Origin of the sequence: Streptomyces sp. ISL-96, assembly GCF_018614035.1 — a bacterium.
GTDB lineage: Bacteria > Actinomycetota > Actinomycetes > Streptomycetales > Streptomycetaceae > Streptomyces.
Genome location: NZ_JAGGPA010000009.1, coordinates 1 through 57,671, shown reverse-complemented (window position 1 = coordinate 57,671; position 57,671 = coordinate 1). Strand labels below are relative to the sequence as shown.

Sequence of the window (57,671 nt, the reverse complement as noted above, 5' to 3'; positions counted from 1 at the left end):
CGGCCCCAACTTCGGCTCCGACGCGCTCCTCGACACCATCGCCGACACCCCGGCCCTGGCCACCTTCATGGGCGAGCAGACCCGCCTCGTCTGGCCCACCGGCCACGGCCTGCGCCGCATCCCGGTGACCGACCCGACGCCCGTTTACCCGCACTCGCTCCTCTGGCACCGCGACAACCCCCACTCAGCGCTGGCCACCCTCCGCGCCCACCTCGCCGCCACAGCGGCCGGCCACGACGCCGCCAGGACATGGACGCCGGACTGGGTGATTCCGCGCTGAACGCCGCCGCGTCTTCGATCGAGTTCACCCCTGAAGAGGACGGAGATGACGGACGGATGCCGTCGGCTGTTGTTCGAGGAGGAGCGCTTGGAGTTCGGCGATCTTTCGGTCCTGAGAACGGTTGTTGTCCCGGGCGGCGGCGAGGCGGTTCGTCAGAGTGTGGTGATCCGCGGTCAGTGCGCGGAACTGCTGCTTGAGGGTGGTGTTCTCGGTGACCAGCCGTTGGACGGCGTCGGCGGGCAGGTCCAGCTCAAGGTCCCGGATGCGGCCCATGAGCTCGCCGATGTGTCGGCGTTGCGACTGGATCTCCGCCACTGCCTGCCGCAGCGCGTCCTCGGCGTTCAGCGCGCGCTCCCGCCAGGACGCGTCCACCGCCTCGGCGGTTTCCTGTCTGCTGCGGGCCTGGCGGCCCTCGGCCTGGGCGACGGCCTCGGTGACCAACTGCCGGGCGGTGGCGTTCTGATAGAGGAAGGCGCGGGAGACGCCGGCACGTCGTTCGACGGTCCGGACGGTCACCGGGGCCCGTTCCTTGCGCATCGCCGCGAGCGTGTCCCGGACCCGGGCGAGGAGCTTCTCGGTGTGCTGTCGGCGGGCCTGGACGGCACGGGCAGTCTGGGCCGATGTGCTGCCGCTCATGCGACCTCGTCCTCCTGATCGTCGTAGTCGTCGGGATCGGCGAGTTCCTCGACGGGGAAGCCGGTGTTCCACATGTGGCTGAAGTAGTCCTGTGGGCGCCGCAGGTCCAGGGCGAGGGCCTGGTCGAGCAGATCGAGCCCTGCCAGGGCTTTCTCCAAGCCCTCGATCGCCCGTGCGGTGGGCTCGAAGACCTTGTGGAGGTAGTCGGCGGTCGCGTCGTCCGGGGCCCGCTCGGCGATGGAGTACCACTGCTCGCGCTTGCGCCTCCAGTAAAGGAGATCCGCACCGGTCATCACGAGCTTGTCACAGCTGTCGCAGTCCAGGTTCCGGGGGCATTTCCCGCCGTCCACGACGACCTGGGCCGTGCAGAGGCCGCCCAGGGTCGGTGTGCACCGGCGGCCCACGTCCACCGCCATGGCCAGCGCCGTCTCCCTGCTGAGCGGGTTGGTGGCGGTGTCGAAGAGCGGCTCGCCGGGGTTGGCGGAACCGGGCCCACCGACCCAGACGCGGGGCAGGAGGTCGTCCAGTTCGGAGCCGGCGATGTCGACGTAGTGTTCGGCCATGTGCTCGGAGACCTGCCCGAGATACTTCTTGATGTGTGTGAGCGATGCCCCGGCCCTGAGGAGCTTGGTGGCCAGCGTGTGGCGAGCTTGGTGGGGCACTCCTCGTCCCAGGTCGAACGTCGCAACCCACTCCCGGAATGAGCTGCTGAAGAAGCCGTGGGAGATCGCCTCGGTCTCCTGGGGGTTCTTGACATGGGTGGGGAACAGGGCCAGTTGCTCCTGTTCCAGCGCGGTGGGCATGCGTCCCTGGCGCCGTTCGAAGCGTTGAAGCGTCGTCTTGCGCCGGTTGTCGAGGCGATTGAAGAGGTACTCGGGGATGCGGATAGCCGCGTCGAGGTTCCCCACCTTGGTCTGGTCGTGCCAGAGCATCGGGATCCCGTTGAGGTAGGAGATGCAGTTGAAGCGGAGCTCCAGGACCTCCGAGCAGCGCCGGCCGGTGTAGACCAGGGCCTCCCAGGCATCCCGCAGCCCACGGTCGTTGGGGTCCCAGTTCGCGGCGAACCGCGACAAGTTGCCGTCGTCGGCCAGTGCCCGCGCGAGCCGGTCGTCGAACGGCCGCCGCTTTCGGCCCTGGGCTCTGCCTCCACGCGGAAGTACGGTGATGAACGCTCGGTCCAGGCCGAGCACTTCGGCCTGACCGGTCTCCAAGAGCTCGTAGAGGAGCTTGCGCACGTAGCTGAACGTGGTCCTGGCGCTCGCCGTGGTCACGGTTCCGGGGGAGCCGTCGGTGCGACGCAGGACCAGCGACGGCAGGCCACCGGCCGCACGGTGCCGTTGATCGGCGGCAAAATCCTCGGCGTGCCGGCCCGTCAGCAGCTTCGGGTCGTGCCCGCCTCCCGGAGTGTCGGCTTCCAGGAACGCGCCAAGTTCCGACAGCGCCCGTCGGGCTGAGTCCAGCGGGCCGCGGGAGCGGGGACAGTCCACGGACTGCAGCAGGCGGGCGATGTGGTCCCAGAGCACACCACGGAGCCAGTGCTGTGGCACGGTGGACAGGTCGAAGCAGGTGTCCGTGCCGGGGAGGCGGCGTCCGAAGTGCTCGGTCTCGATGAACCCGGCTTCTCGGCTGTCTTCCTTCGTGTAATAGAGCGGTCGTAGTCGGCTCAGGATTTCCCGCGCGATCTGCCGGGGCCTCATGCGGCGCCGGTCCAGATCGAGGCCGGCGAGCGAGTCGACGTCGTACTCCCGGCACTCGTTGGTCAGCATCCGCAGGTCAGCGATGGTCCACAGGGTGCGGCTGCCGTCCCGGGTATGGGCTTCCAGCCCCCACTGCAACTCCGCTTTGGCCAGCGGACGCATGCCGAGCAGGTTGATCTGCCCGAGCTGGTAGACCGGCTGCTGCTTGGCGCACCATGCCTCGAACGCCGACGGATCCTCGGTGGAGACGGGAACGGCCTCGCCCGTCCGCTCGTAGTGACGCTCCCACAGCCGGGGCAGAGTCACCCGGCCCGGCCGGTCGGCGGCGATGTAGCGCTCCCGGTGCTGAGCACACAACCGCAGTGGTGTGTCGGCCAGACGTTCACAGGTCGCCGCGCGGCACAGTCCGTAGCCGTGTGGGTAGGGGACTTGATCGCGCAACCAGTAGGAGAAGTCAGCAGAGGCCCCGGCCCGACGAGCGTAATTGTCCCACTGCCGGTAGTGCATCATGCAGATCCGTCTCGACCGGATGTGGACGGGCCGGTCCGGACAGACCGCACAGAGCTCCGGCTCGTAACCCTCCTTGGGCTCCAACGGCGCCGCGACGGCCAGGAACCCGGTTCGGGTCGCCCCCTGCGGGTCCCGGGCCAAGTGATCATTCCACTCCCTCTGGTGCGTGTGGCAGAAATCGTCGCTGCTGTTGCGGGTGCGCAGGCACTCCGGGACCGCACAGCCCCAGCCGTACGTCTCGTGGTCTGCAGGCATGTTCAGCACATCGCCCCGGAAGAGCGGATCGAAGGACGGCCCACTGATCAGAGCCTCCAACAGCTCCAGGCGGTCCCGTCCGACCTGGCCGGGCCCGCGATCAGGCAGCGAACGCAGAGGCGAGCTCATTTCTGCTCACCCCACACGGTGTTCAACGCGGTGACGAACGCCGGGTCGTGGACGTCGGTGTGCCCGTAGACCTCCTCGACGGTCTGTGCTGAGGCCCAGCCGCCCGCGTCCCTGGCGATGACCGTGTTGCCATTCGCGGCGTCGAGAACCCCGCTGCCGAACTGATGCCGGAACATATGCGGTCTGACCAGCCCGAGCTCCAGCCGGTAGCCGGCCCGCTTGAGCAATTTGCGCGCCGAGTCGGTGGTCCACGGCAGCCCGGCAGTCGGACCGCCGAGGTTGACCAGGAGCATGCCGTGCGTGGCGTCCGGCGGGTACTCAGTGGTCATGTACTCGAAATAGGTGTGGACCATCGCGGGACTCGCCCGCCGAACATTGCCGCCCTGGACGACCCCGTCCTGAACGACCCAGTCCTGCTTCGTCTTCACCCGGGACCGGTTCGCATTCGTCTCACGGTGACAGATGTGCACGTGGGCCGTGCGGCACTCGCCGCAGCGTGCGTTCTCCCGCAGATGGAGATCCACCAGGTGCATGCCCGTCAGCTCACCGATGCGGAAGCCGCCGTCGTCCAGCCACGTCACGACCATCCGGTCCCGTGCCGTTTTGAAGTCCTCCAACAGGACTTCCCGGGCGCCCTCCGGCGGCAGCTTCGGATGGCGTCGCCGGACCGCTCTCTTCGGCCGCAATTCGTTGGCCGGCATCTCCCGCATGACGTGGCCGAGCATCGCCCGGTTCCGGTCGGCCTTCGTCGGCAGCCTCGTCCCGCCGAACTCCTGCGCCAGATCCTGGTTGATCCCCAACTTTCCCTGGTGAAGGTAGAAGCCCTTCAGCGCGGCTGCGGCAGTCGCCAGCGTGCTCTGCTGGTACGGCTTCTTGCCCTCCCGCCACGGCTGCCCGAACGGGCCCGAGAACTCGGCGCCGACGGTGCCCATGTACCGCTGAAGGTCGTAGAACGTCACCGTCTCCGGCGACAGCCCTTCATAGGGCAGCCACCGCAGATGATCCACGAGCAGGTACGCGTACGTCCTCGCCGTACCGACGTCGCATATCCGCAGGAAGCTGTCGGCCACGGGATGTACCGGCCCGCCCGGTTCCACGATCGTGTACGCGACCCGGCCGTCCCGCCGACGGATCTCCTGTACTCGCAGATCGCCGATGACTGTCCGTCGGCTCACTCGCCACCCTCGCTTCTCCTAGTCACACATCACACACACCGTGTGCTCGGCCGGTTAACGAGGCTGGGACGCAACAGGTAACGCTACAGACACACATCAAGTACACATGGCAGGCAGGCAAGTTAACTCGTGGGTGAAGAAGAAGGCATCCGGCCAGCCTCCGACCTGGTCCAGCATCGGCATCGACAGAGCGTGTCCGCCACCGAGGAAGGTGGTCACCAGACCCCGGCGCATCGGATCACCGGCCCGCAGCCTGGGCACATGCCGTCTCTGCGTATGTCCGGTCTCGTCCGCGATCCGGAAACTGACGATGCCCAGATGCGGGTCGGAGGCGTACAGGTCTGAGATGCGGCGAACTACGTCAGCCGCGATCAAGAGGCCGTCGTCGTCCAGGTCCACGAGGACGTCGACGTCCCCCAATTCCCGCAGTCGCTCCATCGCCACATTGCGGCCGCCGGACACCCCCAAGTTCTCGTCCAGCTCGATGCCGATCACCCAATCCGGCAGGTCAGGCAGGGGAGACCCGTTGCCAACCACCACCACGTGGGCGGCGGGCTCGTCCTGTTTGGCCACCGAGTCGAGCAGAGCCCGCAGCTCGGCCGGCCGATTGCCCATGGTCAGCACGGCCACACCCACACGCGGTCGGGACACGTCCAGATCTCCAGCTCTCGGTGACGGCGCTAGGCGGCGAGCCTAGCGGCCCCGTCACCTGCCAGATACGCGAAAGGAACCCCAGCCATGCCATCCATTCACCTTGCCGACTACGTCAGCGGCGCCACCGTGGGCGCGATCGCCACAACTTCTTATGGGGAGTTGGAACGGTACGAGCTCGCCGCATTCCTGACTGCCTGGCCCGAACTGCATCGCGAAGCCCTCGCCCTGGTCCCCGAACGCATCCACCACACCGCGTTCGTCCACCCGCCGGCGATCGTAGGAGAGGACGTCATCATCGGCCCGGACGTGCGAGTCCATGAGTTCTCCACCGTGCGCAAGGGCTCCGTACTGTGCGCGGGTGCGTCGGTCGGCTTCAACTGCGAAGTAACAGCCTGCGTCGTTGGGGAAGGAGCCGTACTGGGTCACCGCATCGGCATCAATCGCACGATCGTCGGCACAGAAGCCCACCTGTCGGCAGGTGTCACCGTCGCCGCGATCAACCTGTGCGACGACATGCGTACCCCGGACAGAGAGGTCATCGTGCGGGTCCCGGACGGGCTCTACCGCTGCGGAACGACCCAGTTCGGCGCGCTGATCGGGGACGGCGTCCAGACTGGAAACACCATCAGCCTTGGGCCGGGGTCAGCTATCGGTCGCCGCTGTCGCATCTCCAGCGGCGTCACCATGGCAGGCCGGGCCGTCGCCGCCCGAAGCGTCGTCGGCGCCCCGCACACCGCCGACGTCCACGTACGGCAACGGCCGGCTCGGTCGCCGCACGGGTGAGACCCGTGCGGTTCCTCAGCATCGATCACCTACGCCCGGCGGAAGGTCAGGGTCTCGCCCACCGCGCCCGACCGCCAGAGGTCCTGGCAGGCCTCGGCCATCCGGTCCAGGCCTTCCAGCACCGTGCCCCAGACGATGCCGGGGCCAGCCCGTTTAGCTCGCCTGCGGCGCCGGAGGCAGCACCCACGGAGCGAATCGCTGACCGGGAGCTACGTCGTCGCGCCAGTACCGCAGAACGGTTTCCTGCACGACTTCGATCCGTTCCGCAGCGATGAGACAGGAGACGGGTTCCAGCCCGCCTGCGTCCGCCTCGAAAGCCACGAGAACAGGCGGTTCTTCGCCGATCTGGCGGGTGACTCGCGCGAGCTCCTCGCTCGTCGGCGCGCAGAACGCCGGATCGAGGAACTTTGCCGGGCAGCTGACGAGGATTGGATCGCCGAAGACCAGTTCCAAGCCATGGTGATAGGTGAGGTCATGCGCGGCCGCCAGTCGGAGCTCAGCAGCGTGCCACGCGATGACGTCCCAGTCCCACCAGGACCCCTCAGGAAGCTGGATGCCCACGTGCCGACGTTCCGCGTCCACCCTCAGCCCCCTCATCCGTCGGTGTCTGGCGCGCCGTGGTAGCGGGTGAGGGTGTCACGGAGGTGGTGGTCGGGACCGCGTAGGAACAGGGCGCACAGCTCGTCGCCGGGAACCGTCAGCGGGCGGCCGTCCTGAGCGGGGTCGTCGTCGGCAGGTGGGTACTCGTCGATGCGTTCGTAGGGGATGGTGACGTAGGGCTGGTCGTACTCGGGGGCGGCAAGGTCGGGTTCGGTCCCGTACTGCCATTGCGCGCCGGCTGTACGCACATGCACCTCGCCCAGGTACCACGTGGCGGCGCCAACCGGGCCGCTGTCACGCTCGGCCTTGATCTCCTCGCAGGAGGAGAACCGGCGCCGTATAAAGGCTTCAAGACGGTCGAGGGATTCGATACTGAAATCCCAGTCGTCTGCTTCAAGCGGGAAATGGGCGTTGAAGGCTGCGCGCTGCTCGGAGATCCACGCGTCAAGGCGCGGGTTGTTCGCCCATTCCCGCTCCTGGTCCTGCTGCTGTTCGTCCATGCCGCCGACCCTAACGCCACCGATGGCTGCGCCTGTAACGATCACATGTACATGCCGAGTTGGTGGCCGACACGCCCCATATCCCTTAGTCATGCGGATAGTTGGCCGCCCAGGGTTGGAACAGACCCTTGCGCCACCAACGACTACGGGGGCCCCTGGAGGCGCACGGGACCCCACCCCACTGGGCCCCTTGGGAAGACCAGCATCAGGTGAAGTACCAGATATCAAGCGGCCATCTGCGCGCCTGGACGCATGCTGCGGTTGCCGTCGCCTGTACGGCCGCGCTCTCCATAGGCGCTCTGCCGACTCTTGACACTGCGGCCGCGGCGCCGAAAGAAAGACCCCTGTCGCCGGGCAAGCGGTGCGACGAACTCTACGGAATCAAGAACACCCCCACCGGGCGCCTCCCGGCCGGTGACACCAGCCGTCCGAAGTCACAATGGGACGAGTTCGACTACGTCAACACCGGCAAGCAGTACGACGGCTTGCAGCTCCCTGAAGACGCTGCCGAGCGCAAAGCGTTCCTGGACAAGATCGGCACCGACCCGGAGGCGTACGAGAAGGGTGACCCCCGGCGCGTCTACGCCTACTACGCCAAGGAGATCGCCAAGCCGAACAGCCGGTGGAAGACGGACTGGGACGGCTGGAGGGACGGCAAGTACATCCCGCAGTCCGGGCACGACCCGCGAGGCAAAGCCTATGAGGCGAAGGTCGTCAAGGACTTCGGGCTGACCGGACCGGACTGGATCTGCCAGAAGGAGATCAAGATCCGGGACCCGAAGACCGGCAAGGTACACCGCCGGATCCTGGACGCGATCAACAAGAAGACCCGCGAGATCGTAGAGATCAAGTCCAACAACAAGCCGGAGGACAGCCAGAAGCCCAAGGACCTGGCCCTGTCCAGGAACAAGAACTGGCAGCGGTCCGGCTACAAGATCCGGTACATCTTCGCTGAAGAGCGCGGCGGCCAGGGGCAGAAGTTCTTCGACGAGATGCGCCGCAACCTCGGCAAGGGCACCCTCGGCCAGGAGCGGGTCACGATCCACGAGCACCGCTCGAACGCCATCGAGAAGGCGCCGGCAAAGAGCAACAACAGCCCCTACCGGTACAACGCCCCTTACATGAACGCCGACCCGTCGAAGAACACCGGATCGCGCGGCGGGGCGATCGACCAGATCAAGCAGTCCAAGCCGACCCCGAAGGACATGGCCGACTTCCTCAACCGGCGCGAACAGGCGTCGGGGGGACGGTTCCCCAAGGGGCCGGGGGGCATCGACTTCACCTCCCTGGAGCTGAAGTACGTCGGCAAGCCCGCCAAGGGCGCCGGGCTGGACTACGCGTTCTCCGCGGCCAAGGCCCCCGGCGAGAGTGGCGGCTGGGGTGGCAAGGAGAAGGCGCAGATGATCTCCGACGCCTTCTTCACCTGGCTCGCTCTCACCCCTGACAAGTTCTGGGTCAACCTCAACCCGGACACCCCCGGCACGATCATGGACGACAAGTTCGCCTCCACCGACGCCGGCCGCATCCTGCTGGAAGCCGACCTCCAGCTCAAGCACGATTTCTACAAGGCCATGGACCCCAAGACGGAGGTGGGCAAGGCCGCCTGGGACGGCCTTGCCAAGGTCAACGGCTGGCCGTGCCTGCACTCGGGCCGTAACTGGATCGAACCCAAGCCCGCGAAGGTCCGCGAGCAGGACGGCGGCATCTACATCCTCGACGCACCGTTGAAGCTCCAGTCCGAATACGCCGAGGTCAACACCCCGGGCCCCGGCGAAGGGAAGCCCTGCCAGGACCAGTTGAGCAAGGACGAGATCGAGCACAACGAACGCGTCCTTCAGCGCACCGTGGTCCCCGAGGTCGAGAAGTGGATCAACACCAAGCCCCAGTACGCCGACCTGCGCCGCGTCTACACCGCCCGCGTCGCAGCCGAGTACATCCGCCAGCAGGACGCTGAGCGCCCCACCGACTACCGCGAGATCATCAACAGCAACAACGTCAAGCGGTGGCCGCTGCGCGCCCCCAACCAGGACTGGAAGAAGACCGACGTCTTCAACAAGTACGTCAAGGTCTTCAAGGAAGGAGAGTTCAAGTACGAACTGACCAAGGGTGAGGAGGTCTGGGTCATCACCGTCGGCGGTGTCGACTTCTCCAAGCAGCCCAAGCGCAACATCACCGGACTCCAGTTCCGCACCGAGCGCCCCTACACCCCGCGCACGAAGAACACCGCGATCAAGGCGGCCACGGATGACGCGGACCAGGACGGGATGCTGATGCTCGGCGGCAACAGCGCGGGCATGAGTGACGACGACGCAGGCACCCCCACCCCGACGACGAAACCGACGCCGACGACGAAGCCGACGCCGACGGACAAGCCGACCGGGAAGCCCACCACGGGCCCGACCCGCACCCCGCCGCCCACCCCCACCGGCAGCGGGAACCACACGCAGCCTCCTGCCACACCCCCGGCCGACGACGACAACGGAGGCGGCGGTCTCGCCGACACCGGTGCCCAGGTCGCAACCATCGCCGCAATCACCGCGGCTCTTCTGTCCGCCGGCGTGGCGCTCGTGTGGTGGAAGCGCCGCCGCACCACCAGCACCTAGCCCTGGCTACGCGCACGTAGTGCCGGTGTGACAAACGGCCCCCACACCCGATACCGCCCGGGTGCGGGGGCCGTCGTGCTGTATCAGGCGCAGGCGCAGTCCGGATGGCAGGGCGCGTGCTCTACCTTCCTGCCGCCGCCAGTTCCACACCGGCTCCCCCACCCCCAGCCCGTGCCGCCGATGATGCCCGGAGTCCCGGAACGGGCAAAGAGGTACCGGACTGCCTGGATGTCCACCTGATCTGCGACAACAATTACGCCATCCACAAGACACCTGTCATCAAAAAGTGGCTGCTTGCCCATTCCCGCTTCAGCCGCAACTGGATCGCTGCCTGGAACACCGATCCGAGGCCCTATGTCTAGAATTCCTAACTCAGAAGACCAGCGCTCGATCTACTAAAGTGAGTGAGGGCGGCGTACGTGCGTGTCAGCGACGTCCAACGTCACAAGTCATGGCGCAGGCTCAGCCGAACCAGTGGGCCACTCCGTGACTGACTCACGAAACTGATTCTGTGACGACTCAACTGGCCGGCCTGGCAGTTGCTCAGTGGAAGGATGTCGCATGACGACTGCGCCTGCCGACTACAACGCCGGCGTGGACCCGGAGCGGGCCCTGAAGTACGCGGTCCAACGCATCAAAGGTGACCGCGCCCAAATTGTGGAAGGGGTTATCGAGCCGGTGTCGCCGACCTGGGACCATGAAGCGGCCGCAGAGGTGATCCGCGATCAGATCCGTCCACGGGCCCGCGAACTCGGCTGTGTCACAGGCTCAGGAAACCTGGATCTCCCCGGGTCATCGAACTGGTACGTCCCGGATATTGCAGTAGTCCCCGCTGCGGCAGCAAAGGGGGCCGGGGCCCTCCTCCCGGAGGACACGCTCTTGATCGTTGAAGTGACTTCGGAGTCCAACGGCGAAACCGACCGTGTTGTGAAGAGGAAGCGATATGCCGAGTACGGCGCGCCACTCTTCTTGCTGGTCGATCGTCAGGAGCGCAGCCTGACCTTGTACTCCGAACCGGGCAAACTCGGCTATACACGAGCCGACGGGCCCCACCCGTACGGAACGCTCATTCGATTGCCTGCGCCGTTCGACTTGGATCTGGACACCCAGAGGCTTGGGGAGTAACAGCGGGATGGCCCGCGCGATGCCGCTTTCACCTATGCCCGTCGAAAAGTGAGCGTTTCGCCCACCGCGCCCGACCGCCAGAGGTCCTGGCAGGCATCGGCCATCCGGTCCAGGCCTTCCACCACCGTGCCCCAGACGATGCCGGGGACCCAGCCCGTATCGCCGTTGAGCAGCAGGTTGTTGCGTTCGTAGAAGAGGGCCAGGTCGACTACGCCGTGGCCGGCCCGGAGCGTGGGCTGCGGGCCGTAGCCGTGGGAGGCCGTGCCCAGTTGGGTGTCGGAGAAGGAGAAGTAGCAGAGGTCGCCGGGGATGGGGGTGACGGTGGGGTTCTCCAGCGGCGGCTCCTGTTCGGCGAAGGGGGCAACCAGGGCGTAGATCTCGTTACGGGCGTACTTCGCGTGATAGACGTCCCCGCCCAGGGGAAGCGCCTGCCACACCGCCTCGCAGGTGACAGGCGCCCTGTCGTCCAGGAGTTTCGCGGTGCAGCGCACACCGCGCTTGTCGAGCGATACGTCCACGAATCGGTCGGTCATGTCCTCATGGTCCCCAGCGGGTCAAGAGTGCACCCACCGCGGCACGCCGCGAACAGGGGCTGGAATTCGTCGGCATACCTGGCCTGGGGCCGGGTAGCCGCGCGCCCATGGCTCCACCACCAGGGAACGACTCAGGAAGCACAACAAGACACTCCATACGCCGGCGCTCGCTTCTGCTCGGCACGGCCGCGCTGGGTGCCGCGGGGGCGCTCGGCGCGGCCGGCTGCAGCAAGGTTCCGTCGGGCGACACGCTCGCCCGGCTGAAGTCGCAGGGTACGGTCCGGCTCGGCATCGCGGGCGAGGCTCCGTACGGATACATCGACGAGCAGGGCGCATTCACCGGCGAGGCGGTGGAGCTCGCGAAGGTGATCTTCAAGCGGCTCGGCGTGCCCAGCGTCCAGCCCTCCCCCACCGACTTCTCGTCGCTCATCCCGGGCCTTCAGTCGCAGCAGTTCGACGTGGTCTCCGCCGGGATGTACATCAACAAGGAGCGCTGCGCCCAGGTCCTCTTCGCCGACCCCGAGTACCAGATGCTCGACTCGTTCATCGTGCGCAAGGGCAACCCGAAGAAGCTTCATTCGTACCAGGACGTCGTCGAGGCCAAGGCGAAGATAGCCACCGGCGCCGGGTACGCCGAGATCGACTACGCGGTCGCCGCAGGCGTCCCGCGCAAGGAGATCACCATCTTCCCGGACCCGGTCGCCGGCCTGAACGCCGTGGAGTCCGGCCGTGTCGACGTCTTCGCGGGCACCGCGCTGACCAGCCGCGGCGTGGTGAAGAAGAGCACCAGGGCCGAGGCCACGAAGCCCTTCGCGCCGCTCGTGGAGGGCAAGAAGAAAGTCGACGGCGGAGGCTTCGCCTTCCGGCTCGACGACGCCGAACTGCGCGACGCCTTCAACGTGGAGATCCACAAGATGAAGAAGAGCGGCGAACTCTTCAGGATCCTCCAGCCGTTCGGCTTCACCAAGGCCGAGATGACCACGATGACCGCAGAGGAGCTGTGCAAATGACAGCCGGACTGTGGACCAACTGGATACTCCCCGGCATCTGGATCACGATCCAGCTCACCGTGTACAGCGCCGCCCTGGCGGCCGTCGTGGCCTTCGGCATCGGCATCGCCCGCACCCACCGCTCCCGCGTCGTGCGTTTCCTGGCGGGCTTCTACACCGAGGTCTTCCGCGGCACGTCCGCGCTGGTGCTGATGTTCTGGCTGTTCTTCGTGATGCCGGGACTCCTCGGCTGGGCGCTCGTCCCGATGTGGGCGGCCGTCCTGGCGCTGGGACTCTCGTACGGGGCGTACGGCGCCGAGGTCGTGCGCGGCGCGCTGAACTCGGTGACCCCCGCGCAGCGCGAGGCGGGCGTCGCGCTCAGCTTCACGCCCTGGCAGCGGATGCGGCTCATCCTGCTCCCGCAGGCGGTGCCCGAGATGATCCCGCCCTTCAACAACCTGCTGATCGAGCTGCTCAAGGGCACGGCGCTGGTGTCGCTGCTCGGCGTGGCCGACACGTCGTTCTCCGCCTACCTGGTGCGCCTGGCGACCCAGGAAAGCGTGGAGATCTACTCGGTGACCCTGGTGATCTACTTCGTGATCGCCTTCGTCCTCACCCGCGGCATGCGGGCGCTTGAGCGCAAGACCAAGGCCGGTATCGGGATCACCGCCGCAGCCGCCGGAGCCGGAGGCACGCGATGAACAACTGGGACTGGTCCGCCGTCGCGGACTTCATGCCGACGTTCTGGGACGGGCTGCTCGTCACGCTCCAGGTGCTGGTGCTCGGCTCACTGCTCTCCTTCACGCTCGGCCTCGTCTGGGCGATCGGATACCGCGGGCCGCGCTGGGTGCGCTGGCCGGTGAACGTCGTGACCGAGTTCATCCGCAACACCCCGCTGCTGGTGCAGTTGTTCTTCTTCTTCTTCGTGCTGCCGGAGTGGGGCGTGCAGGCCTCGGCACTGGTCACCGGAACGCTCGCGATCGGGCTGCACTACTCGACGTACACCGCACAGGTCTACCGGGCCGGCATCGACGCGGTTCCGGTCGGACAGTGGGAGGCGGCCACGGCGCTCAGCCTGCCGGCCTCGCGCACCTGGTTCGCGGTCATCCTGCCGCAGGCGATCCGCCGGATCGTGCCCGCGCTGGGCAACTACGTGATCTCGATGCTGAAGGACACTCCGCTGCTCATGGCCATCGGCGTACTGGAGATGCTCCAGCAGGCCCGGCTGGCGAGCGCGGAGACCTTCCAGTACGCCGAGCCGCTGACCGTCGTCGGCGTCGCCTTCATCCTCATCGCCTACCCGGCTTCTCTTCTCTTGCGAGCCTTGGAGCGTCGTCTTGTCCGCTGAGCCAACCCCCAATGAACTGATCCGTTTCGACAACGTCACCAAGAGATTCGGCGACAACACCGTCCTGGACAATCTCTGTTTCTCGGTCCAGAGCGGAAAGCACGTGACGCTCATCGGGCCCTCGGGGTCGGGCAAGACCACGATCCTGCGGCTGCTGATGACTCTGGTGAAGCCCGACGAGGGCGTCATCAAGGTGAACGGCGGGCAGCTCTTCCCGGCGGGCGAGAAAGAAGTCCGCGAGGTGCGCAAGAACATCGGAATGGTGTTCCAGCAGTTCAATCTCTTTCCGAATATGAACGTCCTGCGCAATGTCACCGAGGCGCCGGTGCGGGTTCTCGGCATGTCGAAGGACGAAGCCGCCGAGCGCGCCAAGGGCCTGCTGGATCTGGTCGGGCTCGCCGACAAGCAGGACGCGAAGCCCACGCAGCTCTCCGGCGGCCAGCAGCAGCGGGTGGCCATCGCGCGGGCGCTGGCGATGCGTCCGCAGGTGCTGCTGCTGGACGAGGTGACGTCGGCGCTGGACCCGGAGCTGGTGGCGGGCGTGCTCGACGTACTGCGCGACATCGCCCGTACGACCGACATCACCATGCTCTGCGTCACGCACGAGATGAACTTCGCACGGGACATCTCGGACGACGTGTTGATGTTCGACGCGGGGCGGGTCATCGAGTCCGGATCTCCGGAGAAGATCTTCAACGATCCGGAGCACGAACGTACCCGCGAATTCCTCGGCGCGGTGCTCTGACCTCTCCATCCGGGCCGAAATCCCGCCTCTGGCATATGCCAGAGTGGCGCGCCCCAGCTTATGAAGCCGGGGCGCGCCACAATGTCGTCAACACCAGCCCCGTAAGGCGGTCTTGGCGGCTATCGTGGAACGGATGCAAACGGTCACAACCTGGTAGGGGGAAACCGTGGCGCTGAAGCCGGAGCCGAAAGCACCGTTCCACTCGGTGCAGTACGCCCTGCGTGTGCTGGAGACGGTCTCCAGGCACGGGAGCGGTGTGACCGATGTACAGATCGCCCGCGAGACCGGACTCCCGACCGCCCACCTGACCTCCCTGCTGCTGATGCTGCGCCGCGAGGGGTACGTCGAGCAGGTGGCGGACGGCGCGTACGTCGTCGGCGACTCGCTCGTCCTGCTCGGGTCGGGCTCCACCCGGCGCGAGGCACTCCAGGTCAAGCTGCAGCAGACGCTCGACCAGCTGCGCGACACGGTGGGCGCGGCGATCTACATCAGCCGGTACATCGACGGCGAGATCAAGGTCATGCAGGTCGCCGACGGGCCGCGTACGCCCAAGGTCAACGAGTGGGTGGACTTCAGGTCGGCGGCCCACGCGAGCGCGATCGGCAAGTGCCTGCTCACCCAGCTCGACCAGAACGGCCGCCGGGATCACCTGTCCCGGCACAAGACCGCCCGGCTGACGTCGAAGACGATCACCAGCGAGCGGGTCCTGTTCTCCACGCTGGACAGCCAGCCCGCCACGGTGCCGGTCCTCGACCTCCAGGAGTACGCGGTGGGCACGGTCTGCGCGGCCGTACCGCTCACGGCCGGCTCCTCCGTGGGCTGTCTGGCCCTGTCCCTGCCGCTGGAGCACGCCCACCGCCTGCGTTCGGCGGCGGACACCCTGAACCGCAGGGCGGCGCCGGTGGTGCTGTCGCTGGCGCTGTGACGCGGGCCACCGGCCCGGCGGCCGGCCGTGGTCCCGGGCACCCCTACGGACCAGGTACTATTTACGAGTCAAGCGCCGCTAGCTCAGTTGGTTAGAGCAGCTGACTCTTAATCAGCGGGTCCGGGGTTCGAGTCCCTGGCGGCGCACAGACGAAAGACCCTCGCGAAAGCGGGGGTCTTTTTCGTACCGCTCCCGGACGGCCGGCTTTGTGTACGCACGCTCCAGGGCTGCCCGCTCATGGGGGCGGCCCGCGATCAGCACCCTGTCCGTCTTCGTCAGGTCGTCGAAGTCCGTGAACGGGTCGCCGTCGATGATCGTCAGGTCCGCGAGCCTTCCCGGTGCGACCGTGCCGAGGTCCTGGGCCGCGCCGAAGATCGCCGCCGGGATCGCGGTCGCCGTGAGCAGTGCCTCGGAGGGGGAGAATCCGTGGCGGACCAGGGCTCGCAGGGCCAGGTGCAGGAAGAGGCCCACGGGGGTGATCGGTGAATCCGTGCCCAGGGCCACCTGGCCGCCGCCCTTGGTGACGGTACGTACGGTGGTCATCTCGCGGCGCAGGGCCAGGCGCTCGCTCGCGGTGGGTGTTCTTGCCGCCAGTGCGCGGACCGCCTGGGCGTCCCACGGGGGCATCATCGCCGTCACCCTCGGGTCGTCGGCGAGCTCCGGGGTGTCGGCGAGGAGGTGGCCGGCGGTGAAGGGGGTCTCGATCAGGCTCAGGCCGCCGCGCGTGTAGTTCTCGACGGTGTCCTGGTGGGTGACTCCGCCTGCCGTCGCGCCGTGCCCGTGGTCGGCGCGTTCGGTGGCGACGAGGTGGGTGGTCAGGTCCTGGCCGGTCTGGATGCCCTGCGAGCAGAGGTGGGAGCCGGAAGATACGCCGAGCCGTTCGTGGCCGAAGCGGGCCGCCTCCTCCATCACCCAGGCCGGGGCGCGGACGTACGTCTTCACGAAGTCCCAGGCAAGGGCCTCGCCACGGGACAGGGAGCGGCGAAGGCCGGCGCGGGTGGTGTGGGCTCGGCCCATGCTGTACGCCACGCGGGAGCCGTCGAGGAGTTCGCCGGTGGTGAGCAGGCGCGGTCCGGCGAGGCGGCCGGAGGTGATGTCTTCGCGGAGGCGGGCCTGCTCGTAACTGAAACCGCCGAGGGAGACGGTGGTCGTGATGCCGTACGCCAGGTTCAGCGCGGGCTGGCGTGCGCCGTACGTGTACTGCCACGGGTGGGTGTGCGTGTCCCACAGGCCGGGCAGGACGGTGCGGGCGGAGGCGTCGACGCGGCGGGTCGTGCGACGGCCTGGACGGTGGGGCTCGACTGCCGTGATGCGGCCGGATCGGACGAGGATGTCGACGTTCTCGCGGAACGCGTCGCCGCCGGTCGCGGCCGTCCCGTCCCAGAGGCGGCCCGCGTGGACAACTGTGTCGACGGGGGCCTGGCGGCGGTAGGTGAGGCGGACGGGGACGGTGCGGGGGCGGCCGCCGTCACCGCCGCCGAGCGGGTGGAGGCGGAGGCGGGTGCCCGAGAGGTAGAGGAGCGTACGGGAGTCGGCGGACCAGGAGGGGTGGTCGGCGGGCTCGTCGTCGGCGGTGATGCGGTGTGGGTCCCCGGTGGGGGTGCCGTCCGGGCTGACCGGGAGCAGCCACAGGGCCGACTCGCTGACGCAGGCCATGGTCCGGCCGTCGGGGGACCAGACCGGGCCGGACGCGTACCGGTCGGAGAGCGAGATGTGCGGGGCGAGGGGGTGGAGGCGGGAGGCGCCGGTGGTGGTGTCGACGACGCGGATGAGGTTGTAGCCCTCGCGGTGGCGGAGGTTGAGGCGGTTGCGGTCGCAGTACGCGAGGTAGCGGCCGTCCGGCGAGAAGCTGGGGCGGCCGGGCAGTCCGCCGCCTGCGAGCGGGGCGGCGAGGGTCTGTTCGGCGCCGGTGGCGAGGTCGCGGACGATCAGGTTTCCGGCCAGGTCGAGTGCGGCCAGGCGCTTGCCGTCCGGGGAGAGGGCGGCATGGACGCGGCCCGGTCCGGTGAGTGACGTGTCCCTGCCGGTGGTCAGGTCGTGGCGGCGTACGGCGTTGAGCCCGGCGTCGCGGTCGTCGACGTACAGCAGCGCCTGGCCGTCGGGGGTCCAGACGGGTGCCCTGGAGGTAGGTGGTGGGGGCGGCTTGGACCAGCTTGCGGGGGGTGGCGGTGGATGTGCCTGATGTGGGGGCGACCCAGAGGGCGTTGAGCGCGGCGAAGGCGACGGAGGCGCCGTCGGGAGAGAGTGCGGGGAGGTGGATGCCGCGTACGGGGCGGGCGCGGTCGGGCTCGAAGTCGTACGTCTTGGTGCGGTAGCGGGGGCGTACGACGGGGAGCGTCGCCGCGAAGGGGACGGTGACGGCGGGCGTGTCGCGGTGCGGGCGGACGATGCGGAACTGGCCGTCGACGGTGAGCAGCAGCCGCTCGTCGTCGAGCCAGCGGGGCGGGGCGGTGGCGATCTCGCCGTCCACGGGGGCGGGCTTGCCGTCGACGACGAGGGTGACTTGCTCGTAGCGGCCGGGTGCGGGGGCGAGGGTGCTGAGCCAGGCGCGGCGGCCTGCCGGGGAGAGGGCGGGGGTGAGGAGATTGCCGGGGCCGGGGTCGGCGTGTTCGACGGTGACGGGGCCGGTTGTGGTGGCTGGGGTGGCGGCGAGGGTGCGGGACTTGAGGGCGGTGCCGTCGAGGGTGCCTCGGACGAAGAGGATCATTGCCCCGTCCGGCGACCACACCGGGTCGAAGTCCTCCCAGGCGGCGGCTTGGCCCGGTCCCTGCTGGCCGGGCAGTCCCGTGTGCTGGGTCAGCTTTCCGGTGCGTACGTCGACGGACCAGATCCGGTACGGGCTGCCCTTGACGGGGTCGCCGCCGCGTTCGGAGGAGAAGGCGATGCGGGTTCCGTCCGGGGACCAGGCGGGGGCTCGGTCGTCCCACGGGCCGTCGGCGGTGAGGGGGCGCAGGCCGGAACCGTCCCTGGCCATCACCCAGATGTGGAACTGGCCGCCCTTGAAACAGGCGGCGGCGATGTGCCGGCCGTCGGGGGAGCAGGTGGGACGGCTGGGTTCGAGGTCGGGTGGGGTGAGGGCGGTGGCGGTGGCGGGCGAGCCGTCGCGCGGGACTGCCCAGAGGATGTTCTGGACTTCGGCGACGAGTGGGCCGGTGGGGGTGGTGGGGGTGGCTGCGCCGTTGGTGGCGGCGGTGAGGTGGAGGGGGGTGGCGGCTTCGGCTGCCGAAGCCTCTGCCGGGGGCAGGCCCCCGATCGCCGCGGCCGCGACGGCGGTTCCGGCGGCGGACTGCAGGAACTGCCTGCGCGGCATGGACGTCACGACTGCCCCCTGGGACTCGGAAGTCGCGATCCTTCCCCCTGCGGCTGCTGCGCAAGCCACCGGATGCGGTGGCAGGGCGTGTCCTGCGGAGCTTTCCCCTACCCGCCCCTTCCCGAACTGGGGTGCTGCCCCAGGCCCCGCTCCTCAATCGCCGGACGTGCTCCAAGGAGCCCGTCCGGCGATTGAGGACACGCCTACAGGGCGTCCCGGGGCCTGGGGGCTTTGCTGACCCAGGGTCAGAACTGGACGTCCGAGCACGCGTAGAACGCGTTCGTCGTGTCCGCGATGGTCCAGACCGCCAGGATGATGTGCCGCCCGGTCTTCTGGGTCGGGACCGTCCCCTGGTGGGTCAGGGTGGACGGCGGCTGCTGGCCGCCGTACGGGACCGTCATGAACGGCTGCGATTCCAGGGCCGCCCGGGTGAGCGGCCTGCTGGAGTCCCAGCCGTTCTTGGTGATGTAGTACCTGAAGTCACTCGTCGCGTGCCTGGCGGTGAACTGCCAGCGGAAGCCGTACCCCTGGCCGGCAGTGAGCCTGGTGGCGGGCCAGGCTCCTCCGCGGGGGTCGTCGAGCTGGGCGAACTGGCTGTTGCCGCCGGCGCAGATCTTGCCGTCGGCCGGACCGGAGGTGGGGAATCCCTTCGGCCCTTCGACGCTCTGCGGTTCCCACTGGATGTTGCCGCAGCCGGTCACCGTGCCGTTGGCACAGAGTTTCTGCCGGCTGATCGGGGAGTCCGTGTAGCCGTGGCTGCTCGCGCTGCCGGTGCCCACAAGGGACACCCCGGCTATCGCGAGGCCTACCACGGCCGCACCCATCTTGATTCGCATGCTGGCTCCTGAACGTGGGGGCAGTTCTGTGAGCTGTGCTGCGCGCGTGTCGTGCGGTCTAGACCAAGTCCCAATGTATTAACGGTAAATGAACATGTCCAGACCAATCGTGGAGGTGTTCACAGACCCTCCCCACGGCCCGTGTAGAACGCCACCGTCAAGTCCTTCACGAGCGCCTTCCGCTCGTAGTCGTCCAGCTCGACCAGCCCCCGCGACGTCAGCCGCGTCACCGTGTCGTCCACCGCGTCCACCACCGACGTCAGCACACTGTCCCGGTGCTGCGCGTCGAGCGCCGCGACCCGCCGGCGCCGCATCGCCGCCGCCACCTCGGGGGCGTACTCGATCCGCGTCGGCTGCACCGAGGAGACGTCGATGCCCACCGGCGCCGCCTCCGCCGCCAGCATCCGCGTCAGCGCGTCACCGACCGCCTCCGCGTCGCGCAGCGTCGGCGCCGTGTCGTGGAAGGCGTCGGCCGGCAGCTGCGACAGCACCCGCGCCATCGCCGCCTCCACCTGCTCGCGCAAGTACTGGACGTGGTCCTCGACGGCGAGCACCGCCCGCGCCGTGTCCCTGATCCGCCACACCACCAGGACCACGACCTGCAGCGCGACGCCGTGCGCGTCCACGGCCGGCATCGGTTCACTGCGCCAATGCCGCAGCCGTACGTCGACCCGGCGGCGCAGCAGCAGCGGGCTCACCCACACCAGGCCGCTGCGCCGCACGGTCCCCCGGTAGTCGCCGAACAGCGACAGCACCCAGGCGTATCCGACCCGCCCCCGGGCCAGACCGCCGAACGCGAAGAGGACCAGAACCACCAGCGCGGCCAGCACCGCCCATGTCCCGAGCGCGATTCCGTCGTACGGGCGAAGGGGCAGCCCGAGCAGTACGGCGACCGGCGGCGGCACCGCCCCCGTCCACCACACCAGCGCCGCGCCCACCGCGAGCGCGCCCGCCCCCACTCCGACCGCACACCAGCCGGGCAGCGCGGGGCCCGGCCGCTCCGCGAGCCCGGCGTCGGCGGGCGCCGCGGGCCGGGGGGACCGGACGTGCCCAGGTGCGGAAGCGGAGGCGGAGGTGGACGCGGGCCCCGGCGCGGGCTGGCCGCGGCCATCGACTCGGGGCTGCTCGCCCGTGCCCTTCCGGCGGCTGATCACCGAGGCGCCCGGCGGCAGCGTCAGCGCGGTCGGGCCGATGTCGTCGCGGAAGAGGAGGTGCACCGGGATCTCGACGGTGGACTCGTTCCTGATGACCGGGGCCCTCGGCGCGACCTCGGCGCCCGGCCGCCCGGAAGCGTCCGGTGCGGAGGCCGTCACCGCCGATGCACCGTCGGGCTCGGATGTCTCTGATGTCGTGGTGCTCATCGTTCCTCCGTCATGCGAAGAGCCGCCGCCAAGTCTGGGGGCCGGGGTAACCGTCGGCCGCCGCACCGCGCCAGCCCTGCGCACGCTGGAACGCCTCGACGTTGCGCCGGTCCGCCTCGGTCCAGCGCGGGCCCGGCCCCGACACGTAGTGCTTGCCGTAGCCCTTCCTCACCAGTTGTCTGCCGAGCTTGTCGACGTACTCGTTCGACTGGCCGGGCCTGAAGTACTGCCGGCCGGGGAACTTCAGGCCACCGGTCGTGGCGCCTGTACCCGCGCCCGTCCCAGTCCCCGTACCGCCGGAGCCGCTGCCGGCGCCCTGGCCGCCGCCGTCCGCCGCCGGGATGTCCTTGCCCTGCTTCGAGACCAGCAGCCGCCAGGTGTGCGGCCCCGGCGTGCCGTCGGCCTCCGAGCCGGTCCAGCCCTGGGCGCGCTGGAACGCCTCGGTGGCGCGCCGGTCGGCCTCGCCCCAGGCGGGTCCGGGGCCCACGCTGTAGAACCGCTTGCCGCCCCGCGCGACGAGCATCTTGCCGAGCTGGGTGACGTACCTGTTGTTCGCGCCCGGTCCGAAGTACTTCCGGCCGGGGTAGGCCGTTGTGGTGGCACCGGCGCCGCCGGTGCCACCGGTGCCACCGCTGAGTCCGTTGTAGCGGTACCCGAGATAGCGCGAGGAGTTGTTCCAGTAGGCGTACGGGGTGGCCTGCCTGCGGGTGTGCGGGCGGGTCTGCTCGTACGCGATGTAGTGGGTCTGCGTGGAGTCGGTCCAGCCGCCGAAGATCGTGACGTGCGAGCCCTTGTTCGGGTCGGCCGGGTTGTGGAAGAGGAGGATGTCGCCGGGCTCCAGCTGCTCCCGGTTTATACGCGTGCCGTACCCGGCGAGGCTGCCCGTCCATTCGTTGCCGTCGAGGTTCCAGGCCATCGACACGTACCCCGAGCAGTCCTGCCGGTATCCGTCGCTCCAGTACTTCTCCATGCTGTACGGGACCTTGGCGTCCAGCCAGCGCTTGGCGCGGGTGATGATCTCGGCTCGGGTGGTGACCCTCAGGGCGGGCCGGGTGGCCGTCGGGGTGACGTGCGAGGTCTGGCCCGTCTGGCCGTTGTCACCCGGCCGGCCGCCGTGCAGCGGAGCGGGGCCGCCCTGCGGGGTCTCCGGGTCGTGGTCGGCTCCCGTCCTGGCGGGAGCATGGCCGGGAGCGGCGGCGGTCGCCGCGCCGCCGGCGCCGCCGCCGAGGACCACGCCCGCGGCGGTGGCGAGCACCAGCGCGCGGCGGGCTCCGTGGGCGGCCGGGTGGCCGCCGGCCGCGACCGTCAGGCCGAGGGCCGCGGCCCGGCGTTCCTGGGCGCAGCCCGGGCAGCCGCAGTCGGCCGCGGGCTCGTACTCCTCGAAAACCGGCATCGTCATGCGGTTCCCCTCCCGTGGGTTTTTTTGGCGCATCTGCACGGGTGACAGTGTTTCAACTCTCTGGACATAACGCATGCTGACGGTACAAATGATAACCAAACGGACAGTACGTGGCGTGGCCGGTCCGAGCACCCGCGACAGTCGGGTAAAGTTCTCCGGGTCAGACAGGCGCCGCTAGCTCAGTTGGTTAGAGCAGCTGACTCTTAATCAGCGGGTCCGGGGTTCGAGTCCCTGGCGGCGCACACGACGTCGAAGCCCCCTCACCGAGCGTGAGGGGGCTTCGGTGATTTCCGGACACTCCACCGACACCGAACCCGTGTCGCAACCGGCCCCCAAAGCCCTCGTATGACCGGTAAACGCCTTGTTTCACCCTTGCGATCAAGGATGGGGGTCGTAGACCCTATCCTGGAGCCAGTGGCTCCAATGGGGCGGGCGGTTCGGGCAAGTTGGGGGCGAGTCCGACAGCCGGGGGGCTGACGGAGCACAGGGGGCGGGGGCCCCGTTCGTGGAGCGATTCCGGGGCGGGCATCATGCAACCGGAAGGTTGTCGTCCCATGTCTGAAGGTCTGAAGGGATGACAGCAGACCACTTGTACGCCCGGGATGGTCGAGGGGGACCGCCGCCGGGTGAAGAGACCGACGAACACACGCAGCCAGCATGCGTGCGGGGGGATGACTCATGACGTCGACGCCGACCGGCGCCCGGCACAACAACGACCCTTCCCGGACCGCACAGCTTCGGGTACCCCCGCAGCTGCGGACCGGCGGGTCCCGTATGCGGGCCAAAAAGCCGCTGCCGAGATACGACTACGAGCACTACAGCCGACTCGCCGGGCCCCTGACCCAGCCCGACCCGGCCAAGCCGTACACCGTGCAGTACCGCTCGCTGCTCTCGCAGGAGCCGCACCGTATCCGCGCCGCCCTGCTGCTGTGCGCCGCGCCGCTGCTGTCGCTGGGGCTGTTCGTCTGGCTGATGCAGCCCGCGCACTGGACCGAGCGCGACCCGAACCTCAAGAACGACACGCTGGTGATCCTCGACATCGTCATGCTGGTCTCGATCGGACTGATCGAGCTCTTCCGCACGATGAATGTCCTGTCGAACGCGCACGCCACCCTGGTCGCCCGCGACCCCGTACCCGTCGTGCCCGAGACCGGCACCCGGGTCGCCTTCCTCACCTCCTTCGTGCCCGGCAAAGAGCCGCTGGAGATGGTGACGAAGACGCTGGAGGCGGCGGTCAGGATCCGCCACCGCGGGCTGATGCACGTATGGCTGCTGGACGAGGGCAACGACCCGGCGGTCAGAGAGGTCTGCGAGCGCCTCGGCGTGCACCACTTCTCGCGCAAGGGCATCGCGAAGTGGAACCAGGCCAAGGGACCGCACCGCGCCAAGACCAAGCACGGCAACTACAACGCCTGGCTCGACGCGCACGGCGACGACTACGACTTCTTCGCCTCCGTCGACACCGACCACGTTCCGCTGCCCAACTACCTGGAGCGGATGCTCGGCTACTTCCGCGACCCGGACATCGGCTTCGTCATCGGGCCGCAGGTGTACGGCAACTACGACACCTTCGTCACCAAGGCCGCCGAGTCGCAGCAGTTCCTGTTCCATGCCCTGATCCAGCGCGCGGGTAACCGCTACGGCGCGCCGATGTTCGTCGGCACGTCCAATGCCGTGCGCATCAGCGCGCTCAAGCAGATCGGCGGCCTGTACGACTCGATCACCGAGGACATGGCGACGGGCTTCGAGATCCACCGCGCCACGAACCCGGCCACCCGCAAGAAGTGGCGGTCCGTCTACACCCCGGACGTGCTGGCCGTCGGCGAGGGCCCGACCGCCTGGACCGACTTCTTCACGCAGCAGCTGCGCTGGTCCCGCGGAACGTACGAGACGATCCTCAAGCAGTACTGGAGGGGCTACGGCACCATGCCCGCGGGCAAGCTCTTCAACTACACGATGATGATCATCTTCTACCCGATGTCGGCCATGAACTGGATCCTCGCGGCACTGAGCTGCGCGCTCTTCCTGGGCATGGGCGCCTCGGGTGTGCAGATCGACCCGGCGATCTGGATGATGCTGTACGGCAACGCCTCCGCGCTCCAGATCGGCCTCTACATCTGGAACCGCCGCCACAACGTGTCGCCGCACGAGCCCGAGGGCTCCGGCGGTCTGGCCGGCATGGTGATGTCCGCGCTCTCGGCGCCGATCTACGCGCGCTCGCTCATGGACGCCGCGTTCCGCCGCAAGTCCAGCTTCGTGGTGACGCCCAAGGGCGACTCCTCCAGCCCCGACACGCTCTTCGGCACCTTCCGTATCCACCTGTTCTTCATCCTGGTCTTCGGCGGATCCCTCGGCTCCTCCTTCTACTTCGGCCACAACCACCCCGCGATGATCACCTGGGCCACACTGGCGCTGCTCATCACGGCGGCCCCGATCTTCGCCTGGCGCTGGTCCATGCGCGAGGAGAAGAAGAGGAAGAGGAAGACACCGGGCAGGCACGGGGCGCCGCCGCCGAGCCACTCCGAGCAGCCGCCGGCCGGTCCCCCGACCGAGGCTCACCTGCCGCAGCAGAAGCCCACCTGGACCGCTTCCGACCAGACCATGCAGATCGCCCTTGGGGGACGTAAGAAATGAACTACCGTCCGAGCCGCCGCACCCGCCGCCTGGCGATAACGGGTGCGGTGGTGCTCGCTCTGGCGGGGATGAACGGGCCCGCGCTCTACCGCTTCGGCTCGGAGCAGTACCACGACTACAAGATCAACCGGCCGGAGTACAAGGCCGCCAACGGCCACTGGGACTTCCTCGACGTCCCCGCGGAGTTCCGGATCAACACGATCCACGCCGCCCTGCTGCACACCGGCAAGGTGCTGCTCATCGCGGGCTCGGGGAACAACCAGAAGAACTTCGACGCCAAGAAGTTCCAGTCGGTGCTGTGGGACCCGAAGACCGACGAGTACAAGATGATCCCGACGCCCAAGGACATGTTCTGCGCCGGGCACACCCAGCTCCCCGACGGAAAGCTGCTCGTGGCGGGCGGCACCAAGCGGTACGAGAAGCTTGAGGGCGACGTCACCAAGGCCGGCGGCCTGATGATCGTCCACAACGAGGACCCGGACGCCCCGAAGACGCTGCCGGCGGGCACGATCTTCACGGGGAAGAAGAACGGCAAGACGTACGTCTCCAAGGACCCCGTCCTGGTGGAGAAGGCCAAGAAGATCTTCGACCCGGCGACCGGCCGGTTCCTGCGCACCGAGGCGGGGCTCGGGCGGATCTACGTCGAGGCCAAGGCGTCCGGCAAGAAGTACGAGTCCGGTACGGAGGACAACTACCGGGTCCACGGCCTCACGGGCACCGACGCCAAGAACGTGTACGGCATTGCGCAGAAGCTCGCCCTGGACAAGAAGGACTTCCAGGGCATCAAGGAGGCCTACGAGTTCGATCCGGTGGCGGAGAAGTACATCACCGTCGACCCGATGAACGAGGCCCGCTGGTACCCGACGCTCACGACGCTGGAGGACGGCAAGGTCCTGTCGCTGTCCGGGCTGGACGAGATCGGGCAGATCGTGCCCGGCAAGGACGAGATCTACGACCCCGTCACGAAGAAGTGGGAGTACACCGGGGTCATCAGGAAGTTCCCGACGTACCCCGCGATCTTCCTGATGAACAACGGCAAGCTCTTCTACTCCGGCTCCAACGCCGGGTACGGGCCCGCCGACGAGGGCCGCGAGCCGGGCATCTGGGACCTGAAGACCAACAAGTTCAAGAAGATCCCCGGCCTCAGCGACCCGGACCGGATGGAGACCTCCGCGACCGTGCGGCTGCCTCCCGCCCAGGACGAGAAGTACATGGTCATCGGCGGGGGTGGAGTCGGCGAGTCCGAGAAGTCCAGTGAGAAGTCGCGCCTGGTCGACCTCAAGGACCCGAACCCCCGCTTCAAGGACGGCGACTCGCTCGATGAGGGCACCCGCTACCCGAGCGCGTCCCTGATGCCCGACGACACCGTCCTGATCACCGGCGGCTCCAACGACTACCGCGGGCGCGGCGGCTCCGACATCCTTCAGGCGCGGCTGTACGACGCCAAGACCGGCAAGTACCGCCGGGTGGCCGACCCGGCCGTGGGCCGCAACTACCACTCGGGCTCGCTGCTGCTGCCCGACGGACGCGTCATGATCTTCGGGTCCGACTCGCTCTACTCCGACAAGACCAACACCCGGCCCGGCGTCTTCGAGCAGCGCATCGAGATCTATACGCCGCCGTACCTCTTCCGGGACGCGCGGCCGAAGCTCACCGGCGGTCCGGCCAGCATCAAGCGGGGCGGTACGGCGACCTTCAAGTCGGCGCACGCCGCGTCCGTCAAGGACGCGAAGCTGATGCGGCCGAGTGCGGTCACCCATGTGACGGATGTCGATCAGCGCACGGTCGCGCTGGAGATGAAGAAGACGAAGGACGGCATCTCGGTCACCGTGCCGAAGAACCGGGCGCTGGTGCCGTCCGGCTACTACATGCTGTTCGTGACGGACGATCAGGGCACCCCGTCCGAGGGCGTCTGGATCGAGGTCCCGTAGAGCCCGTAGACCGCTCCCGGTAACGGAGAGGGGAGGGCCGCCCGGCGCCGGGCGGCCCTCCCCTCGTTTCCCGCGTAACGACTACTTCGCGTTGCGGGCCAGTTCGAGCGCGTACTCCTCGTACCACTCGCCGGCCTTCGGGCCGCCCTTGCAGTCGCCGTCCGACTCACCGGGACGCTTGATCCACAGGAACGCGTCGACCAGCGGATCACCCGTCTTGGTGGTCGGCTTCTCACCGAGCGCGCGGCCCGGCGGATTGCACCAGTTCTCCTCGGGGTCGCCCTCGGTGTACGGACCGTTGCCGTTGCGGCTGGTGTCGATCACGAAGGGCTTGTTGCCCACCTTCGGCGAGAGCTTCTTGCCGAATTCCTTGGACGCCTCGGTGGTCTGGAAGTTGGAGACGTTCACCGAGAAGCCGTCGGCGTCCGCGATGCCCGCCCGCTGGAGCGGCTCGAACAGCGCGTCCGGCGTCTTCCAGCCCGCGTTGCCCGCGTCGAGGTAGACCTTGGCCTTCGGCTGCTGCTTGAGGCGCTTGATGGCGCCCTTGAGGAGGTCGTACCGCTCCTCGTGGAACTCCTCCGGCGTGCAGTTCTGTACGAGATGGAGCACCGCGTCCGGCTCCAGGATCACGGTCGCCGGGCGGTCGCCGATGCCCTTCGCGATCTCGTCGACCCACGCCCGGTAGGCGTTGCCGTCGGCGGCGCCGCCCTTCGAGAACTGCCCGCAGTCGCGGTGCGGGATGTTGTAGAGCACGAGCAGCGCGTCGCGGTCGGCCTTCTCGGCCGCCTCCGTGTACCCCTTGGCCTGCGCCTCGGCGTTCTCCGGACCGATCCACTCGGCGGTCGGCTGCTCGGCGATCTTCGTGATCAGATCGGCCTTCTCGTCGTCGCCTTCCTCGGCGTACGTCGCGACCTGCTTGGCGGCGTTTCCTTCCGGATTGACCCAGTACGGATCGCTGCCCTTCGGCTGCTGCTTCACCTGTGGCCGGTTCTCGCCGCCGCCTCCGCCGGACGAGGAACAGCCCGCCAGAAGCAGCGCGGCCCCCACCGCGGTCACCAGGACACCCTTACGCCTACGGCCGCTGTAACTGCCGTACATCCAACTCCCCCTTGGCTGTACTGAATATATGAGGACCCCCCGGCCCCTCCCCGGACACATCCGGTCGAAACCATCCTGACACACCGGCCCGGCGCGGGGGGCGCGGAAGGGTACGGGCACGGGTACGCGAGCGCCGGCAGCCACGCCGGTAAATCGCCCTGTTGACAGTGCTCAGCCAGGCTGGGACTCTCCGGAGGACAACTCCACACACATCGAGGCGACGGTGGACAGGAACCCGGTGCGATCCCGGGACGGTCCCGCCACTGTGACCGTACGAGGGCCCAAGTGCCCCCGTACGGGAGTCAGGAACTGACCCGTCGCCTCTCCTGCAATGGGGCGTGGAAACCCCAGAAGGAGGCACACCGGTATGTCACTGCACACCGCGCAGCACACCGACACCGCGGCGGTCACGTCCGCCACGACCACCGCCCGCCACTGGCTGATCATGGCCGCTGCGGCGATCATCGCCCTGGTCGCGCTCTACGCGGTCTTCATGGACAACGGCACGGCCGTCGCCGCGACGGGCGACTACCTCCACGAGTTCTCGCACGACGGCAGGCACCTCTTCGGTGCCCCCTGCCACTGATCGGGGCCGTACGCACCATGTCAACACCTGTACTGCCCCTGCTCGGACGCGGGCTGGCGGCGGGCGGGGTGGCCGGCCTTGCCGCCGGCCTGTTCTCCCTGCTCCTCGCCGAGCCCCTGATGGACCGTGCGATCCGCCTCGAAGAGGCGCGCTCCGCCGCCAAGGAGCATTCGCACGACGCCGCCACGGCCGTCCAGCACCACGAGGAACTGTTCTCCCGCTCCACCCAGCACGTCGGCCTGGTCGTCACGGCGGTCATAGCGGGCCTCGCGCTGGGCGCCCTGTTCGCACTCGCCTACGCCTTGGTGCACCGCCGTACGGGCCTCGGTGAACGGCCGTGGCCCCGCGCCCTGGCCTTCGGCGCGGCCGCCTTCGTGGCGGTCTCGCTGCTGCCGGGACTCCGCTACCCCGCCAACCCGCCGGGGGTCGGAGACTCCGGCACCGTCGCCAGCCGCCAGGCCCTGTGGCTGGCGGCCGTCGTGATCGGCATCCTCGGCATGGTGCTGGCCTGGCAGGTGTACGTACGCCTGGCCGACCGGTCGGATCCGGTGCGCCAGGTCGCGGTGGCCGTCACGGCGGTCGCGACGCTCGCGGTGCTCTTCGCGCTGCCGGGCAACCCGGACGAGGTCCCCGTACCGGCGACGCTGCTGTGGGACTTCCGCATCCTGTCGCTGGCCTCGCACGCGCTGCTCTGGGCGGTGTTCGCGGGGGTGTTCGGCGCGCTCGGGCTGCGGGCGGCGGGGCGTACTGCTCCGGCGGCGGCTCCGGTGGCGGCGTAACGGCGCGTACACGGCTTCGTCAGCCCTGACTGGTACCCGTCAGGTAGGCCGACACCACCACATTCGCCGTGTAGGTGCGGGCCTTCTTGTCGTACGTGCCCCCGCAGGTGATCAGGCGCAGTTCCGCCCGGTCGCTCTCGCGGGGGCCGTACACCTTCTGCGGGTCGAAGCGTTCGCGCGTGAAGACCTGGACGTCGTCGATGGTGAACTCCAGGCGCTCGCCGCCTGCCCCCGTCACCCGGATCTTCTCGCCGGGGCGCGCGGCGCTCAGGTGGTAGAAGACGGCGGGCTTGCTCTCGGTGTCGACATGCCCGACGAGCAACGCGGCTCCCTCGGCGCCCGGCGCGGTCCCGCTGCCGTACCAGCCGACCTTCGACGGCTGGTGGTACGGCGGCGGATCGACGGCGCCCGACGTGTCGAGCCCACGGGGCACGACAGGGGCCGTGATGCCGATGGAGGGCACGGCGAGGTGCCGCGGCGCCGTACCACCGACGGGCGGGTGCGCGGGAGGCAGTGGCACTCCCAGCGGGCGGCCGACAGCGGCCACGTCTCCGGTGGTCGGCGCCGAGCTGCCGCCGGGGCCGTTGGTCATCTCCCGGCCCCACAGCCACAGCCCGAGCAGCAGCACGGCCCAGGCGACACCCGTCAGCAGCCGTCCGCCGCCGCTTGCGGGGCGGTCCTCGGAGGACATGTCAGTCCGAGTCCGTACGACGACGGCGGCGTACGCTCCGGTACGCCACGGCCACGGCCGCCACGCCCGCCAGCACGAGCCCGATCACGGTGTGCGGCGTCCCCGGCCCGCCCTCGTCGGCCGCGGCGACCTCCGCCGTGCCGCCGCCGCCCGCGTGCACGGGTGCGACAGGGGTCGCGTGGTGGGTGGGGTGGTGAGTGGGCTCGTGGTGGTGGACCACGGTGACGGTGCCACTGGCCTGGCCGCCGTCCTTGCACTTCACCCAGATCTGGTAGTCCCCGGCCTTGGCGTCCGAGCGGATGCGGGCCTCGGCGAAAAGGTCACCGCGGTCCGCGGCGGGGCTGAAGTGGGCGGGCGACGAGAAGGCGTCGGACGTACCCGTGGCGTGCCTGCCCCTGCACACGTCGACCCGCAGATCCACCTCCCCGCCGGCAGCGATGGTGGACGGGGTGACCACGACCCGGCCCTCGGTCCCGTTGTCGGCGGGGGCGGCGTGTGCGGCGGCCGCCGGGACGATGACTGCCGCGGCCGCCACTCCGGCACAGAGAGCGAGCTGTATTGAGCGCATAGTGAACCTCCTGGTACTACGAAGATTCACCGGTACGGCCGCATTTCGCATCTCCAGGGGCCCGCGACTGGGCCGTACGGGCCCCTGGAGGTGCGTCGCGGAACGGTCAGACGCGGTCGACGAGGTCCGCGATCGAATCGACGATCGTCGAGGGCCGGAACGGGTAGCGGTCGACGTCCGCCGGCCCCGTCAGACCGGTCAGGACCAGGAACGTCTCCATGCCCGCTTCCAGCCCCGCCAGGACGTCCGTGTCCATCCGGTCGCCGATCATGGCGCTGGTCTCGGAGTGCGCGCCGATCGCGTTGAGCCCGGTCCGCATCATCAGCGGGTTCGGCTTGCCCGCGAAGTACGGGTCCTTGCCCGTCGCCTTGGTGATGAGCGCGGCGACGGCCCCGGTGGCGGGCAGCGGACCCTCCCGGCTCGGGCCGGTCTCGTCGGGGTTGGTACAGATGAAACGCGCACCGGCGTTGATGAGCCGGATCGCCTTGGTGAGAGCCTCGAAGGAGTACGTACGCGTTTCGCCCAGAACCACATAATCCGGCTCGTGGTCGGTCAGGACGTAACCGATGTCGTGCAGCGCGGTGGTCAGTCCCGCCTCGCCGATGACGTAGGCCGTGCCGCCGGGCCGCTGGTCGTCCAGGAAGCGGGCGGTGGCGAGCGCCGAGGTCCAGATGTTCTCGACCGGCACGTCCAGGCCCATGCGGAAGAGCCGGGCGTGGAGGTCGCGGGCGGTGTAGATCGAGTTGTTCGTCAGCACCAGGAAGGGCCTGCCCGACTCGCGGAGGCGCTTGATGAAGGCATCGGCGCCGGGGATGGGCGTTCCCTCGTGAATGAGGACGCCGTCCATGTCGGTGAGCCATGATTCGATCGGCTTGCGCTCTGCCATGTGCCGGACTCCTGCCGTACGCAATAAACGCTGGGGGTGCCCGGACCACACCGTCCGGGCGCCCCCACCTTAATCAGACCGCTGTGATCTTCACCCCGTCGATCGTCCAGTACCAGTTGTTGCTGCCGGTGTAACGGAAGCGGAAGCTGACGCTGGTGGCCCCGGAGGGGACGTTCAGGGTGAGGGACTGGGGCTGTGAGATGACGTCCGAGGTGTACGACCTGACGGCGACCGGAGTGCCGCCGTTCCAGGAGGCGAGGATCTGGGCGCTCTGGCTGCCCTCCTGCCGGTAGAAGGTGGTGAAGTCGAGCTTCACGGTGGCCTTGCCCCCGACGGCGTACGCCGGGGTGACGAGGGTCGAGTCGTACGTACCGGAGAAGGCCTTGTCCGCCCACTCGTCGGAGTCGGCGACCGCGAAGACGCCGCGCGAGCGGACGTTGAGCTCGCGGGACTGGTCGCGCTGGGTCCTGGACCAGAACTCGTCGGTGGCGAAGGACCAGCCGCGCCACTCGGTCATGCCGCCGGTGCCCATGGCGTTGTTGATGACGGACCAGCCGCTGGGCGCGGTGTGCGTGAAGCCGAGGACGCCGGCCGGGATGCCGGTCTCGTCGACGCGGGCGGAGAGGGAGGAATGCAGGGCGTCGAAGGGGTCGGTGGAGCGCTCCTGGATGGGCTTGCCGTCCAGGCCCCAGGCGGGGTCCGGGGTGATGCCGAGCTGCTTGAAGACGGTGGCTGCGACGTCGACGAGGCGGGTGTCGACGGGCCGGGCACCGGCGGCGATTCCCGGGCCCTGGGCGAGGACGAACGTACGGCGCTCCTCGATGGCGCTTCCGCCGTGGCCGCCTGGGTCGGTGTGGCCGTGGTCGGTGGTGACGATGACCGTCCAGCGCTCGGAGGCGTAGGTGGGGCGAGTTTTGATGGCGGCGAGGAGGCGACCGACGTAGGCGTCCTGTAAGTCGATGGCGTCGAGGTACTTCGAGCTCGCGGCGCCGGAGTTGTGGCCGACGATGTCGGTCTGGCCGAAGTAGACGAAGAGGACGTCCGGGTTCTGTTCGCGCAGGATCGACTCGGTCTCGGCGGCGATGGTGGCGTCGTGGCCGGTGTAGCCGTCGGCGTCACCGTCGAGTACGAGCTTGGCGTCGGCGCCGGGGGTGACCGTGCCCTGGGTGTCCAGCGGCTTCCAGTCGACGGCGGCGTAGGTGGAGAGGGCGGGGCGTACCTGGGCGAGGCGGGCGAGGAACCCGGGGTAGCGGGCGTAGTTCTTGCCGGTGAAGGTGTTGTCCTTGACGCCGTGCTTGTCGGGCCAGACTCCGGTGGCGATGGTCGACCAGCCGGGGCCGGAGGAGGTGGCGGCCATGGGGTTGGCGTAGAGGAGTGAGGTGCCGTAGGTGCCGTTGGCCATCAGGGACTTGAGGTGCGGGGCCTTGGCCGCGGCGATTCTGTCGTGGCGTACGCCGTCCATGCCGATCACGAGCACCTTGTCGAGGCTGGTGCCGTTGGGGAGGGTGGGGGCGGCGGTGGCCGCGTGGGCGGGGGCTGCGGCGAGGGGTCCGGCAGCGGCGACGGCTGCTGCTGTGCCGGCGGCGATAACGGAACGTCTGGGTATACCTCGGGACATGTGATCCTCCAACGTACCTGCGCGGGGGTCTGGATCAGACCCGTTACCTTCGCGTGATAACGGAGGCCGGTCCAGACCCTCGCAGCCAAGCTTGGCCGAATGGTTACTGATCAGCTTCCGGTTGCCGACTTCCAGGCGTCCGACCGGACATCAACTGCGCCTGCGCGAGGTCAAGTTGGGCGGTGCGCGGCTCGACGGCGGCGTCACGCTCACACCACAGGGCGGCTTTGAACGCGCCGCGCAGGGCGGGGTTCGCGGCGCGGGCCTCGTCGGCCGTCAGCAGCTTGTAACCGCGGGCGGCCGCGTCGGGCCGGTTCAGGGCGGCCTCGGCGACGGCCAGCTCCAGGTCGTTGCGTACGGGCGTCAGCGAGCCGATGGCCCGGAAGCCGAGCTCGGGGATGCGGGCCCCGATGCCCTCCCAGAGCTCGCGGGCGCGCAGGGCGGTTTCGAGCTCTTCACCGCCCGCGCGGCCGCTGACCCATATCTGGCCGAAGTTGCGGAGGCTGGCCCCGCGGGCTTCGATCTCGCGCTCGATCTGGACGACCTCGTGGCCGCGTTCCACTACGTGCCAGGCGTGCATGGCCCCCACGACGCCGGCTCCAACGACTATGACTCTCAAGGCGGTCACGCTCCTGGGGGCGGGTGACCCGGATGGATCCGCACGGCGACGGCACGGCGAACAGCGACCCAAGGATGACCTAGACCCGTTACGTTGCTGTTATCTGCCCTGGGGAAGTCTGTTGCTCTGCCTGAATGACGCTGACAAAGTCTCGGCCATGCCAACCTTCTCCGCGTACGACGGAACCAAGCTCGCCTACCACGAGTTCGGAGACGGCCCTCCCGGCCCTCCTGTGGTCTGCCTGCCCGGAGGGCCGATGCAGGCCTCCGCATATCTGGGCGGCCTTGGCGGCCTTCGCGGCCTTTCCGCGCACCGGCAGTTGATCATGCTGGACCTCCGGGGTACCGGCGAGTCAGCGACCCCGGAGGACCTTGACTCGTACCGCTGCGACCGGCTCGTCGACGACGTGGACGCCCTGTGCGAGCACCTCGGCCTCGACCGGATGGACCTGCTCGCGCATTCCGCCGGCGCGAACCTGGGTGCCCTGTACGTCGGCCGCCACCCGGAACGCGTCAGCAAACTCGCGCTGATCACGCCCAGTACGAGGGCCGTCGGGATCGAGATCACCGGAGACGTCCGGCGCGCGACCGCCCAGCTCCGCCGGGACGAGCCGTGGTTCGCCGCGGCGTTCGCGGCCTTGGAGGCGATCGTGGCCGGCCGTGCGACGGACGACTGCTGGCAGGCCGCCGCGCCGTTCTTCTACGGCCGCTGGGACGAGGTGGCCCAATCCCATCAGGCCGCCGAGGACGGACAGACAAACAAAGAGGCCGCGACCGCCTTCGCCGCCGAAGGCGCTTTCGCGCCGGAAGCCACCCGCACGGCGCTCGCACTGTTCCGGCAGCCGGTGCTCCTGCTCGCCGGTGAGGTCGACTTGGGAGCCCCTCCTCGCGCGATGGCCGAGTTCACCCAGCTGTTCCCGAACGCCGAGCTCGTCATTCAGCCCGGAGCCGGACACTTCCCGTGGCTGGACGATGCCGACCGGTTTGTGGCGGCCACCGGGGCGTTCCTGGGACAGTGAATCGGCGGCGGATGCGAGCAACCGGACAGGCCCACGGCCTGACGCCTAACTCCGGTCACCGAGCCGCACCGTAAAGCTGAAACGGTCCCCCGGAAAAGCGTCCGCACCCGCTCCAGCGGCCGGCCCTTCACGTCCCGCGAGAGCCGGTGGATCAGCAGCATGGGAAGCGCCGGCGGAGTACCGATGAGGAGCGCCTCGCGAGGAGTCGCCAGGACCGTCTCGATGCGCTCGTCGGCGTCACCGAAGGCCACGCCGACGTGATCACGAAGGTACGAGTAGAACGAGGAGTCCGGCTCGAAGTCGACGTCCAGGCGCGGGATGCGGGAGACGGCGACGTACGTACTCTCCAGCCCCACGCGCTCGTCGTCCGCGAGCAGCACCCGCTCCAGATGCCAGACCGGATCGCCGGTCTCCACCCCCACGTCGGCGGCGAGGGCCGCCGGACAGGGGAAGCGGTCGAGGCCGATGAGGTGACGTCCGGGCCGGCGGTTCTGACGGCGTACGCCCTCGGTGTAGCTGGCCAGGGCGAGTGGCTGTTCGAGCTTGGGACCGGCGACAACGGTGCCGCGCCCCTGCCGCCGCAGGCGCCCTTCCAGCAGCAGCTCGCGCAGCGCCTGGCGCACCGTCTCGCGCGAGACTTCGTACCGTACGGCGAGATCCCGCTCGGTCGGCAGCAGCCCGCCCTCGCCCAACTCGCCGATCAGCGCGGCGATACGGGCCTTTACGGCGTAGTACTTGGGAACGCGGCCGTGCTCCGGGATGCCGAAGCGGATCGGCGCGCCGGGGTCCTGGTCGTGCGCGTGCGGGTAGTCCTTCGGGTAGTCCACGGAGTGGATGCTCGCAGACGATGTTGAACGCTTGCTGCGGGCGGCGACCGGCCCGCGGGTCGAAGTACGGCTCCAGCGGTCACTGTCGCCGTCGCGTTGCTGCCGCCACGAAGCGCCGGGATCCGACCATGAGCGCGCCGCCCGCGAGGAGGAGCGCGCCGGCGGTGGCCCCGAGCGTGAGCAGGTTGCCGGGGGTACGGCCGGTCATGGCCAGCCGGTCGGGGCGCTCGGCGATGGGCGGCGTACCGTCGTCGTCGTCGCCAGCGTCGGCGTCGGGGACGGGGACGGGGGCGAGCTCGTCGTCGGGGCGGGAGCTGGCGTCAGGATCGGCATCGCGCTCGGGGTCGCGCTCCGGATCGGAATCCGGGTCGGAATCCGGGTCGGAATCCGGGTCGGAATCCGGGTCGGAATCCGGGTCGCGATCGTGGTCGGCACCGCGGCCGGTGACGGTGAAGCGGTAGTCGTTGGACTCTCCGACCCACTCCCCGTCGTCACCGTGCCGTTGTACGACGGCGGCGTTGGTGACGATGTCGCCGGGGAGTACCCCCGAGGCGAAGGCGAGCCGTACCTTCACGGTGACGGTCTTGCCCGCGGCGACGGTGAATCCGGTGAACCCGTCGCCGAATACGCCGATGTGCTCGTCCGCGTCGGTCTTCTCGAAGCGGACCGAGCGCCAGCGCTGAGCACCGTCGTCGTAGAACTCGAACCGAGCCTGATCCTCGGCCTTGCCGGACGTACGTTCGCGTTCGCGGTCGCGGTCGTCGGTGACCATGACGATGACCGGGTGGATGTTGTGGCAGCTCTCGCGGGTCGCGTTGGTGAGTTCGAGGTACCAGTTCCCGAAGCCGCCGCCGGCCTCGTACCTGTCCGGGCCGCCGCGCAGGCGGGTGCGAAGGGGGAAGTCCGCGGAGTCGGGATCACCGCACGAGGGCTCTTGGTCCGCGCCGGGGACGGGCGCCTTGGCGACGGCCGGCCGGGGAGGCGACTCGGCGTCGGCGAGCGTCGCCGGAGCCATCGTGACTGCCGCGACTCCGAGGGCGATGGCGGGGGCACTGCGCAGTCGCATGGGCGGGCCTTTGCAGATCGCGGAGCGGTCGGGGTCATCCGGTCATGCCCTCACGACCCTGCCAGGAGCACAGCCCCCAACCGCGCACGCCACGACCGCGCGCGGTCATACAGTCCGTTAAATCCTCCCAACGGCCGAGTCGGCACTGGCAGCACCAGCACCAGCACCAGCACCGCCACCAGGAAACGCCACATCCGCATGCCCGAAGAGCGGTGCGAGGACCAACTGCGCGGCCCCCTCGGCGACTCCGTGCCCGTCGCCTCCTGCCGCGGCGACCGGCACGGCAGGGCCGCTGCCTTCGCGCCGGGCGAGCTCGCTGAGCACCTCCCCCACTCCTCGTACGAATACCCCTTCATGAGCGGCGATGACACGACCGCCGAGCAGCACGCGGTCGATGTCGAGCAGGCCGACGAGGTTGGCGGCCCCGGCCCCGAGAACCCGCGCGGCCTCGGCGAGGTCGCCGCGGGCGACGGCGGCCAGGCACAACGCCTCGATGCAACCGCGACCACCACAGCCGCAGACGGGCCCGTCCAGCTGCAACGTCTGGTGCCCGAACTCCCCCGCCCCGGTGCGCGCCCCGCGATAGAGCGCCCCGCCGAGGACGAGTCCGGAACCGAGGCCCGTACCGAGATGGAGGTACGCGAACGACCCCCCGGCGGGGCGGGCACGAAGAGCCAGCCCGAGGGCGGCGGCGTTCGTGTCCTTGTCCACGACCACCGGCAGCCCGAGCCGCTCGCTCAGCACGTCCCGCAACGCGAACCCGTCCCACTGCGGAAACCCGGTGACGCGATGCAGCACGCCCCGCCCGTGATCAAGCGGCCCGGGCACGGCAACCCCGACACCGAGCAGCGCCTCCCGCCGCAGGGGCCGGGAGGACGCAGGAGCGGCCAGTGCGGTGATCTCGCGGGACGCCGCTTCCAGCACCACCTCCGCACCCGCCCCGAAGTCCAGCGGCGACTGCCGCACGGCGACGGTCGTGCCCGCCAGGTCCACCAGGACCGCCGTCAGCTCGTCGCGGTCCAGGTGCAGCCCCACCGCGTGCCCGGCGTCCGGCACCAGCCGCAGCACCGTCCGCGGCTTGCCGCCGGTAGACGCGCGCCGGCCGGCCTCCGCCACCAGCCCCTCACCCCGCAGCCGTGCGGTGATCTTGCTGACGGCCTGTGGCGTGAGGCCGGTGCGCTCGGCGAGTTCGAGGCGGCTGATGCCGGCCTCGCCCGCCGTACGCAGCAGGTCGAGGACCAGCGCCGCGTTGTGGCTGCGCAGCGCCGGCAGGTTCACGCCCGTATTGCTCCTGTTCACGGACCCATTGTCCACTGCGCTTGCACTTTGGCAACAGCGTTGCTTAAGTGGGAGCCATGACTGCCACCGGCCACGGCACTGACGCTGACACCGACACCGACACGCGCGCCAACCCACACGCCCCGCTGCGCGTAGGCCTCGTGGGCTACGGCCTCGCGGGCTCCGTCTTCCACGCCCCGCTCATCGCCGCGACCGAGGGCCTCGTTCTCGATACGGTCGTCACCTCGAACCCGGAGCGGCAGGAGCAGGCCCGCGCCCAGTTCCCCGGCGTCCGGCTCGCGGCCTCACCCGACGAGCTGTGGGCGCGCGCGGACGAGCTGGACCTGATCGTGATCGCGTCCCCCAACAAGACCCACGTCCCGATCGCCACCGCCGCCATCAAGGCGGGCCTGCCGGTCGTCGTGGACAAGCCGGTCGCCGGCACCGCCGCCGAGGCGCGTGAGCTCGCCGCGCTCGCGGAGGACCGCGGCGTTCTCCTCTCCGTCTTCCAGAACCGCCGCTGGGACAACGACTTCCTGACTCTCCAGCAGCTGATCGCCTCCGGCGAGCTCGGCGACGTACAGCGCTTCGAGTCACGCTTCGAGCGGTGGCGCCCGCAGCTCAAGGGCGGCTGGCGGGAGTCGGGCGACCCGGCGGAGATCGGCGGGCTGCTGTACGACCTGGGCAGCCACGTCGTCGACCAGGCTCTGGTGCTGTTCGGCCCGGCGGTCCGGGTGTACGCCGAGTCGGATGTCCGCCGCCCCGGCGCCGAGGCGGACGACGACACGTTCATCGCGATCACGCACGCGAACGGCGTGCGCTCGCACCTCTACGTGAGCGCCACCACCGCCCAGCTCGGTCCGCGCTTTCGGGTGCTCGGTTCGCGCGCGGGCTACGTGAAGTACGGCCTGGACCCGCAGGAGACCGCGCTGCGCGAGGGCAGGCGGCCCGGGGCGGACGGGAACTGGGGCGAGGAGCCGGAGGAGGCCTGGGGCCGCCTCGGCGCGGGCGAGTCCCCGGCGACGGGCGGCGGAAGCCCGGTTCCGACGCTGCCGGGCGACTACCCGGCGTACTACGCGGCCGTAGCCACCGCCGTACGCGCGGGCACCGCACCCCCGGTCACCGCGGCGCAGGCGGCAGCGGCACTCGACGTACTGGAGGCGGCGCGCCGCTCGGCCCGCGAGGGCGTCACGGTGCGGCTGTAGCGCCGCCCTTCTTCTGCTCGCACGGGAACTCTTCCGTCCCGAGGGTGATGCCGACCGGCGTGCCGGTGAGGTCGATCTCGTCGCCGAAGTCGAAAGTCAGAGCCGTGCGGTACTTCCCGTCCCGCGGCCGCGTGTGGAGGTGGCACTCGCCGGTGTACGGATCGGCGATTACGTATACGGGTACGCCGGCGACGGCATAGGCATCCAGCTTGGGGCCGTAGTCGTTGCCTGCCGTGTCCTTGGAGATCACCTCGGCGACGAACTCGACGTCCTGGTAGCGCCAGCGGCCGTTGCCATCCTTGACCGAGTCTTCCTTGAAGGCGGCTACGTCGGAGGCGAAGCCGTTGAGGCGCCCGGGGAAGTCGATCCGGACGTCGGAGGCGATGCGCTTGCGCGGGTAGCGGGCCCTCAGCTGCTCGTAGATGTCCGCGATGATTTCCCAGTGCGTCTGGCGTTGCGGCGACATGTAGATGGCCCCCTGGACAATCTCGGCCTTGATTCCCTCGGGGACGGGCATCCGCTCCAGCAGCTCGAACATCATGTCGAGCGTGAGTTCGCTCTGGTCGGCCATCACGATCCTGTCTTCCAGAACAGTCACTGTGCCGCTCCTCCCCGCTGCCGCAGGGTCGCGCGCAGCCGCGTAGTACAACGATAAGCCCGGCCTCCAGGTCACGCCGGGACACCGGGCACCGTACCTACGCGTCCTTCAGCTCCTGCCGCTGCCGCCCCAGCCCCTCAACCTCAAGCTCGACGACATCCCCCGACCGGAGATACGGCTTGGGCTCCGCCTGCCCCATAGCCACACCCGCCGGCGTACCCGTGTTGATGACGTCACCCGGGTACAGCGTCATGAACTGGCTGACGTACCGCACCACTTCCCCCACCGGGAAGATCTGCTGAGCAGTAGTGCCGTCCTGCTTCAGCTCGCCGTTCACCCACAGCTTCAGACCCAGCGCCTGCGGATCCGGCACCTCGTCCGCCGTCACCAGCCACGGACCCAGCGGGTTGAACGTCTCGCAGTTCTTGCCCTTGTCCCAGGTGCCGCCGCGCTCGATCTGGAACTCGCGCTCGGAGACGTCGTGCGCGACCGCGTACCCCGCGACATACGCGAGCCCGTCCTCGGCGGAGTCCAGGTAGCGGGCGGTACGGCCGATGACCACAGCCAGTTCGACTTCCCAGTCGGTCTTCGTGCTGCCGCGCGGTACGAGCACGGTGTCGTCGGGGCCGACAACAGTGTCCGGAGCCTTGAAGAAGATGATCGGCTCGGCGGGTATCGCCGCGCCCGTCTCGGCCGCGTGATCGTGATAATTCAGTCCAATACACACGATCTTGCCGATACGTCCGAGCGGCGGCCCGACCCGCAGCGTCCCCGCCGCATCGTCGATCACCGGCAGCTGACCACCCGCCGCAGCCGCACGAACCCGCCCCAGCGCCGCCTCGTCGGCGAGCAGGTCACCGTCGATGTCCGTGACGAGGCCCGACAGATCCCGGAGCGTCCCGTCCTGGTCGAGCAGTGCCGGACGTTCGGCACCCGCCGTTCCCACACGCAGCAGCTTCATGGTCAGTCTCCTCTGGTCGAGAGTCACGTTCGGCCCCGGCCGATGGGTGCGGCCATCGGAGGATTGGCTGATCCTCCAAGGTCCGGTTCCAGTCCGCAAGACCCCGTTCACAGACTGGACCGTTACGCGGCAGTAGCAACCGCGCTCCCACCAGCCGGAATGTCCCGGTACAGCCACGCCCGCTCCACCGCGCTCCACGTGGTGCTGGTGACGACGTACAACGCGGCGGCCAACGGCACCACGGCCACCGTGATGAGCGTCGCGAACGACATCAGCGGCATCACCTTGGCCATCGCCCCCATCGCCCCGGCTCCCGGCAGCTGCACTCCGTCCGGCCCCGCGACCGGCATCCCCGGCGCGGCCGCCATTTGCTGCTTCGTACGCCGGTAACTGAACGTGGCCACCGCCGCCACGACCGCGAAGAGAGCGACGTACAGCAGTCCCTGCGCACCCAAGACCCCGCCATCCGCGAGCGCGTCGGTCCAGCGATCGCCGAGCGGGCTCGCGAAGAGGGTGTGCGTGAGGAGTTCATTCGGTTCGCCTCCGATCTGCCGGCTCGAGAAGAGGTGGTACATCAGGAAGAACGCCGGCAGCTGGAACAGGCTGGGCAGGCAGCCCGAAAGCGGCGAGACCTTCTCCTTGGTGTGCAGTTCCAAGATCGCCTTCTGCAGGCGCTCGGGGTTCTTGCCGTGCTTCTTGCGCAGCCCGGCGATCTGCGGCGCGAGCTTGGTGCGGGCCTTCTGGCCGCGAGCAGTCGCCCGCGACAGGGGATGGATGGCCAGTCGTACACACGCCGTGAACAGGACGATCGCGGCGGCTGCGGCGGAGGCGTGAAAGAACGGTTCGAGCAGATCCGCGAGGCGTGCGACCAGGCTGGCGAAAACGGACATGGTGAGCCCTCCGAGGGGGTCTCGTCGTGCCGGAAGAGAGACAGATCGGCATTGACGACCCACGAGGGGCGATGCGTACGCGAGAAGACGAGCTACTCGACGTACTCCTTACAAAAGCGGCGGTGCGCGCCCTACGGGGTGGTCGTCAGAAGACGACGACCCGGCGCCCGCGGCCTGGTCCGTCCGCGCGCATCGGGATCACGCTGGGGCAGGAACGCGGTGCGTATCTCCCGGTCCCGTATCGCTGTACGCACCCGGGTGCGCGGCACGGCGGGAACGGAGCGCGCCGCGACGAGCGCGCAGGCCGCGAGGGCGGAACCGGCCGCGGCGGTGGCGGCGAGTGCGACGGCGGCGGAGAAACTGCCGTTGTCGATGAGGAGGACTTCGGTCACGAGGAAGAGGACAAGACCGACCGTGCGCAACAACCGCGCCGAACAACTGATCATGATCCCCCTCCTCCTCCACCACCGGCTCTCCCCGGCGGACCGCGAGTCCACGTCCGCGGGCTCGTAATGACTGACGCACAACGCGACCGACAAGTTCCCGAATTTCCCGCTAGCGCGGCCGCATCGACGCCAACTTCCCCCACACCACCAGCCGGTACTTGGAGCTGTACTCGGGCGTACAGGTCGTGAGGGTCAGGTAATAGCCGGGAGCCGTGTACCCGACGTCCGTGCGCACATTGCTCCGGGGCACCTTCGCGATCACCCCGCTGTCGCGCGCCGAAGTCTGGGCGAGCGCCTTATCGACGACGTACGTAAAGACAGCGTCCCGCGTCTCCACCCGCACCTCGTCCCCGGCCCGCAGCCGGTTGATGTAGCGGAACGGCTCCCCGTGCGTATTGCGGTGCCCCGCGAGCGCGAAGTTCCCGGCGCCGCCCGGCTGCGCGGTCCGGGGGTAGTGCCCGACGTACCCCTTGTCGAGTACGCCGCCCTTGCTGACGCCCTGCGCGACGGGAGCGGTCACGCCCAGGCGCGGGATGCGGAGGATGGCGTACGCCTGATCCCAGCGGGGAGGCGACGGCGTACGGCCACCGGCCCGCGCCCGCGGCGTATCGACACCACCCCCAGCCCCCTCCCCACCACCGGAGGTCCCACCACCAGGCACCCCCTCCGCCGCCTCCGCCTCCTCCGCCGCCACGTCCGGGAGAGGCGGTGCGAGAGCGGCCTCTCCCCTGCTCCCCTCCCACTGCCTCTCCAGCGCCTGGACCTTCCGCTCGGCGCCGTCCCGGGCCTGCCGGTTGGTCCACCACAGCTGATGTACGACGAGGAGCAGCACGACGACTCCGAACGTCACCGCGGCCTCCGCGCCCACCCACAGCCCGCGCGCGGCCACCGCCCGCCCTCGGGAGGCGCCCTGCACCACCACCGGAATCCGCCTCTGCTCCCGCTCCCACACGGCGGGCACGATAGGCCTTACCCCGCCAACTCTCCAGAGCCGCGCCCGTCACGTCCGCGCTCCGCCGCCCCGGGCTCTCTCACCCGCACCCCGTACAGCAGTACGGTGTGGTGCATGCGCCCCGACACGCCTGCCGATCACGCCGATCACACCGCCGAAGCCGAGCGCCTGCTGCGTACCGCGGCGCAGTATCCCGAGGACCAGGAGCCGCTGTACCTCCAGGCCGCGGCCCACCTGGAGCTGTCCGGCGACCGCGCCCGCGCGGCAACGCTGTACGACCACCTCCTGGCGAAGGCCCCGGACAACCCATCCCTGGTGAAGGCCCTCAAGGCGGCCAACCTGTGGGAGTACGGCCACGAGGCGGAGGCCCGCGCGATCATCGACGGCATCCGCGCCGCGGGCCCGCGCGAGGCGGCGGCGTGGGGGATCATCGCGGAGGCCCTGGAATCCCACGACGAACTCCACGCCGCCCACGACACGTTCACCACCGCGCTGACGCTCCTCACGGACCCGTCGGAGGAGATCCCGTACGGAGCCCGGTCCCTCGTGACCGGCCGCCACCGCGTACGCCGCATGCTGGGCCTGCCGCACGACGAGTGGGACATGGTGGCGGACACCATGCACGCCGGCCCCATCCCCCTGGACGAGCTGCACGACCCGAAGCGGCTGTGGGCGCTGGGCTCGGACAACCCGGCGGAGCTCCAGGCCGAGATCGCCCGCCTGCGCGCCGAGCTGGGCACGTACCGCACGGCGCTCTCCCGCCCGTTCCCGGTGGCGATGCTGCACTGGCCGGAGGACGAACTGCGCGAACTCCTGACGGCGTACCCGACCCTCACAGCCGAGTACCCCACCCACGAGGCCCACCTCACCGCGATCGAGTCGTCCCTGCGCGACCTGTCCTCAACGGGCACCCAGAACCTGGGCATCGTAAGAGGCACAGTCCCCTCCTACGAGGCCTTCGCAGCCTCGGAATCAGCGTCCCCCGCCGACGCCTCGCTCCTCCCCCAGTACGCCACAACCCTGGCAGCCCGAGGCCGAGCAACCCCCTGGCCCCCGCCGCGCAACGCCCCATGCTGGTGCGGCTCCACCCGCCTGTACCGCACGTGCCACGGCACCCCATGAGCCTCCCCGCCTCACCGATTAGCGCGGCCATGGCGCTCCCCTCACCCGCGCTGGGCATCAGCACGACCGCTCGGCGCTGCGGCGCCTGAAGGGTATGCCCTGCCAGTCGTACGAGGCAGCTGCACTGAGGCCGTGGCAGCCAGCGGCGACCCCGGCCGCGACGGCCCAGGAGGCCCACAGGTCCGCTAGCAAATCCTCTCAAGCTTCCCTACGTCCTCGCGGAGCTTGGGCCCGCTGTTTGGCAGCCGCTAAGTCGAACACCTTGCTCCCGGTCGGAGTGACGGGGGTGGAGTGGTGTTCGCCCTTGTCGGCATCCAGGCAGAAAGTCATGTCGACTTCGGAGGTCTGGCGCCCCAATGCGGGGCCACCAAGGAGGGAGTGAAGGGAGGCGAAGCCCCTGCCCGCGCAACAGCAGACCAGGATGCGCGGTAGTGCAGTCGGCGACGGGCATGCCGTTTCGAGCCAACGCCGCCCTCTACACCGACGGGTCCGCGATCACCCGATCGGGATTTCTTAGATCAACAAACCCCGGATCGATACAACAATGTCCTCTTACCGGAGTAGTGTGATTGAGCTGTATACGCACTATGTGGCCCGCCGCTTGCCCCCCACCTAGCGGATAGACGGACGCGCAACCGCCTCTCGCGGTGCAGTAGGGAGGGCAAACGCCCGCCGACCGTACGCGCCCGTCAGACAGGAGCACGGATGTGGACGGGGGCTGGAATGTCGATGAGAGCCGTGTACAAGCACTGGCATGAGGTGCTCGCTGCCGAGTTCTTCGGTGCGGACCACGCCCTGCACAGCACGGTCCTTTACGTGGACACGGAGATCGAACGAGATCTCATGGTGCGCCACGGCATTGCCGCAGGTCTGGCCGAGACAGTCGCCGACGAACTGATCTGGCACGACTATGAAAGACCACTCTTTTGCCGAATCCAGCGCGCGTGCGTCTCGTGGGTGAGGAGCGGCAGCGCGGGACCGCCACCGAGTCTTCCTGTGCTCGCTCTCTCCGTGCTTGCCGCTACCCGTATGGCATCCACCGACGGGATGCTGAAGACCAACTTCTACGGGCGGTGGGTGCAGCTGTTCGGCGAGCAGCCGCACAGCTACCGCGCGAATAAGCTGCAAAGTGCCTTCCTGGACGTTGCGGCCATGTGGGAGGAGCTCGACACGTGGCTGAACGACACGGGCGGGCTTTACGGCGCCAGTACGGTGAGCACCGACGAGCACTACTGGAAGATCGGCTTCCCCATCTCGCAGGCGCTGGTACGCGGTTCTGACCGGCAGATCCTCACCCGCTTCTTCGCCGCGACCCGCCTACGACCGCATAATCCCAACGAAGTCTCCGGCCGGGAGCTCCTTCGGCGGCTTCGTGTCTGGACAGCCGGGCGTGACCGGCATCTGTCCCCTCTGCTCATGGCGGAGCTCGCGAACACCGCGGACATGGGCGAGACGCTGATCACGAAGCTCCTCAGGCGACTCGCCGACGACTGGGACGGAACCCTCCACGAGCCGGAGCGTGGGCATCGCCGCCGGGCCCTCGGGCTTCGGCTCATGGTCACGGACCGCGGCAGGCGCCTCGAATGGCTCGCCGAGGCCATTTGCGGGCTCCCCGAAACAGAGGTGGGTCTTCTGGGCGGCCGCACATTCACACTCCGCAAGGAGTACGGGGACGTCTACGACGGGCTGGAGTCGCTGCACCCTTCCCCACAGCAGTTGGCCCACGGCCTCCGCCTTGAGGGTGATGCCCTCGTCCTGGAGTGGGCGCCGGAGGAGGTTGTACTGCTGCGGATGCATCCGCATCTGGGCGAGTGGGTGAGCACCGAATACTTTGAACCCGGTGAGCAGCACTGGATTCTGGCCGCCGAATCCGCCGTCGGTGAGGTGCGTTCCATGGTCAGCGCCCTTGGGGGCCGCACGCTCCGCGAAGCAGCGGCGCCAGTCCCCGGCTGGAAGCTGTTCAAGGGCGTGCGCGCTATCAACGGGCGTGCCTTCACTCGCGCTCTGGACCGCGGCGGGGCACACGCCCATGTCCTCGAACCACAGGTCCGCCAGCACGCCGACCTCTCCGGTGGGCTGCGGATAGCGTCTGAGTACCGGGCCGGATCCGGTGTCGCGGGCCACTACCTCCGCGGCGGAGCCCCGGACCTGCTGCTGCCCGCTAGCGAGTCGCCCGACGGACGCGTGGAAATCCTCCTCGACGGCCATACCGAGAAGTTGCGCGCCGACCCCCGAGTTCCCTTCCCGCTCTGCCTCATCCCCCTTGATGAAGGGGAACACCAGGTCGGCACCGCGCAGAGCAGCCAGGTCTTTACCTTGCACGACGGGCTGCATGAGGGACTGCCGCCAGGGACGGGAATGCTCGGGTACCAATGCGAGACCACCGCCCAGCGCGAGCTGACTGACACGGACGCGCCCAGGACGACGATCCGCGGTGCATATGCGCCGGAGAGCATCCGACTCCCGCGCACTGAACTGGTGCGGGGGAGTGTGCTGGAAGCTCTGCTCATCGATCCTCACGGTGGTGTAAAGAGAGCCAAGCAGCCGTCAGTACCCATCTGGATGGCCTCGCGGCTGCCGAAAGATACCCACGGCCCGTGCCTCGAGGTAGAGGTACCGGCGGGCTACGCCTGGCTGATCTACCGGACGACGGCTCGGTGGTCAGTGCGGCCCCTGGCCGCAGCGGCGGACATCCCAGCCCCTGCTCCGTCCTACGACGACTACGCGTGGGCGTACGCCGTGCTTAGCGCTTCCGACCGATCGCACACCCCGCCTTGGCTCGACTATGTAGCGGCGGCGCAAGTGATCACCAGAAAGCAGGGAACCTGATGACCGGTCCAGGGGACCTGCTTCTGCGCTGGTTGAGCGAGCGGGGCGCGGGGGAGCTGTCCGAAGTCAAGCAAGGCATGTGGTGGCTCGCAGCCAAGCACTGCCCGGACGTCGAATCCGGCGCGCCAGGCCGGTGGCTGCGCGACGCCGTTTCTCTCGGCCACTTGGATATCGACTGGCGCAATCGGCGCTGGTGTGCGGCCCCGCCTGTACTGACGCGGCTACCGCAGGCGCGAGGGCTGGCGGTACTTGCCGGTAGCCGAACTGTTGCTTTCGATACGCGCCTCGCACAAGCAGTGCAGGACGGTCTGGTCGAGCTCTTCCAGGTGTCTAGCTCGCGCCCGGCACGAGACATTCCGCTGCCTGTCTCACTGTTTGTCCAGTTCAATGACGAGGCGGGGCTCAGGAGCTGGGCGGTCGAGCTCGGTGTCTCGTACGCGTCCTGCTTCGCTCTGCAGGGTGCGGCCCTGCTTCCGCCGCTCCGGCTTGAAGCACGGACGTCCGAACCGGAGTTCGGGAAGCCGCTTGAGCAATACGACCTTGACCGCCGCGAGTACTGCGCCGTGCGCCGCCCGCAGTGCGACGGTCTCTACCGGCTCAAGCGGCGTGACGGGAAGCGCGTGTGCCAGGTCCTGATCAACGGCGAATGGTACGAGACCAGCCATGAGGACGGGGTGTACTCCGTGCTCGGCGCCCGGAACCCGGAGTCGGATGTGCTCCGCTGGCTTCCTGAGAAGGACGGCTGCCGCGAGCGGTTCGGGACCCTCCACGTGGATTGGGGGTACCCGCTACCAGACCTGCACAGGCGTGTGGCCGTCATGTGCTCTGGTCTTGCACCGCGTATCAACGAACGTGCCGAAAACTTGGCGTACGACAACGTGCCGGAAGCCGTAGCGCTGAAGATCGCAAACTCGCTCGGACAGCACCTTGGGGAGAACGATGAGTGACACTGCTGCGGAGCAGTCGGCCCGCGATGACCGGGACGTCGACATCCTGGGCTCGTTCGAGCACTTGAAGGATGCCCTCTTCCGCTACTACAACACACCGTTCGGCCTTGCTGACGAGTACCTGGAGCGCGAGCGTCAAGCGCTGTTCGACGTGGACGGCGGTGCGTGGCGCCGACCACTGCTCGAGGTCCGCCCGCGATACGTCACGGAGGGTGAGGGCATTGCTGCGTCCGTTCGCGCAGCGGGTGCCCACCCTGACCTTGCGGAACTGGTGCAACTCGGTCTACTGCAGGGCCTGGACTCGCTCTACGAACACCAGCACCGAGCCTTGGTAGCGGCGGTGCGAGACGGGCGCGACGTCGTCGTCACGGCCGGCACGGGCTCCGGCAAAACGGAGTCGTTCATGCTGCCTGTCCTAGCGGACCTGGTCCGCGAGTCCGCCGCTTGGCCGGTGGGCACGTTGCCCTCGAACCGCTGGTGGACGTCGCCTCAAGGCGGATACCAGCCGCAGCGGGCAGGAGAGCGAGGGCGGCACGCAGCTGTTCGCGCTCTGGTTCTCTATCCCATGAACGCACTCGTCGATGACCAGATGATGCGTCTCCGCAAGGCCCTCGACAGCGACGAGGTCCGGGCTTGGCTTGCCCAGTCACGGCCGGGCCACCGGTTCTACTTCGGCCGTTACACCGGAGCGACTCCCGTTCCCGGCGACATCGGCGCAGCTGCCGGCGTGAAGACACTGCGCAAGGAGTTCGCCGCGACCGAGGAGCGGTCACGCCAGGCCCACAAGGCCGACGGTGACGGACAGTTCTTCATCCCCAGACTCGACGGCGCAGAGATGCGCAGCCGCTGGGACATGATCCAGGCGCCGCCGGACGTCATGATCACGAACTACAGCATGCTCAACGTGATGCTGATGCGGGCGCGCGAGTCGGGCATCTTCGAGAAGACGCGCCGTTGGCTGGAGGAAACCCCCAACGCTCGATTCACCCTGGTCGTCGACGAGCTCCACATGTACCGAGGCACCGCCGGCACGGAGATCGCCTACCTCCTGAGGAACCTTCGTCACCGGCTGGGCCTCGACAACAAGCCGGAGAAGTTCCGGATCCTCGCCGCGTCCGCTTCACTCGAAGCACCTCGTGACCTTGACTTCCTGCAGGAGTTCTTCGGCACCGACCGCGACCGTTTCGAAGTCCTCGGCGGCCAGCTTGTGCTCCCGTCCCACACCCGTACCGACCTGTCCGAATACGCTGAGACCTACGCGGCACTCGGTGCATCCCCAGAGCCTGCAGACGCCGACAGGCTCCTGTCTGAGAGCGGGGCGCCCGACGCATTCGTCAACGCGCTGCGTGACGGGGAACGACTCATCGCGGATTTCGACGAGGCCGTCGCTGCCCGGCTCTTCCCCGCCAAACCGCACGTCCGGGCAGAGGCGTTGCGTGGAGTGCTAGCAGCCCTTCGCCGCTCGGGAGACCCGAATGTCCCCAAGCTCCGCGGGCACCTCTTCTTCCGGAACATCCCTGGGGTGTGGGCTTGTTCAGACCCCGAATGTCCCGATGCCGCACGCCCGGGAAACATGGTGAGGACGGTCGGAAAGTTGTACTCCCGGCCAACGCCGCGGTGCAGCTGCAACGCTCGCGTGCTCGAACTCCTCTACTGCCAGACCTGCGGAGACGCATTCTTGGGCGGATACGCGCCCGAATCGGCTTTCCGAGACACCAAGGGGGGCCCTTTTGAAGCGGCACTCCTGGCTGATCTGCCTGACCTCGACTCGCTCCCTGACGCTGCTGCACTCGGCCAAAGCGCAGCCAACTACATCGTCTACTGGCCGCGAAAGGACGAACCGGTAACGGACAAGCTCTCGTGGAACCGGACGTCTGACAAAGGTGTACTCAGCGGAAGCTTCGAGTTCAAGCGCAGCAAGTACGATCCACGCACCGGCATGCTCCGGAACCAGCGCGACCACACAGGTTGGTCCTTCCACGTCACGGTCCCACGGCCACAGAATGTGCGCGCCCGCCTCAAAGCTGAGCACCTCCCCGCAGCACCGACCCAGTGCCCCTCGTGCGGCGATGACTGGGAGCTCCAGCAGATCGGGACCGACCGGCTCAGCCTGAGCGATCCTCGCCGTATGCGCACCCCCGTCCGGTCCATGCGCACCGGTTTCGAGAAGGTCAACCAGGTGCTGACCACCGGAATTCTCTCTCTCCTCCCCAAACGGCAGGCTGTGGTCTTCTCGGACAGCAGGCAGGATGCCGCCAAACTCTCCGCCGGCCTCGGGCTGCGCCACTACCAGGACTTGCTCCGCATGCTGCTTGCCACAGAGGTCGAGCAACAGGGCGATCCGATAGCCGACCTTGCAGCGGTATCCGGCTACTACCTAAAGTCGCCCGATCGCCCAGTGGACGCGGACACGGCCAAGGCAGCCCGCAAGCGGCTCAGGGCGCGGGACCGGGACGCATACGACAGGTGGGAAAAGTTCCAGAAGACTCAGACCTCCCAGAGCCTCGACGACGACCTCGATGACGAGCTCCTCGATCCGACCGAGGAGGCAGAGCTCTACAGCCTGCTCAGCCATGTACCCAGTCTCGACAGCCATGCTGCGACCGTTGCTGAACGCCTCGTGCAGAAGGGCGTTAACCCCGGAGGGCCGAAAGCCTCCCTCCAGCAGACTGCTTCCGCGAAGGGGGTCCCGCCGCAGCCCTGGACTTCTCTGTACCAATGGCCCGAGGATGAGAAAGGCCGAGTGCAAGATGAATCAGGGCTGCGCCTGAGCGAGCGCCAGGAGCATCTGCGCCAGGACATGCGCGAGGCCCTCACCATCGAGCTGCTCGGCGGATTGTTCGGCAGCGCGGGGCGTGACTTCGAGTCTCTTGGCCTTGGGTGGCTCACCACCACATCCGACCAGGCACCGCTGGAAGCCGAGAGGGCGTCCGATGCCGCACTTGCCCGGGCGAGCTTGCGTGTCCTCGGCCACATGCGCCGCTTCTCCGGACTGCGCAGCCCCGCCGACGAGCCGCCCAAGAAGCTCCGGCAGTTTTGGACCAGTGCTGCCGAGCACTTGAAGAAGGACCCTGAGGACCTTCGGGCGACCGTGGAGCGCATCTGGGGAACCGCAGTCATCAAGTACCTCATCCAGCCAGAGCATGTCGCGCTGCGCCACGGCCGTGATGAGACATGGACCTGCTCCAACTGCCACCGTCGGCACCTCCACCCAGGTGTCGGCGTCTGCACAAAATGCCGACGTCCCCTGCCGACGAAGTCCGAGCCTTTCGACAGCATCGGCGACGACTACTACGCATGGATGGCCCGAGAGCGGTTCGGGGACTTCAGGCTCAATACTGCTGAACTGACCGGCCAAACAGACAGGCTCGACTCCCAGGCCCGCCAAGCCCGCTTCCAGGGCATCTTCCTCAGTGGCAGAGAACACAAGCGGCCGGACACTCTCGACGTCCTATCGGTCACCACCACTATGGAAGCCGGAGTCGACATCGGTCCGCTCTCCGCAGTCCTCATGGCCAACATGCCGCCGACCCGGTTCAACTACCAGCAGCGAGTGGGGCGCGCAGGACGCCGCAGCTCGCCAGTCGCTCTCGCCCTGACCGTGTGCCGGGGCCGCAGCCACGACGAACACTATTTCCAAAACCCGCACCGCATCGTCAACGACGCAACCCCGCGGCCCTATCTGTCCACCGATATGCGGGACATCTACCAACGGGTTCTCGCAGCTGAGGTCCTGCGCCGGGCATTTGACGCCGTACGGCCGGATGCGGATGACGACGGGCAGCTCGACCCCACTCGCAATGTCCACGGCCAGTTCGGGCACTGCGTCGACTGGCCCGCCATGAATGAAGCCGTGGGCGCCTGGATCAAGGCACACGATGCAGAGATCCGAGGTGTTGCCGAGGCTCTGGCCGAGCGCACCCGGAGCGTGTGGTCGCCAGCCAAAGCAGCAGAGTGGGTCGCCACAAAGCTCGTCACTCTCGTCACACAGGTCGCAGACCACCCTCGTGGACACCACGAACTCAGCCAGAGGCTGGCGGAGTCCGGGTTGCTGCCCATGTTCGGCTTCCCCACATCGGCACGGTACTTGTACACCAAGCGCCCCTTCGACTCGCACCCGTGGCCGCCCAGCGGAGTAGTCGACCGGTCGTTGGACATCGCTATATCTCAGTTCGCCCCCGGGGCTGAGACAGTGAAGGACGGGCAGGTCCACACAGCTGCCGGAGTTGTAGCGTTCGAGCCGACGGGCAGGACCCCACGCGCCGTGGGGGAGCCGCTCGGGCAGGCTGTTCCCCTCGGTATGTGCCGCGCCTGCGGCCATATCGCGGAGGACGTGGAGACGCTGCCAGTGCAGGACGATGACAGCCCGCCCCTGCCCTGCCGCGCTTGCGGGGCTGCCGACGGCTCCTACCGCGAGATCGAACTTCGCGAACCGGCCGGATTCTACTGCGCCGGCAAGGCCCGGGATTTCGACGGCAACTTCGCCTGGCGAGCCCGATCACTCTCACCCCGAACGGCTGCCGACCTCGAAAGCGGAGCACCAAAGAAGATTGAGCAGTCAGGTCTTGTTGTCCACGCCGGGAAGGGGCGGCGTTACTCGGTAAACGACAACGGCGGCAAGCTTTTCAACTTCGCGAAGGTCAGCTCGACAGCTCTGTGGTCCGGCGCATACCTGGAGACTGGCGCGGCGGAGCTATTTCCTTGGCTCGCCAAGGATTTCACCGCTGATGGAGAGATCCTGACAAGTGCCATCGGTGCCACGCAGCGCACCGACTTGTTCCTCATCGGCCCCCAAGCTGGCGAGATCCCAGATGCTGGGCTGCGCCTCAATCTCGCCTCTGTGCCGCAGAGCACGGGCTTCCCCGATGACCGATCGGGCAGGCGGACGGCTTGGTACTCGCTTGCTGCCCTGCTGCGGATGGCCGCGGGCTCGCTCCTCCAGGTCCAACCCAATGAGATCGCGTCAGGCATCCATGGAACAGCGTCCACGACCCGGGAGGCGCGCACTTTCGCCTTCCTTTCAGACACATTGGACAACGGTGCAGGCTATTGCACGCACCTTGCCGAAGCCGACGTTTTCAAGGACCTCATGGCCATCGCGAACGAAATGCTGGAAAAATTCGCGACAGGCGCGCACGGAAGGGACTGCCGGGGGTCGTGCTATGAGTGCCTCCGCGACTACACGAACATGGCTTACCACAGCCTGCTCGACTGGCGTTTGGCTGGCGAGCTCGTGACCATCCTCCACGGCAAGGGCGCTGCGGGTCCTCAGCAGGACCCTCGGGGGGCAGCGCTGCTGCGGAACTGGGCATCGGACTTCCCATGCGAAGACGCGGAATTCGTGGACGACCTCGGGGACTCGGGACCTGCTGTTCTGTTCGAGGAGCGCGTCTGGGTGGCTGCGAAGAGCCCGTTCGAGGCGGCCGATACGTCGTTGCAGTCCCACCGTATCAAGGTCGTACGCAACGCTGCCGCATCGGACAGCCGGGGAGTTCCGGATGTGGTGTTCGTAGATGACTTCCTGCTGGACAAGGCTCCGGCACGAGTCACGGCCATGCTCTCCGCCTTTGACGGAGCGTAGAAGGGGCCCCGTTCATTGGCGGATTTCAAGGGGAAGTTGAGAGGCTAACGGAAGGCACAGCACTGATAGTCGGACGCGGGCTGCCGCCGGCCTGCGCTGACGCGACCGGCCCGGCGAGCTGATTCACGTCGATGCGAAAAAGCTCGTCTTCCTTACGAAGGATTCAAGGCGGGCGGGAGACATCGTCGAGTCAGCCACGGTTAGCATCACACGACGCTGAACACCAACCCGTTTAAGAAGGGCATCCCTTGCTCCCCCTTGATGTATCAGCCGCAATCAACATGCACTCTCAGGCCTTGCTCCGGGAAGACCCCGAGCTTTCTGCCGTCTTCGATCGCCTGCAGCAACTCGACTCCTCTGGCCAACGCTTCGCGGCGGTGCTACGGGACACAATCGACCAGCTACTCAACGGCGAAGTAACTGGCCGCTATGACTGGAAGACCCTCTTCAAGACGGAGAAAACCCACGCCGGCACAGTGGTTGAGATCAACCTCCAGCGTGAGTTCAGATTCGATGACGGCGATGCTATGGATTACCAGATCGCCGGTTTCGATGTCGATTGCAAGTACTCGCAGCAGTTCGGCGGCTGGATGATTCCGCCGGAAGCCATGGGTCACCTGTGCCTCCTCGTCTGGGCAGACGATTACAAGAGCCGCTGGAGCGCCGGCCTGCTCCGCATAACTCCGGAGTGGCTCAACACTGGCAACAACCGCGACCTGAAGCTGACGGTCAAGGCAGAGCACCGCAACAAGATCCTCTGGCTCTGGCATGACGCCGAGCTTCCAGAGAACGTCCTGCTTCACATGGCCCCCGCCGACCGACAGGCGGTCTTCGCCCCAACCTCCGGGCAGGCCCGCCTCAACGAACTGTTCCGCCGCGCGCAGAAGCGCCGAATCGGCCGCAACGTCATCCGCACCGTTGCACAGCAAAAGGACTACATGAAGCGCGTACGCGGGAACGGAGGCTCAAGATCAGCTCTCCGGGATGAGGGCATCCTTATTATGGGTGACTACGAAAGCCATCGCAGGATCGCCGAGCAGCTTGAGATTCCGGTCCCGCGTGAAGGGGAGTTCGTCAGCGCACGCGTGTACGAAGTCCCGTCCGGCCAGACGGAGCGCGCTAGCGTATTGCTGGATGGCCGTCATTGGGCGTGCGCTCTCGCGGATGAGCCTGCTACGCATGCTCCCACACTCCCTGCACATACAAAGTAGACCGAGGCCTTTTCGTGAATGCACCATTCGCCAGCCAACTACTTGGCTGGAAACAGCTTGAGAAATCAGAAAACCTCGTCGCAAACAGCGCAGACAACAACAGTGAACCTTCAAAGAAATTGGCTGCTGCCGTACTCGAGATCCTCGGAATCCCTCGCGCTGTGTCGGGAGGCACTCCCCCCAGCCCCGGGCCTGCACTCGAACTTGCAGTCTGCGACAACCTGACGACGACCCTCGCATCCCTTGACGCAGAACATGTATGGGATGTCGACCACAAGAAAACCATCACTGCTTTCACCCAGTATGCTCACCTAAACAAGATGGCACGCCTGGTACGAAAATATCCGGAATTGAATGTGGAGATCGGCCGGGATTACCTCATTAAGCCGGATGTAACCGTGGGAGCAAACAGCTCGTTGCTTCCGGACAAGCATCCTCTGCTGCATGCAGCCGTCTCTTGTAAGTGGACCATCCGCTCAGACCGCGTCCAGAACATCCGGCACGAATTTCTCCAGATGATCCGGCACCGCAGGGGCCGACTGCCCCACCTCGTGGCCGTTACGGCGGAACCGATGCCGAGTAGAATTGCCGCCATCGCTCGGGGTACAGGAGAGGTGGATGCTGTCTACCACATTGCCTTTGACGCCTTGGCCGAAGCCGTGCAGGCTGTCGGAAGCCAGCAGCAGAAGAACGACTGGCACGAGTGCGTTGAGCAGCGTCGCTTGCTCCCGTATGAGCAGCTAGCTCCCACACTCGCCACTTCGTAGTGCCGGGGTCACATCCATGCGTAGGACACCTGAACCACTAGGCGTTGAGCAGAGCCTGCCTGCAGGCTCCTGGGCCGCCTCGCCCGCCCGCCGCAGAAACATGCAGGCCATCCGGAGCCGGGATACCAAGCCAGAGCATCTGATCCGGCGATTGGTACACGCACAAGGGCTTCGCTACCGGGTGGCAGCGAAGCCCTTGCCTGACCTTCGCAGGACGGCAGACATGGTCTTCCGTCCTGCGAAGGTCGCCGTGTTCATCGACGGGTGTTACTGGCATGGGTGCCCTGAGCACTACGTCTCGCCGAAAACCAATCCCGCCTACTGGTCAGGCAAGGTAGCTGGGAACATGGCCCGTGACCGTGACACCGACCAGAGGCTCAGGGAAGCCGGCTGGACTGTGCTCCGATTCTGGGAGCACGAATCACCCGGCGAATGCGCCCTCAAGATCGCTGCTACGGTCAGCAGGCTCCGCTCCAGTAGGAACTGATGGGGCAGGAACGCTCGAGAGCAACTCGGGCTTCCTGGCCTTCACGCCTGCGGCTTCCAGCGCTGCCCTGATCTGCTCACCGACTGCCCGTGCGACCGGCGGCGGAAAGGCATTACCGACCTGCCGGTATGTTGCAGTCTTCTTCCCTGGGAACTGCCAGTCCTCAGGGAAGCCCTGAATGGTCGCTGCTTGCCTCACGGTGAGCTTGGGTCCAGCCGCCGCGAAGAGGTCGCGGTCAGGGTCAGTCATCTCTTCCGGCTTGTTCGCAACGCCCAGGCCGCACACGCCCAGGTCGCCCCATGCTTTCTTTGCGCGTGTCGGCCCGAGGTCTGCCCCACCGTGCTTCTTCGAGCCCCCAACTAGCGTCGGAGCTACACCCTTCGAAGCCTTCTTAAGCCAAAGGTCATATGCTGCTTCAGCCCGAGGGTCGTCGACGGCGTCAAACCGGCTCCACATCGTCTCCCGGAGCGCGTCACCTACCGTGCGCACGGGACGCTTCTCCGGCTCATTCCACAAGAAGTGCTTGGCATACTTCTTGCGAATCGCCACCAGAATGGCACGAGGACGAAGCTGTGGAACTCCGTAGTCCTTGGCTTCCAGGACCTTCCAGTAGCACAGCTCGTACTCCATGGAGTCCAGCCGCTTCAGGATGACGTCCTCGCGGTAGCTCTTGAATTTCTGGTCGAGCAAACCCCTGACGTTCTCGATCATCACGGCCTTAGGCTTCAGTTCGTCCACCAAGTTGAGCATGGTGGGGAACAGGTCCCGCTCGTCGTCCTGCCCCAGCTGCTTTCCAGCCACGGAGAACGGAGGGCACGGAACGCCCCCCGCGAGGAGATCCAGTTCGCCTGGCTCAAGCCCCAGATCAAGCCTGAGCTTCACCGGGGAAAGCTCTGTCAGGTCAGCCTCGATGACCTGACAGCCGTCCCACTCCGCGTTGTCTTTGACGTTCTCCTCGAGGGTGGCGACCGCATGCTTGTCGATCTCGATCAGCGCGAGATGCTTGAACAGCGCCTCATGCAGACCGACAGCCTGCCCCCCCGCCCCGGCGCAGATCTCCACCGAGGTGAACTTCCTCTCAGTGCTGGTCATGCACCCTCCTTACGAACTTGCACGGCGGACACTCTTTGCAATCCGCCCTTACAGAGGGTGACAGACCCCACTGACAACGCGACCTCCAACAGTGTGCGACACGATCGGCCCTACCGTGAGCACCTCCCGCATCATGGCGAACACTCATACGATATTGCCCATGCGAAGCCCTACGTGGAAATGGGATGAGTTGCTGCTCGCCTGCGCGCTCGTCGTGGAGAACGGCTGGCGTGAGCTGCGGGTGGGAGACCAGTCTGTGCGGGAGCTGTCTGAGCTGCTCCGCTCGCTCCCGCTCCACGAGGGCGCCGCACGCGAGCTTCCGGAGTTCCGGTCCGTAGGCAGCGTGAGCCGGAAGACTACGGACTTGGCCTCGAATCACCCCGCGTACACCGGCAAGCCCACTCGGTGCGGCAAGCTCGACAAGCAGGTCATCGAGGCCTTTATCGCGCACAAGGCCGAGATGCTGCAGGCGGCGCAGGCGATCGAGGACGGCATTGGCTCCGGCCTGCTGGCTCAGATTCCCGAGCAGCCGGGCGAAGTCGACGACGATGGAACAACCGCCACTGAAGGGGTAACTGTTCAGGGGTTTCA

The 57,671-nt window shown here is 68.0% G+C and carries 44 protein-coding genes, 2 tRNA genes, 6 pseudogenes and 1 riboswitch (1 of these 53 running past the window's edge); of the genes and pseudogenes, 25 read left to right on the top strand and 27 right to left on the bottom strand.

Annotated elements, in window-relative coordinates:
• On the top strand, positions 1-280 hold the final stretch of the coding sequence (locus J7E96_RS06070) for a LysR family transcriptional regulator (RefSeq protein WP_215128215.1). Its footprint begins 656 nt before the window's first position; 280 of the gene's 936 nt are visible here — the last part of the coding sequence; the start codon falls outside the window, past its left edge; it ends in the stop codon at positions 278-280.
• 24 nt (positions 281-304) lie between these two features.
• Here the strand turns inward: J7E96_RS06070 and J7E96_RS06065 are convergent, their stop codons facing one another.
• The 4 genes and pseudogenes from J7E96_RS06065 to J7E96_RS06050 all read right to left on the bottom strand — a co-directional run.
• Positions 305-916 (bottom strand): DUF6262 family protein, encoded by a 612-nt coding sequence (locus J7E96_RS06065; protein ID WP_215128214.1) that lies wholly within the window; start codon positions 914-916, stop codon positions 305-307.
• On the bottom strand, positions 913-3,507 hold the full coding sequence (locus J7E96_RS06060; RefSeq protein ID WP_215128212.1) for a site-specific integrase: 2,595 nt from the start codon (positions 3,505-3,507) through the stop codon (positions 913-915). The genes J7E96_RS06065 and J7E96_RS06060 overlap by 4 nt, the downstream gene beginning before the upstream one ends.
• The gene (locus J7E96_RS06055; protein ID WP_215128210.1) at positions 3,504-4,682 is read right to left on the bottom strand and encodes a tyrosine-type recombinase/integrase; all 1,179 of its coding nucleotides are present in this window, start codon (positions 4,680-4,682) and stop codon (positions 3,504-3,506) included. Before J7E96_RS06055 ends, J7E96_RS06060 begins: the two co-directional genes overlap by 4 nt.
• Before the next feature lie 114 nt (positions 4,683-4,796).
• Positions 4,797-5,333, bottom strand: a pseudogene (locus tag J7E96_RS06050) (glycosyltransferase family 2 protein); the annotation flags it as partial.
• 87 nt (positions 5,334-5,420) lie between these two features.
• Between J7E96_RS06050 and J7E96_RS06045 the strand changes: the two are divergent.
• Positions 5,421-6,119: a transferase gene (locus J7E96_RS06045; RefSeq protein WP_215128208.1), complete on the top strand. Its 699-nt coding sequence runs from the start codon at positions 5,421-5,423 to the stop codon at positions 6,117-6,119.
• A 29-nt stretch (positions 6,120-6,148) separates the two neighbouring features.
• On the opposite strand, the pseudogene J7E96_RS06040 reads toward J7E96_RS06045, so the two are convergent.
• The 3 genes and pseudogenes from J7E96_RS06040 to J7E96_RS06030 all read right to left on the bottom strand — a co-directional run.
• Positions 6,149-6,262, bottom strand: a pseudogene (locus J7E96_RS06040) (DUF3830 family protein); the annotation flags it as partial.
• A gap of 10 nt (positions 6,263-6,272) precedes the next feature.
• A complete protein-coding gene (locus J7E96_RS06035; RefSeq protein ID WP_215128207.1) occupies positions 6,273-6,680 on the bottom strand; it encodes a hypothetical protein in 408 nt (135 codons plus the stop codon).
• A 32-nt stretch (positions 6,681-6,712) separates the two neighbouring features.
• Positions 6,713-7,219 (bottom strand): hypothetical protein, encoded by a 507-nt coding sequence (locus J7E96_RS06030; protein WP_215128205.1) that lies wholly within the window; start codon positions 7,217-7,219, stop codon positions 6,713-6,715.
• A 209-nt stretch (positions 7,220-7,428) separates the two neighbouring features.
• Here J7E96_RS06030 and J7E96_RS06025 point away from each other — a divergent pair, with 209 nt between their 5' ends.
• Together J7E96_RS06025 and J7E96_RS06020 are read left to right on the top strand one after the other, a co-directional pair.
• A complete protein-coding gene (locus J7E96_RS06025; RefSeq protein ID WP_308295855.1) occupies positions 7,429-9,822 on the top strand; it encodes a hypothetical protein in 2,394 nt (797 codons plus the stop codon).
• 561 nt (positions 9,823-10,383) lie between these two features.
• Entirely contained in the window at positions 10,384-10,947 is a 564-nt protein-coding gene (locus J7E96_RS06020; RefSeq protein WP_215128203.1) for a Uma2 family endonuclease, read from the top strand.
• A 32-nt stretch (positions 10,948-10,979) separates the two neighbouring features.
• Here J7E96_RS06020 and J7E96_RS06015 read toward each other — a convergent pair whose 3' ends face one another.
• On the bottom strand, positions 10,980-11,480 hold the full coding sequence (locus J7E96_RS06015; protein ID WP_215128202.1) for a DUF3830 family protein: 501 nt from the start codon (positions 11,478-11,480) through the stop codon (positions 10,980-10,982).
• Positions 11,481-11,587: 107 nt separating this feature from the next.
• Here J7E96_RS06015 and ehuB point away from each other — a divergent pair, with 107 nt between their 5' ends.
• From ehuB to J7E96_RS05985, 6 genes are all read left to right on the top strand, one after another.
• Positions 11,588-12,490: an ectoine/hydroxyectoine ABC transporter substrate-binding protein EhuB gene (ehuB, locus tag J7E96_RS06010; protein WP_215128200.1), complete on the top strand. Its 903-nt coding sequence runs from the start codon at positions 11,588-11,590 to the stop codon at positions 12,488-12,490.
• Positions 12,487-13,170: an ectoine/hydroxyectoine ABC transporter permease subunit EhuC gene (gene ehuC / locus J7E96_RS06005; RefSeq protein WP_215128198.1), complete on the top strand. Its 684-nt coding sequence runs from the start codon at positions 12,487-12,489 to the stop codon at positions 13,168-13,170. The genes ehuB and ehuC overlap by 4 nt, the downstream gene beginning before the upstream one ends.
• Positions 13,167-13,817, top strand: a complete 651-nt coding sequence (ehuD, locus tag J7E96_RS06000) for an ectoine/hydroxyectoine ABC transporter permease subunit EhuD (protein ID WP_215128196.1) — start codon at positions 13,167-13,169, stop codon at positions 13,815-13,817. The genes ehuC and ehuD overlap by 4 nt, the downstream gene beginning before the upstream one ends.
• Positions 13,807-14,562, top strand: a complete 756-nt coding sequence (gene ehuA / locus J7E96_RS05995) for an ectoine/hydroxyectoine ABC transporter ATP-binding protein EhuA (RefSeq protein ID WP_215128194.1) — start codon at positions 13,807-13,809, stop codon at positions 14,560-14,562. Before ehuD ends, ehuA begins: the two co-directional genes overlap by 11 nt.
• Before the next feature lie 166 nt (positions 14,563-14,728).
• Positions 14,729-15,487, top strand: coding sequence for an IclR family transcriptional regulator (locus J7E96_RS05990; protein WP_215128192.1), 759 nt, complete (start codon positions 14,729-14,731; stop codon positions 15,485-15,487).
• A 72-nt stretch (positions 15,488-15,559) separates the two neighbouring features.
• A tRNA-Lys gene (locus J7E96_RS05985) sits at positions 15,560-15,633 on the top strand.
• Here the strand turns inward: J7E96_RS05985 and J7E96_RS05980 are convergent.
• From J7E96_RS05980 to J7E96_RS05965, 4 genes and pseudogenes are all read right to left on the bottom strand, one after another.
• A pseudogene (locus tag J7E96_RS05980) lies at positions 15,599-18,797 on the bottom strand (amidohydrolase family protein). The gene J7E96_RS05985 and the pseudogene J7E96_RS05980 sit on opposite strands and share 35 nt — an antisense overlap.
• A gap of 245 nt (positions 18,798-19,042) precedes the next feature.
• Positions 19,043-19,633 (bottom strand): lytic polysaccharide monooxygenase, encoded by a 591-nt coding sequence (locus J7E96_RS05975; protein WP_215128190.1) that lies wholly within the window; start codon positions 19,631-19,633, stop codon positions 19,043-19,045.
• Between the two features lie 119 nt (positions 19,634-19,752).
• Positions 19,753-20,994: an SPFH domain-containing protein gene (locus J7E96_RS05970; protein WP_215128189.1), complete on the bottom strand. Its 1,242-nt coding sequence runs from the start codon at positions 20,992-20,994 to the stop codon at positions 19,753-19,755.
• A gap of 10 nt (positions 20,995-21,004) precedes the next feature.
• Positions 21,005-22,393, bottom strand: a complete 1,389-nt coding sequence (locus J7E96_RS05965; protein WP_215128187.1) for a peptidoglycan-binding protein — start codon at positions 22,391-22,393, stop codon at positions 21,005-21,007.
• A gap of 168 nt (positions 22,394-22,561) precedes the next feature.
• Here J7E96_RS05965 and J7E96_RS05960 point away from each other — a divergent pair.
• From J7E96_RS05960 to J7E96_RS05950, 3 genes are all read left to right on the top strand, one after another.
• Positions 22,562-22,635 (top strand) — tRNA-Lys (locus J7E96_RS05960).
• A gap of 436 nt (positions 22,636-23,071) precedes the next feature.
• Positions 23,072-25,027, top strand: coding sequence for a glycosyltransferase family 2 protein (locus tag J7E96_RS05955; RefSeq protein WP_215128185.1), 1,956 nt, complete (start codon positions 23,072-23,074; stop codon positions 25,025-25,027).
• Positions 25,024-26,958 (top strand): kelch motif-containing protein, encoded by a 1,935-nt coding sequence (locus tag J7E96_RS05950; protein ID WP_215128183.1) that lies wholly within the window; start codon positions 25,024-25,026, stop codon positions 26,956-26,958. Before J7E96_RS05955 ends, J7E96_RS05950 begins: the two co-directional genes overlap by 4 nt.
• A gap of 81 nt (positions 26,959-27,039) precedes the next feature.
• On the opposite strand, the gene J7E96_RS05945 is transcribed toward J7E96_RS05950, so the two are convergent.
• Complete coding sequence (locus tag J7E96_RS05945) at positions 27,040-28,056, bottom strand: glycoside hydrolase family 6 protein (RefSeq protein ID WP_215128181.1); 1,017 nt, start codon at positions 28,054-28,056, stop codon at positions 27,040-27,042.
• A gap of 227 nt (positions 28,057-28,283) precedes the next feature.
• A riboswitch (cobalamin riboswitch) is annotated at positions 28,284-28,368 on the top strand.
• 55 nt (positions 28,369-28,423) lie between these two features.
• On the opposite strand from J7E96_RS05945, the gene J7E96_RS05940 reads away from it, so the two are divergent.
• Entirely contained in the window at positions 28,424-28,642 is a 219-nt protein-coding gene (locus J7E96_RS05940) for a CbtB-domain containing protein (protein ID WP_215128179.1), read from the top strand.
• 17 nt (positions 28,643-28,659) lie between these two features.
• Positions 28,660-29,421 carry a CbtA family protein gene (locus tag J7E96_RS05935; protein ID WP_215128177.1) on the top strand — a complete coding sequence of 254 codons (762 nt, stop codon included), beginning with the start codon at positions 28,660-28,662 and terminating at the stop codon, positions 29,419-29,421.
• A gap of 19 nt (positions 29,422-29,440) precedes the next feature.
• Here the strand turns inward: J7E96_RS05935 and J7E96_RS05930 are convergent, their stop codons facing one another.
• The 5 genes and pseudogenes from J7E96_RS05930 to J7E96_RS05910 all read right to left on the bottom strand — a co-directional run.
• Positions 29,441-30,112, bottom strand: a complete 672-nt coding sequence (locus tag J7E96_RS05930; protein ID WP_215128176.1) for a class F sortase — start codon at positions 30,110-30,112, stop codon at positions 29,441-29,443.
• 1 nt (position 30,113) lies between these two features.
• On the bottom strand, positions 30,114-30,680 hold the full coding sequence (locus tag J7E96_RS05925; RefSeq protein ID WP_215128174.1) for a hypothetical protein: 567 nt from the start codon (positions 30,678-30,680) through the stop codon (positions 30,114-30,116).
• A 106-nt stretch (positions 30,681-30,786) separates the two neighbouring features.
• Positions 30,787-31,566, bottom strand: coding sequence for an HAD-IIA family hydrolase (locus tag J7E96_RS05920; RefSeq protein WP_214898322.1), 780 nt, complete (start codon positions 31,564-31,566; stop codon positions 30,787-30,789).
• A 73-nt stretch (positions 31,567-31,639) separates the two neighbouring features.
• A complete protein-coding gene (locus J7E96_RS05915) occupies positions 31,640-33,184 on the bottom strand; it encodes an alkaline phosphatase family protein (protein WP_215128172.1) in 1,545 nt (514 codons plus the stop codon).
• A gap of 139 nt (positions 33,185-33,323) precedes the next feature.
• A pseudogene (locus J7E96_RS05910) lies at positions 33,324-33,803 on the bottom strand (FAD-dependent oxidoreductase); the annotation flags it as partial.
• Between the two features lie 157 nt (positions 33,804-33,960).
• Here J7E96_RS05910 and J7E96_RS05905 point away from each other — a divergent pair.
• Positions 33,961-34,821 carry an alpha/beta fold hydrolase gene (locus tag J7E96_RS05905; protein WP_215128170.1) on the top strand — a complete coding sequence of 287 codons (861 nt, stop codon included), beginning with the start codon at positions 33,961-33,963 and terminating at the stop codon, positions 34,819-34,821.
• A gap of 45 nt (positions 34,822-34,866) precedes the next feature.
• Here the strand turns inward: J7E96_RS05905 and J7E96_RS05900 are convergent.
• The 3 genes and pseudogenes from J7E96_RS05900 to J7E96_RS05890 all read right to left on the bottom strand — a co-directional run bounded on the left by J7E96_RS05900 (position 34,867) and on the right by J7E96_RS05890 (position 38,013).
• Positions 34,867-35,648 (bottom strand): annotated as a pseudogene (locus tag J7E96_RS05900) (GntR family transcriptional regulator).
• A 79-nt stretch (positions 35,649-35,727) separates the two neighbouring features.
• Complete coding sequence (locus J7E96_RS05895) at positions 35,728-36,714, bottom strand: hypothetical protein (protein WP_215128166.1); 987 nt, start codon at positions 36,712-36,714, stop codon at positions 35,728-35,730.
• Between the two features lie 117 nt (positions 36,715-36,831).
• The gene (locus tag J7E96_RS05890; RefSeq protein ID WP_215128165.1) at positions 36,832-38,013 is read right to left on the bottom strand and encodes an ROK family transcriptional regulator; all 1,182 of its coding nucleotides are present in this window, start codon (positions 38,011-38,013) and stop codon (positions 36,832-36,834) included.
• Between the two features lie 56 nt (positions 38,014-38,069).
• On the opposite strand from J7E96_RS05890, the gene J7E96_RS05885 reads away from it, so the two are divergent.
• Positions 38,070-39,197, top strand: a complete 1,128-nt coding sequence (locus J7E96_RS05885) for a Gfo/Idh/MocA family oxidoreductase (protein ID WP_215128163.1) — start codon at positions 38,070-38,072, stop codon at positions 39,195-39,197.
• Here the strand turns inward: J7E96_RS05885 and J7E96_RS05880 are convergent.
• The 5 genes from J7E96_RS05880 to J7E96_RS05860 all read right to left on the bottom strand — a co-directional run bounded on the left by J7E96_RS05880 (position 39,181) and on the right by J7E96_RS05860 (position 43,044).
• Positions 39,181-39,795 (bottom strand): Uma2 family endonuclease, encoded by a 615-nt coding sequence (locus J7E96_RS05880; protein ID WP_215128161.1) that lies wholly within the window; start codon positions 39,793-39,795, stop codon positions 39,181-39,183. The genes J7E96_RS05885 and J7E96_RS05880 overlap by 17 nt on opposite strands.
• A 97-nt stretch (positions 39,796-39,892) precedes the next feature.
• Positions 39,893-40,756, bottom strand: coding sequence for a fumarylacetoacetate hydrolase family protein (locus J7E96_RS05875; RefSeq protein WP_215128159.1), 864 nt, complete (start codon positions 40,754-40,756; stop codon positions 39,893-39,895).
• 122 nt (positions 40,757-40,878) lie between these two features.
• Positions 40,879-41,646 (bottom strand): membrane protein insertase YidC, encoded by a 768-nt coding sequence (locus tag J7E96_RS05870; RefSeq protein WP_215128157.1) that lies wholly within the window; start codon positions 41,644-41,646, stop codon positions 40,879-40,881.
• 131 nt (positions 41,647-41,777) lie between these two features.
• A complete protein-coding gene (locus J7E96_RS05865) occupies positions 41,778-42,092 on the bottom strand; it encodes a DUF6412 domain-containing protein (protein WP_215128155.1) in 315 nt (104 codons plus the stop codon).
• A gap of 109 nt (positions 42,093-42,201) precedes the next feature.
• Entirely contained in the window at positions 42,202-43,044 is an 843-nt protein-coding gene (locus J7E96_RS05860; RefSeq protein ID WP_374196640.1) for a class E sortase, read from the bottom strand.
• A 114-nt stretch (positions 43,045-43,158) separates the two neighbouring features.
• Here J7E96_RS05860 and J7E96_RS05855 point away from each other — a divergent pair, with 114 nt between their 5' ends.
• From J7E96_RS05855 to J7E96_RS05825, 7 genes are all read left to right on the top strand, one after another.
• Positions 43,159-44,166 carry a tetratricopeptide repeat protein gene (locus J7E96_RS05855; RefSeq protein ID WP_215128153.1) on the top strand — a complete coding sequence of 336 codons (1,008 nt, stop codon included), beginning with the start codon at positions 43,159-43,161 and terminating at the stop codon, positions 44,164-44,166.
• A 729-nt stretch (positions 44,167-44,895) separates the two neighbouring features.
• Positions 44,896-46,995 (top strand): hypothetical protein, encoded by a 2,100-nt coding sequence (locus tag J7E96_RS05850; protein ID WP_215128151.1) that lies wholly within the window; start codon positions 44,896-44,898, stop codon positions 46,993-46,995.
• Positions 46,995-47,942, top strand: a complete 948-nt coding sequence (locus J7E96_RS05845; RefSeq protein ID WP_215128150.1) for a hypothetical protein — start codon at positions 46,995-46,997, stop codon at positions 47,940-47,942. Before J7E96_RS05850 ends, J7E96_RS05845 begins: the two co-directional genes overlap by 1 nt.
• Entirely contained in the window at positions 47,935-53,523 is a 5,589-nt protein-coding gene (locus J7E96_RS05840; protein WP_215128149.1) for a DEAD/DEAH box helicase, read from the top strand. The genes J7E96_RS05845 and J7E96_RS05840 overlap by 8 nt, the downstream gene beginning before the upstream one ends.
• Positions 53,524-53,804: 281 nt before the next feature.
• Positions 53,805-54,734 (top strand): NaeI family type II restriction endonuclease, encoded by a 930-nt coding sequence (locus tag J7E96_RS05835; protein ID WP_215128426.1) that lies wholly within the window; start codon positions 53,805-53,807, stop codon positions 54,732-54,734.
• Positions 54,735-54,748: 14 nt separating this feature from the next.
• Positions 54,749-55,501 carry an NgoMIV family type II restriction endonuclease gene (locus J7E96_RS05830; RefSeq protein WP_215128148.1) on the top strand — a complete coding sequence of 251 codons (753 nt, stop codon included), beginning with the start codon at positions 54,749-54,751 and terminating at the stop codon, positions 55,499-55,501.
• A 16-nt stretch (positions 55,502-55,517) separates the two neighbouring features.
• Positions 55,518-55,988, top strand: a complete 471-nt coding sequence (locus J7E96_RS05825) for a very short patch repair endonuclease (RefSeq protein ID WP_285439418.1) — start codon at positions 55,518-55,520, stop codon at positions 55,986-55,988.
• Here the strand turns inward: J7E96_RS05825 and J7E96_RS05820 are convergent.
• Positions 55,923-57,080 carry a DNA cytosine methyltransferase gene (locus J7E96_RS05820; RefSeq protein WP_215128147.1) on the bottom strand — a complete coding sequence of 386 codons (1,158 nt, stop codon included), beginning with the start codon at positions 57,078-57,080 and terminating at the stop codon, positions 55,923-55,925. The genes J7E96_RS05825 and J7E96_RS05820 overlap by 66 nt on opposite strands.
• A 160-nt stretch (positions 57,081-57,240) precedes the next feature.
• On the opposite strand from J7E96_RS05820, the pseudogene J7E96_RS05815 reads away from it, so the two are divergent.
• A pseudogene (locus J7E96_RS05815) lies at positions 57,241-57,671 on the top strand (HNH endonuclease); the annotation flags it as partial.

Bases quoted from the DNA above. Each gene is read 5' to 3' on its own strand.
- J7E96_RS05945 (WP_215128181.1), bottom strand. From the start codon at position 28,056: ATGTACGGCAGTTACAGCGGCCGTAGGCGTAAGGGTGTCCTGGTGACC.
- J7E96_RS06030 (WP_215128205.1), bottom strand. From the start codon at position 7,219: ATGGACGAACAGCAGCAGGACCAGGAGCGGGAATGGGCGAACAACCCG.
- J7E96_RS06020 (WP_215128203.1), top strand. From the start codon at position 10,384: ATGACGACTGCGCCTGCCGACTACAACGCCGGCGTGGACCCGGAGCGG.
- J7E96_RS05935 (WP_215128177.1), top strand. From the start codon at position 28,660: ATGTCAACACCTGTACTGCCCCTGCTCGGACGCGGGCTGGCGGCGGGC.
- J7E96_RS05950 (WP_215128183.1), top strand. From the start codon at position 25,024: ATGAACTACCGTCCGAGCCGCCGCACCCGCCGCCTGGCGATAACGGGT.
- J7E96_RS06015 (WP_215128202.1), bottom strand. From the start codon at position 11,480: ATGACCGACCGATTCGTGGACGTATCGCTCGACAAGCGCGGTGTGCGC.
- J7E96_RS05845 (WP_215128150.1), top strand. From the start codon at position 46,995: ATGACCGGTCCAGGGGACCTGCTTCTGCGCTGGTTGAGCGAGCGGGGC.
- J7E96_RS05975 (WP_215128190.1), bottom strand. From the start codon at position 19,633: ATGCGAATCAAGATGGGTGCGGCCGTGGTAGGCCTCGCGATAGCCGGG.
- J7E96_RS05870 (WP_215128157.1), bottom strand. From the start codon at position 41,646: ATGTCCGTTTTCGCCAGCCTGGTCGCACGCCTCGCGGATCTGCTCGAA.
- J7E96_RS05895 (WP_215128166.1), bottom strand. From the start codon at position 36,714: ATGCGACTGCGCAGTGCCCCCGCCATCGCCCTCGGAGTCGCGGCAGTC.
- J7E96_RS05820 (WP_215128147.1), bottom strand. From the start codon at position 57,080: ATGACCAGCACTGAGAGGAAGTTCACCTCGGTGGAGATCTGCGCCGGG.
- J7E96_RS05885 (WP_215128163.1), top strand. From the start codon at position 38,070: ATGACTGCCACCGGCCACGGCACTGACGCTGACACCGACACCGACACG.
- ehuB (WP_215128200.1), top strand. From the start codon at position 11,588: ATGGCTCCACCACCAGGGAACGACTCAGGAAGCACAACAAGACACTCC.
- J7E96_RS05875 (WP_215128159.1), bottom strand. From the start codon at position 40,756: ATGAAGCTGCTGCGTGTGGGAACGGCGGGTGCCGAACGTCCGGCACTG.
- J7E96_RS06060 (WP_215128212.1), bottom strand. From the start codon at position 3,507: ATGAGCTCGCCTCTGCGTTCGCTGCCTGATCGCGGGCCCGGCCAGGTC.
- ehuC (WP_215128198.1), top strand. From the start codon at position 12,487: ATGACAGCCGGACTGTGGACCAACTGGATACTCCCCGGCATCTGGATC.
- J7E96_RS05905 (WP_215128170.1), top strand. From the start codon at position 33,961: ATGCCAACCTTCTCCGCGTACGACGGAACCAAGCTCGCCTACCACGAG.
- J7E96_RS05835 (WP_215128426.1), top strand. From the start codon at position 53,805: ATGCACTCTCAGGCCTTGCTCCGGGAAGACCCCGAGCTTTCTGCCGTC.
- J7E96_RS05930 (WP_215128176.1), bottom strand. From the start codon at position 30,112: ATGTCCTCCGAGGACCGCCCCGCAAGCGGCGGCGGACGGCTGCTGACG.
- J7E96_RS05825 (WP_285439418.1), top strand. From the start codon at position 55,518: ATGCGTAGGACACCTGAACCACTAGGCGTTGAGCAGAGCCTGCCTGCA.
- J7E96_RS06045 (WP_215128208.1), top strand. From the start codon at position 5,421: ATGCCATCCATTCACCTTGCCGACTACGTCAGCGGCGCCACCGTGGGC.
- J7E96_RS05865 (WP_215128155.1), bottom strand. From the start codon at position 42,092: ATGATCAGTTGTTCGGCGCGGTTGTTGCGCACGGTCGGTCTTGTCCTC.
- J7E96_RS05840 (WP_215128149.1), top strand. From the start codon at position 47,935: ATGAGTGACACTGCTGCGGAGCAGTCGGCCCGCGATGACCGGGACGTC.
- J7E96_RS05855 (WP_215128153.1), top strand. From the start codon at position 43,159: ATGCGCCCCGACACGCCTGCCGATCACGCCGATCACACCGCCGAAGCC.
- J7E96_RS05915 (WP_215128172.1), bottom strand. From the start codon at position 33,184: ATGTCCCGAGGTATACCCAGACGTTCCGTTATCGCCGCCGGCACAGCA.
- J7E96_RS05940 (WP_215128179.1), top strand. From the start codon at position 28,424: ATGTCACTGCACACCGCGCAGCACACCGACACCGCGGCGGTCACGTCC.
- J7E96_RS05920 (WP_214898322.1), bottom strand. From the start codon at position 31,566: ATGGCAGAGCGCAAGCCGATCGAATCATGGCTCACCGACATGGACGGC.
- J7E96_RS05925 (WP_215128174.1), bottom strand. From the start codon at position 30,680: ATGCGCTCAATACAGCTCGCTCTCTGTGCCGGAGTGGCGGCCGCGGCA.
- J7E96_RS05965 (WP_215128187.1), bottom strand. From the start codon at position 22,393: ATGACGATGCCGGTTTTCGAGGAGTACGAGCCCGCGGCCGACTGCGGC.
- J7E96_RS05850 (WP_215128151.1), top strand. From the start codon at position 44,896: ATGAGAGCCGTGTACAAGCACTGGCATGAGGTGCTCGCTGCCGAGTTC.
- J7E96_RS05970 (WP_215128189.1), bottom strand. From the start codon at position 20,994: ATGAGCACCACGACATCAGAGACATCCGAGCCCGACGGTGCATCGGCG.
- J7E96_RS05955 (WP_215128185.1), top strand. From the start codon at position 23,072: ATGACGTCGACGCCGACCGGCGCCCGGCACAACAACGACCCTTCCCGG.
- J7E96_RS06065 (WP_215128214.1), bottom strand. From the start codon at position 916: ATGAGCGGCAGCACATCGGCCCAGACTGCCCGTGCCGTCCAGGCCCGC.
- ehuD (WP_215128196.1), top strand. From the start codon at position 13,167: ATGAACAACTGGGACTGGTCCGCCGTCGCGGACTTCATGCCGACGTTC.